A 57,671-nucleotide genomic window follows, 5' to 3' on the forward strand; every position below is an offset into this window, starting at 1 on the left:
CGACGAGTTGTTCACGGCTGAATTCATCAAGTGTGCCGCGAACACCGACCGCACCGTTGCCGATCATAAACTTGCTCCCGTTTTTGGCGACTTCACCCGCATCGAAACCCTCGGTTTCGACAATCCAGGAAGAATACTCGTTCATTCAAAAGTTATATCAAAACCCGCGTGAGGGTCGCATGCTCGTGGAGCATGCGACCCGGCGTGTTTGTTGTGATATTTTTCACCACTTGCGCCGGCCGATCCGAAGACGAAGCATCGATAGCAAGCCAAGCAACCCAAGAAGCAGCCAGCTCGTCGCTCCACCGCCGCCCTCACTGGTCGTGTCGTTTGACAAGGGCGGCTCGTGACCGGTGATGGACAGAGTCATGCTATCCCGGTTTTTCCCAACAGGGTTGGTCGCGATGACGGAGTAAGTGCCGACATCCTCAAATTCAACATGGCGGATTTCGTAAATCGCACTTGTGCCCGTGGCTATCGGCTCGCCGTCCTTATACCATTGGTAGGTGGCGCCCGGCGAGGCGCGCACGGTGCCGTCGAGCGTGAGCTTCAGGCGATGTCCGATCGACAGGTTTTTGAGTGCGACGACAGGCGTGGGGCTGGCGAGTATGGCTTGCACCGACGCGTTGCCGGTGTCGGTCACATAAACAAATCCATCGCCATCAACAGCGATGCCGGAAGGCGCGTTGAGTCCGGCGGTGTCGTCTATGACCGTGGTCGTCGTGCCGGCGACCGCGTCGTAAACGAGGATTGTGTCGCTTCCGGTGTCCGCCACGTAAACGAGCCCGTTTTTATCAACCGCAACCGCCTCGGGCGTGCTGAATCCAGTGATGGCGGTCACTTCGCCAGTCGCGATATCAATTTCCTTGAGCGCGTTGTTTCCCGTGTCGGCGACGTAGAGTTTTCCCGTCGCCTCGTTAAGCGCGAGGCCGCCGGGCGCGCTGAGTCCCGCGCCAACCAGCGTGGTAACCTCGCCGTCGGGGGAAACTGTCAGGATGGTGTCGCCGCTGGAAACATAAACCGTGCCTTCCGCGTCAACTGCGATGCCGTGAATGGCGTCGAGAGCCTGCGGAGGCGTGACCACCGTGCCGTCGGCAAGCACCCTTGATATTTTTCCGTCACTGCCGGCGACATAGATCACTTCTGACGTGCCGGAGCCCGCCGCGACACAAGTGGCTTGGGGAACAATGGCGAAATCCGAAACAGGAACAGTCTGCGATAGTTTTTTGATAACAGTGCCGTCCACCACATAAAGGTTGCCCGCCTCGTCGCAGGCAATGGAGGCCGGCGTAGTCAGGTTCGTGGAGGTAACGCTGGTTATTTCGGTGTGCGGGGCTATTGTGAGCGTGAGTTGCGCCTGCCCGGAACCGACGGTATTTGTCGCCGAAAGCCTGACGGTGAATTTACCGCTCATGGTCGGCGAACCGGTAATCGCGCCAGTCGCCGCGTCAATTTGCAGCCCCTCCGGCAATCCTTCCGCGGCGTAGCCCGACGGGAGGTGGTTTGCGTCAATTTGATACGCAAACGGCACGCCCAAGGTCGCGGTTGCGGAAGCCTCGCCGGATATCACGGGCACATACCGCAACGGCTGGATGGTGAGCGACAGCGTGGCGGTGCCGGTGCCCTTGCGGTTTGTCGCGGTCAATGCGATGCTGTAATTGCCGGCAGTCGTCGGAATGCCGGTGATTTTATTGAGCACGGGATCAAAGGACAATCCCGGCGGCATCGGCGAGGCGGTGAGCGTCTCGGGCTGCTGGCTCGCCGTCAGCTCGTATGAAAATGGCTCGCCGGCATAGGCGTCCACGATTTTGTCGCTGGTGATCTCCGGCACGAGCAATTCCGTGGCAATGCTCATCACGAGTGTTGCGGTGCCGGTGCCGTTGATGTTGCTCGCCGAGAGCGTGACATTGAAGGTGCCGGATGTCGTGAGCGTGCCGGTGATCAAGCCGTTCGCCGTGTTTACGCTCAATCCCGGTGGCAGGCCGGTGGCGTCATAGCTGGTCGGGGAATAGTCGGCTGTGATTTGGTATGTGAGCGGTTCGCCCGCCGCGCCGCTTATCGTAAGCGCGCCGGTAATCACTGGCTTCCTGCTTGAGCCCGGAACGGGATGGCTCGGCGCGCTCTCTCCCGTGGCATCCAGCGTTGTGACTGTATAATAATAAGTGGTGTCACCGGCGGCTGTCGTGTCCGTGTATGTTGTCGCGGTGACATTTTCGGCGAGCACCGTCCACGAGCCGCCAGCCGTTGGCGCGCGGCGAATCGTGTAGCTGCTCGCGCTGTCAACGGCATCCCAGGAAAGGACTATTGGATTCTCGTCGTTCGTGGCAACCAGGCCGGAAGGCGGGCGGGCCGTCACCAGCACAAAGCGCATGGCATCGGCAACAACCACGCCGATGGTAGTGGTCTCGTGTATAATGGTGGCGGAGCCGGATGTCCCCAATGCAAAATCATACGTGCCGAGCAGCATCCACGAATTGCTGTTTCGTTGCTGGTTGTAGCCGCCATTGTTCCGCTTCTGGTTGTTTGGATCCGGGAGATGCGTGCCTTCCGCATCCGTCACCCGCATTTGCACCTCAGTGCAACGGTTGCCGTTCGCAACCCAAGTTGTATAAACGGCATACTTGCCGGCAATGGGAATGTTGGGGATGAACGAAGCGCTCGACGCGTTTACGCTATTGTCAAACTGGCAGTCGACTCCATAAAAGCTGGGTTCCACGGCCAGCCCGAACGCCTTTGAGGTCGAGGCATTCCAGGAACCGACATACACGGCTCCGCGATTATCAATGATAGATTTGTATGAGACGCCGGAAACAGGCGCGGTATGCTCGCTTTCAACGCCGCCTGAGACAGTCGCGATTTTATAATAGTATATAACGCCGTCCGTGACATCAGTGTCATTGTATTCGGTTGTCGTGACTCCAGTCGCGACAGCGGTGAACGCGCCCGTGGCCGAGTTGGCGCGCCACACAGTGTAGGAGTCCGCCTCAAACACAGGAGCCCACTTGACCTGCACATTTGGCACCCATGGATTTTCCACCTTTGAGGTCGAGTCAACCGGGGGATCGGGCATGAGCGATGCCGTGCGCACCCCGGCGGGCATGGATGGCATGCCGCCCGAAGCCGCGGCACTCAGGCGCACAATGGTGACCCGGTCGGTGACACTCACATTCACCGCTCCGCCGCTGACAGGTGTGTCCGCGGCACTCATCGCACCGGTGTCATCAAGTGTGAAAACGCGCGCGCCAACGATGGAGGCGGGCAGGGTCAGTGTGACCGCCTGCGCCGGGTTGTCCAACACCGTGCCACTCGAATAATCATAGCTGGATTTTCCAAGCCATAAGCAGAGATAAAAATCACCATTGCGCTTTTGAAAGAGCGCCGAGCACACATCGGCGGTTGCCCCGGTCATTGCATAGTCAAGCGAGCCTGCCTCGAAAGCGGCGCCCGGATCCTTCAGCACGGAAAGGACGTTTTTTATGGCATGGTAGGCGGGCTTGGGAGTGAGGGAGATGCTGTTGTTTTGTATAAGGCCGAAATTGTCATCCCTGGCCGAACTTGTCCCGGCGGTGCTCCTGTCCAAATTTCCGTCCACAAGCTCATAGGCGGCGGTGATGGAGAATCCGCTCAAAAAATGCGTGAGGAAATAGCGCGGCATATAGCGTCCATGCACGACCTGGGGCCAGTATTGGGTGGCGCCCGCGCTATACGTGCTATCGCCGCCCTCCGTGGCGATCATGCCCTTGCCTGGAGCCTGAACCTGCGCGCCGTGCTGCTTGGCGAAACCAACGCTGTAAATACCGGAAGCCACTTCCGGCTCCCTTCCATAATAATAACGATGAACGTTGCCGTAATCAATATTGGCGCTCAAGTCGCCCGTTTTCAGATAAGCCGAGTTGTCCTCCGTCACGGACTCGGTTGCCGGCATTTGAAACGCCGGGCCGACGAGCGGAATATCCGCCAGAGCCGGATCCGCGTCCAAGGCCGCTCGTGTTGAAGCCGTGGCAGCCTTGATATAATTGGCATAATAATAAATTGACGCCGGATCATTGGAAAGCGGCTCGGCGTCGCCGGCGCGCCAGTAAGTGGAGGCAAATCTAGTGTCCAGCTTGGCGTTCATCTCAACATAGGCGACCACGTCGCGGCCGGCCTTTTTTATGAAATCGCTAATATTATAAACGGGACCGATTGAATTGAGATATTCCGCCTCCTGGGCCCAGTAGGTGGAGTCGGGGCGGAGGCCCGCGTCGGGCGCAATGGTGATGATGCTCTTCACGCCGGCGTCGGCAAGGCGTTGGATCTTCTTTATGAAGTCCTCGCTGGTGCCGCTATCGCGAATGTGCCTGATGCCCGAGTCAATCAGCAGGTCGGCCAGCGCATCGTATTGTTTCTTGTAAATATCGGGATATGTCCGGGTGTCGTTCCCCTCCTTGTTCCAGCGCGTGCCAACAGCGGTGGAGGCGACAAAACTGTCCGACGGCGCGGCCTGCACGGGATCCGCGCCGGCCCGGGGGGCGAAGCTTGCGCAAACGCATGCAAATGTTGCGAGACACATCCAGGGTGTGGTTTTGGAGTATGTTTTTTTCATGATGTTTTGGTGTGTTTTCAATGCAATGTGTGATTGTGATCGATAGAGGCGTCGGTTGCGCGGGGCTCATGCTCTGGCGGACCGCGTCATTTGACGTGAGAGTGATTTTTGGGGAAGCACGCAGTGTTGCGCGCGCAAGGTTCCAACCAGTGTTTCCGTGTCGAGATCGCAGGCTGGCTGCCCCGTTTTTAAAGATTGAACGGCTGCGGCGCCCGCGGCTTCCCCCATCATGATGCACGCGGGCTGGTCGCGTATGGCGCCATGCACCTTGATGTCACTTGAGTTGCAACGCCCCGCCACCCACAAGTTTTCCCAGCCGCCCGCCGGCACCAAAATACCATAGGGCAGGCCGTAGTATTCCCCCTTGGCCGGGCGGTCCATGCGCAGGAACTCATTAGTATAGCGCTCCCATTGTTCGTCGGAGCAATCATGCACGTGCACATCAACCGACTTATTATAAATGGCAATCTGGTCGGGAAATTCGCGCCGGGCGGAGAAGTCTTCGTAATTCAATTCATATTCACCCACGATTCGCCGGGACTCGCGCACGCCCAGCAGGGAACCTGTGGCGATTAGTTGCATGTTTTCGCAACCGGGCAGGTATTTGCGAAAGAACTCGGCATACTCCCTTGCAAATTTGCGCCCCGTCGCCATCGCCTGGCTCAGGCTGCGACAGTTCAGCGCGTTTGTATTAAAAATATGCCCGGCGTTCATGATCGCGGTGTCGCGGCCGTTCACAAACAGTCCCGGAACGTGCCGGTCGTTTTGTGTGAAAAATCCATCCGCAATGGCCTTGAACACCGCATCCTGTTGCTTACCCGCGTCAAATTTTTCCGTATCAATCCCCGACTGAAGGGCGCAAAGTGTCGGAGCCATTATCCACGGGGTGTCGCGCCCGGCCTCGCGGCAGGCAACCCCGCAAAGATTTGCCAGCACGGCGTCACCCGTGCCATCAACAAACGTCCGGGCGCGCACGTATTTATTGCCTTCTATGTTGTTTACAACAACTCCGTTTAATTTTTTATTATCATGATCGACATCGATTAGTCTGGTGAAGAAGCGCACCTCCACTCCGGCCTTGGCGCAATAGTCATCCAAAACGATTTTAAGCCCCTCCGGATTAAAGGCCACGCCGCCATGCAAGTCCCGCCGCCATCTGTCGGGATGGATGCCCGGCTTGAAACACCCGCGCGCGTGCATCTCTTCCAAGAGCTCGGCGGCAATGCCTCCGGCCAGCATGCGTTCTCCATCCGCCGTGTCCGACCACGCCGCAACCAAGGCGGATGTGCCCATGCCCCCGAGGCATCCCGTCGCCTCCAGCAATAGCACTCTGGCGCCAAGTCTCGCGGCGCTCAACGCCGCGCCCACACCGCCCGGCCCGCCTCCGGCGACCACAAGATCATAATCGCCATCCACGGGGATGCTCCGAGTATATATATGTGTGTTATTGCCCGGCATCACGTTGGAAACAAATTGTTATTATTTTATAGGGTTCATACGGAACGTTCAGTATTTCGGCGGTCAACGCCGCGCGGTCGGGCTCCTTGTCCACATCGCAGATCGCCGCGCGCCACCCTGGCGCGATTTTCAGCGAGGCAACCCCGCGACGACCGTCGGTTTCGTGCATGCGCAAGGCCCATCCCTTGCCCAAGGGTTCGCACCAGGCGGGCAAAAGTGTGGGAGCCTCTTCAACGCCAAGAAAACCTCCGCTCACCGGATTTCCTGAATAATTCAGGCATGGTGTGAACAGCAGATCCGCCAGTGCTGCCGGCTGTTCGGTTGCAGGCAATTCGCAATCGAAACGGCCGATCGCCAGCGATATCTCGTGGCGGTGCATGTCGGAAAAACGGGGCCGATCCTGAAGGCTTCTAATCTTTGGATGAAAATCCGCCTCAGTCACAAGCGCGCTCCGCAACAGACTCACGCCCACGCAACCCTCGCTCACAGTGACGCCGTATTTTGCCTCGGCCACAACAAAGAGCCCCTCGCGTTGCGCATCGTCCATGACCACCAACCAGCGACTGGCTGACACCTCCCATGCCGCCTCCTCCCGTTCATAGCCGGGCGACTGGCTGCGCAAGACACTGCCGTATGGCGTTCCATACCGAACCTGTTTGCCAAGATAGCCCGTGGGAAACAGTCCCTTCAGACACATCTGGGGCTCGCGCCAGTCAATATCATACACTATGCGCAAAACCGACTCATGCCCGTGCAATAAATACTTTATTATTATGTGGCTCGACCTGAGTGTATATTCAAAGGAGATGGATGCCGACGTTTCTGTTTGCTCAATCACGGGCTGTTTCGAGGTGCGCTCCGGCGTCACGCCAGCGACGAGCGAGGGACGATCCAAATCCCATGCGTCATTTGTCGCGGGGTGATCGAAATACCCGCGCAACACCGGGCCCGGGACGAGCGAAACCTCGCGGTCGTCCACAATCAGGGTATTTATACGGCCATCATTGGAAAACGCGGCGCGCACCCTCCGGTTTTTGAGTTGGAGGGATGATGCCTCGGGACGGTCAACCTCAAGCCTGTCCAACGAGGAGAACGGAGCCCCGCTCAAGGGAGGAATCGAATAATATTCGGATTCGTCCCGCCAAACGCGCGGGAGCGGAAGCGGATTAAACAAACACGGCTTCCTGTCAGCACCTTCCGTCCCGCCCAGTTTAGCAACGGCGTCGGACATCGCGTCCGCCCCCAGTTTTTCCAGCTCCGGTATCGTCTCGGCGTAAACCTCCCATATCGAGCTGCCGGGTATGCAATCGTGAAATTGAGCGAATATCAGGCGTTCCCACGCATGCTCGGGAACCGGCCCCGCTCCGCCCGCCGCATAAACCGCCTCCTGCGTCTGCAAGGCTCTTTCAAGCGCGCGAAACGCCGCCTTCATGCGCCCGTGCGTCGTGAAAATCCCGCGATGAAGCTCCAGCATCAACTCGCCCGCGGCGACAGGCAGGCGATCCTTGACCGCGTCGAGACGCTGGAAAAATTCCTCAATGCCACCCCACCCTGTCCGGGGAGAACCGGCGAGATTGGCAAGCCGCCGCGCCCGCTCGCACATCTCCTCCGTCGGGCCGCCGCCACCGTCTCCATAGCCGGTCGGAACCAGATACTCCGGATGCACGGCCGCCTGTTGGTGTTGAAGCGAGTCCTCGCGCAAATTTCGGAGCCCCACCGATTCATTATAATCATGCAACCTCACTATGTGCGAAGTCACCTCGCTCCCGTCAAATCCGCGCCAGCGAAAACTGGTGTGCGGAAACCGATTGATCGTGCTCCACGAAAGTTTGCACGTAAAGAATCCCGTCACCCCGACCGCCTTGAGAAGCTGCGGCACGCAACCGCTGTATCCAAAAACATCCGGAAGCCAGAACACCCGCGCCGGCTCGCCGCGGAGTTTTATAAATCGTCTCTGCCCCAAACGCAAACTGCGCAAAAGCGCCTCTCCACAGGGAAGCTGCGTGTCGCTCTCGACATAACTCGCGCCGGTAGCCTCCCACCGCCCCTCACCGATGAGCTCGCGCACGCGATTATATAATGCCGGGGTCTTCCGCTCCACCGCTTCGTAGCTGGCGGGCTGCGAATAGCCAAATTTATATTCCGGATACTCGCCCAGCAAACGCACTTGCGTCGCCCATGTATGCACCGCCTTGAATTCACCCACGCGCTCCGGCCAGAGCCACACAAGATCGATATGCGCGTGCCCCGTCAAAACCGCCCGCAGTGATTGTGGATCGGCGGGAAAATCGCAATAGATCGCGGCCAGTTGTTTCTGGAACGCCTCCGGCCCCTCCGCATCAAACACATCGATTGCGTCATCCAAGCGCATGCACCAGCGCCTGAACAATGGCGTGGCCCGCTGAAACGAGGGAGTGTGCCGGACGGGATCGGTCAGCGATTTTTTCAATCCCGGTTGAGTGTCCGCCATGTCAGCCTCCATGATGTCCAGCAGCACGCGAAGATCATGGTAAAGCGACCACGCCAGATCGTTCCGCCGCAACAGGCGCGGGGGCTCGTATTCGCTCCCGTCTTCGGCCAGCGCCAGCGCGTTTCCGTCAAGCCATATGCCCGAGCGAATGCACACCGACTCGATCCAAAGTGCGCGCGCGCCCTTACCCAACGGACAATAGGGATGCGCCAGGTCGATCCCGGCCACTGGAACGCCGTCTCTGTATGCGGTCGCCTCCGCCTGGTCCCGCCAGTGCAAATACACACCGCCACTTCCCGCAACCTCCGGAAGTTCAAGGCGAAACCATCGTTGCGCATATTTCGGCCCCCAGAAAAACCTGCCTTCGGGCGCCAATGAAAAATCCGCGTCCGCCAGCTCGTCAATGCGCCGGTAGTCCATGCTGCTTTCCGTTTGGCGCACAACAATGTCACCCTCCACCTCGGTCCAAATATCAGCCTGCAATCGACGCAGGACTTCGCCGATTCTTGGTGGGATTAACTGGGTTAGAAATGATTTAGTAAGCATATTCGATCAGTCTATTTTAATAATATTTAAGGTGTCGTTATAATTACTTCGAAACAGTGCCATTGTCCGAGTCGTCCACGGTTGCCGTCTTTAAACTCTTGAACAGTCTCCGAATGTCGCGAAAGCCTCCCCACGTAAACCAGATCGCCGTGGTGACTGTGATCAACAAAGGCAGCCCGATGGATGTGATGTGCCAGAAACCCATCCACACATCCTTGGGCCAGGGCCGAATCCAACTGACCGCCCCGCTCTTGCCTATCAGATTCCACGCAGTCCCGATCACCATCACCAAAAACCAGCCCGCCATCCACACAAACAGGCCGCCGGCTATCCATTTGTCACTCTTGCTGAATTTATCGTCGAAGCCTATAAGCTTTCCCAGTGTCAGCGATTTTCTCCATCCGCCCGGTTTGGGTTTGTCAGCGGCGGCGACATCGCGATGCAACATTTTCTCCAGTGGATAAGGCGCCTTGCAGGTGCATAGTGAAACCACTATATACAATGTAATCGATGTGATCGCCGCGATCATTGAAATTTGTATTCCATTCAATTGAAATGACGGAACGCCGGTGATGCCGACCGCGCCCAGCAAATAATTCAAAACCGAGGAAAACACACCGGCGCCCCATATTTTATAAACAAGGATGCCGCCGCCGGAAAGTATGGAGCCCGTTACCATTGCCGTCCACGCCCCGGCGCTCGTGCCGCGCCGCCAATACAGCCCCCCGATGATGGCCGCCCCGGCGCCGCCCACGTAAACCGCCGTGGTCACCTGCCACCACATCACAATATATTCCGTCTGGGTAAAAAATGTTCCGAACAGGAATGCAAAAACCGCCACGCCGACAATGCACCCGCGCAGCAGCTTGATGTGCTTCTCGGGCGGCGGCGGACGCTTCATGCGGGGAAGAATCACGTCCTGCGCCAGCATGCTGCCCCATGAGTGCAAATGCGTGGAGTCCCCGCCAAATATTCCCAGCAACAATATTGCGCACAGCGCCCCCTTTACTCCGGCGGGCAGCATTTGCGACAAAGCGACGGGAATGGTCATTTGCTTTTGAAGCTGGGGAGTCGCTATGCCGTCCAATGTCTCCTTTGCCTGCACTGAAGCCGACGCAAAATCCGGGTGGTTCAAAAATGCGAGCGCCGCCGCGCCCAACAATACAATCACGACAACTTTTCCTGCCTCCCTCCATTTCCCAAGCAGACCGGCCATGCGCGCGTCATGCGGAGTGGCGGCGGCGGTGTTGTATGATCCGGCGTTCTGCCAGGCCATGGTTCCATAGACTCCCAAAAACAGCCCCATGAGAACATACCATAAATTAAAATCCTGCACCTGCCATGCGTCGAAGGGATCAACCATCGAATAACCGGCGGGACGACTGCCAAGCACATCGCTCATCTGCGACCAGCCGACCACGCAGAACACGCCCACGATGATGAGAAGATACATGACCTGGGAAAAAATGCCCTCGAGGCAGTCGGTGACCATCAGGGTGATCAATCCGCCCGCGAGCGTCAGGCTCAGGCTTACGCCGATCAGGCATCCCATGAGCGGAACATACGTTGGTATGACATATCCAAACAAATGCAATTCCGGCGGCAGTTGGAGAAAATACACCATGAACCGCGACCCGACCGCCGGGATTATTCCAAAATTCAATATGCCCGCAATAAATCCGAGTATGCCGCTGAAGCGCCGGAAACCGCGGCTGTATCGCATTTCGAAAAATTGCGCCAGCGTCATGGCGCGGGTTTCGCGAAACCGGTAGATGACAAAACCGAAGATGCCAACAACGAGATAAATGGGAGGCGTGATCCACCCCCACCAGTAAGGCACGAAACCCGCGTGGGCGAACACCTCCCACGCGGCAACAAACACCACCGCGCCCGCCTGCATTTCACCCTTGGCAACAGCCAGCAGGTAGCGCCCGGCCATCCGTCCCCCTGACACAAACTGGGCGACGCCTTTCATGACCCTGTGGGTATAAAAACCCACAACGGCAATTACCAGTATCGGCAAAACTAATATGGTCCAGTCCAGTAAGCTCATCTAAAGGGCGTCGGTTTATGCATGCAGTTTATCAACACGTCTTGATTTCTCAGAACGTGAGTGAGCTGCGGATTTGGAAGGTGCGCGGTTCCTGCGTGTAGCGTTCCAATATGAAGGCGGCATGATTGACGCCCGAGTCAACCGCCCGGCGCGGCTGCAGGTCGTCGTTGTCGAGCACATTGTAAACATACAGGCGAATGTCCCAATGCACCTTGTTGTTCCAGAGCCTCCGTCCGTAGCCCACGTTCATGTTCATCTTGAACTCCGCGGGACCGTAATACGCATTATGGATATCAAGCTCCCCGTTGTTCATCCGCTGATAGCCGATGATGCTTCTGGATTTCCAGCGCATATCGACGCCTGCGGTCACGCCTTTAAACCATCCTTTCTGGAAGGTATAGTTCACGTTGAAATTGGAATTCCATTCACGGCTGTTGCTTCCCCTCTTGCCAATGATGGCCCTGGCATCTGCCACGTTTTGTTTGTAAACATTAGCCGCGTCGCCGACCGTCCTCGCCGCCGCATTGGTAACCGTCAAAATCACATTTCGGTTTTCCTGCCACACGGCCCAGTTTTGATTGATATAATCAACCACTTCGCTCGCATATTTCGTGATGGTCGTTTTTTGCTGTCCCACGGTCAGCCGCATCCGGACTGCTTTGCCGATATTTCCCACGAGGGCGAATTCAATGCCGTCGGTCGAGTCATCGCGGTAGAAGCGGTTGAGCGAGGTGTTCAGCACCTTTGTGGAGTCTATGGTGTTCCATATCCTGTTTGCATAATCCATCATGGATGCCGGCAGCTGGGTGGTCACGTCGCGCTGGGCGGTCTCGAAGTAGGTGAATGAGGCGAATATCCGCCCTTCCCACAAATCTATCTTCACGCCCCAATCCTTGGTTTCACCGTAGGTGGGCCGCAGGGCATTTCCAAAAATATCGCCGGCATTGGCCGCGCCGGAGACAAATATGTCTGAATAATTATAGGTAAGCCCCACTCTCTGGAACGGACGAAGCACAAAGCTGTATGTCTTGGTGCCCACCCTTGTCCTTGTCCTCGGATTCCACGTTCCGGATTGGATTGCGGAGCTCCAGTTTGTATAGTCCCCGTCGAATCCGTTCACCGCGTTCCGTGCAAATGTCATCGACTTCTGGTCAAGGATGTCGCGACGGTAACCATAGAGCGCGGTCAGGCGGTAGTAACCCGCTTTTGTCCGAACAAAATTCGATTGAATGGCGCCGACAAAACTTTCCGTTTCCGTGATGGATCGCCTTGGCGCCTGCTGTGCCATCACCTTGTCTATATTTACTCCGGTGCCGACATCCACCCCGACCAGATTGCCGTCGGATTGATAAACCTCCGCGCCCGGGCTTAAATACCAACGGCGCCTGAGGGCGTTTTGCGCGTTGTTTATCTGGGTGTTAAATCCAGTCAAGGGCGTCGTGTTCACATACCGGCCCACCGCAAACCAATTGTCCTCTCGATTGTTTTCATACAAGCCCATCAACCGATGGCGGCCGAGGCCGAATTTGCCGAAAAGCTCCTCCAGGCTGAAATCATAAACCAGGGTGGCCCTGTAGTTTTTCAGCTCCCATTTCTGGCGCGTGTCCTCCATGGACGAATCCTCAATATAAGGCTGCCCCACGTGCGGATTGGGAGAGCCATCGGGCAAAAGTTCGTTGGGATCCACGTAGATTGTCCGGGTCGCGCCCGATCCCCAGCCCTGCCCGTCAAACATATACTCGGAAATATGCTTGTTGGCCGCCAGCTCAAGGCTCATGCCGCGAAACAGTTGCTGCTCTAAAAATGCGCTCATGTTTTTATAATCCGTCCTGTGATAGGCGCGGTCACCGTAAAGATTTTTTGTCAGGTCAAGCCGCCATTGAGTGCCGTCGGGCATTTCCAACAAATTGCTGTCCTCCGTGAATGATACAAACGGAATCAAGGAGTTGTCGGCCGCGGCCGCGGTCGAGCTCTGCCAATGGGCCGATCTGGCCATGTTCATCCAGTCCTGCACCTTGCCATCGCCGCCCTCGACATAAACAAGGTTGTGCGCCGTGGAATAGTTGCCCAGCCCAGAGGCGGCGCTTGCCGTGAAGTTTCCTTTTCCCGTGTCATTCTGCCCCTCGCCAGTCATCCAGTTTACCGTCGGACACCCGGCCAGCACCCACGGCGTGTAAGCATCATAGAATGCATTGTTAATGTCGAGGTAGCGCCTGCGCGCGCCCTCCTCATAGTTTACAGTAAGTGATGTGTGCCTGAACGGACGCCATGTGACCGCGCCGTATAGCGAGTCAAACCCGTCAAGGGAGGGTTGCTTGTAGGTTTTGCGGTTCTGGCTGACGCCGGCAACGCGGACGGCAAGGTTTCTTTTGAGAAGAACTGTATTAAGATCAAACTCGCCCCTCGAACTTCCGTATTTGTCCGTGGTGTAGGCGACCGACAGACGGTTTTTGCCCAAATTGGGGCGCTTCGATGTCGAGCCAATGCTGCCCCCGGGACTTCCGACACCTATTAGAATCGCATTCGGCCCGCGGGAAAACGTGAGGCTCTCGGTGCTAAACCTGTCAATGGGCACCATGAGGCGCGGAAAGAAATCCACCCGCTGACTGCCCGTCGCAAATCCGCGCGAATAATAATTTGTGTTAAACCACTGCGAGTCATTTATGACATCCCCGCTGTCAACGCTTCCCTCAAAGGTTGCAAGATTGGCCACGACCTTGAGCGCGTCCTGCGCATTCCATGCGCCAATATCATCAAGCAGCTCGTTGGTGAGGGCGTCAATGGATGCGCCGACATCCTTGATGTCCGCGCGGAGGCGGTTGCCGGCGACCGTTTCCTTCGCCATGTAGCCGCTCTCGCTTCTTTCGACGGAGACGACAAACGGGGAAAGTTCCACAATTTCATCATCGCCGGGTGTCGTGGCGCTTTTTGCGGCATTTGGCGACATCTGCCCGAAACTAAAAAGTGTTCCGGCAAACATTAACGAAAATAATCCGACGCCTTTTCGGGTAGTTTTTGCAGGTAATGGAAGCATGTTTATATTCTGTTTTTATTTTTTGTGCACGAATGATACGCGCCGTTTGGGTTGGGTTTTGCCGTCAAAGTATATTCTTTTCCGGATTTGGATAACTAAGCGATAAACGCGGTAAAATATGTGTTTATGAAGTTTGTTTTTTCGATCATATTGAATTTTTGCAATTGCCCGATTTGTTATTGTTTTCGGACATGTGTTATAAAAGTTCACCAAGCCGGATCGCGCCGGGCTTGATTGCGCACAATCCGGAAATTTTCACCGGCGCGCCCGACGCGAAACTGGTGTTCGCAGCCACGCCGACCATGATGGACGCGGCTCCTTGCTCCACGCCCGCGTCGCGCCCCAGCGGATCGCGCGCCAGACGCGAGTCGAAGATGGCCGCCTGCATGCGGGGATCGCCGCCCCCATGCGCTCCCGCCTCGGGCTCAACATGGATGACTTGTTGTTTTTTGAAATGGGGTGTCACCCGGATGGTAATGTTGCGTCCCGCCATTTTTTGCTGCGCATCAAGCTCCTTGTCTGACTGGCCTGTGATAATATGGCTGCGGTGAAGCTCCTCGTATTCCAGCCGGCCGCGGTCCCCCGTGAAGGAAACCCGGTAGCCTTCGTAGGGCGCGTAGGCCACGAGCGAATAGTTCAGCTGCTGCCCGCCGCGATAGCGCACCAGGACGCTCATGGTGTCCTCGATGTCGATGCCGGCGCGAAACACATTCCGGTCCCGTATGTAACCGGTTTCAGCCTCTGCATTCAAATAGATGCCGCGCAATGCGTCGTCCTTGGATAGATCCATCTTATACGGATCATCGGCCGCCGCTTTTCCGGTATACCGGTCGTAACCGGTCCACTGGCCGTCCCCGCGGCGAATCGCATTTTCCCTCCCATAATACGCGAGACTTCCCATGCCGAACACATCCTCGGGAATCCCGTCAATCCACCAGTTCACCAAGTCAAAATGATGCGTGGCCTTGTGAATAATCAGACCGCCCGAGCAGGCTTTTTCGCTGTGCCAGCGCCGGAAGTAGTCCGCGCCGTGGTTTGTATCGAGAAAATATTCGAGGTTTACGTGTTTGATATCGCCGATCGCGCCATCACGGATGATCTCCTTGACCCGCGTGGTTCCGGTGGACCAACGGTAGTTGAACGCCACACGCAAACGCCCCTTGGCGGCGGCCGACGCCTCGAGAACCTTGCGACAGCTTTCGGCCGTCGTGACCATCGGTTTTTCGGTGATCACGTCACACCCCGCCGCAAGCGCCCTGGTGATGTAGCGTTCGTGCGTGTGATCGGGCGAGCACACCACAACCGCATCGGGTTCGCACTCCGCCAACATGCGATCAAACTCGTCGTCGCGATACAACCGCGGCTCCACAGCGGCATCGTAGGCCGAGCGCACGCGATTCAGGTGGTATTCGATTGCCTTGAAACTTTTGTCGCAGGCGGCCACCACTTGCGCGCGCGCGGGAAAGTCGCGCACGATCGGATCAAGGAACATGGAAACGCGGCCACCAAAGCCGACGATTGCGTAACGGGTAATTTGGTCTGTTTGCATAATATAATTATTGGTTGGCAATGGGCGCCGGTGGAGACGCGCTCAGGCGAGTGTCATTTCCTCCCGCAATTCGCTCGGGGGATAAAACATGCGAGGAGGATTGTAGGAGATAATTTGAGCCGACTCCTCCAAGGATGGTTTCAGCGCCTCGTAGGGCAGATCCTGCGCATCGCAGTTCCGCTGCTTGCACAACGCGGCCGCGATCGCGCAGCTCTGCGCGAGTATCATGAAAACCGGCTCCATGCGGATCGAGCCGAACGCGATATGCGAAGCCGACACGCAAACAGGCACGAACAAGTTGGAGACTGATTTCCGCGGCGGCACGACCGCGCGATATGAGATCGGATACGGCGGCTCGCCTCCGTATTGGACATCGCCCTCGTTGAGCACGCGCCCGTCCACGACAACGCGCCGGCAGTTGTGCGAATCCATGCCGTAAGCTCCATAGCCCACAACATCGTCGGCGCGCCGGTAGCCGCGGCAATCGTGTTCCGTCACCACATAATCGGAAACCATGCGCCGCGCCTCACGCACATAGAGTTGCGGAGGCCAGTGCCCGCTGTCGGCAAACTCATCGGCGGCCAGCCCCCAGCGGCGCATTTCCATCTGAAGCCCCGCGGGCACGCGAGGATCGTTGCAATAAAACCAAAACAACCCGCGCACATGATTCACATGCTCCTGAAAGATTAGCTCGCGCCCGGCGTATGACGATTCCGGATACATGTGACTGGCGCCAATATAATCCGAGGAAAACGCGCCGTGATTGTTCACGTCGGTCTTGCCGCCCCGGATCATGTCAAACTTGCGAAATGTCTGGCTCCACCCGCCGCGAAGATACCGGGCGAGCAGCTCGTAATTGAGCGGATCGTAGCCGTCGGGTTTTTCAAAAACTATCCGGTCCCGGGCGCGGGTCAGGCACATCCGAAAGTTATAGGCTTGCACCCGCTTGTCGCCGCTTCCCAGCGGGGCAAGCGGTTCGGGGTCGATTCCAGGCAGAAGCCCGCTGCCGGGGTCGCCCTCGCGAACATAAGGCGACACGGGCAGCTCGAACTGATGCTGGTCATACACTTGGACGCCGTTGAGCAGCTCCCCGTATTTCGCGTTTCCCTCCCTGCCCACGGTGTGGGGGACATTAGCCTTTGCCATCAAATCACCCTCGTAGGTCGCATCAATGTAATGCCCCGCCCGCACCTCAAGCCCGCTCTCCATGCGTATGGACATGATCCTGCCATTCTCCACTTTTACAGTGTCGAGATACTGAAATGGTATCGGCTCGACATCAGCCTCCCGCAAAAACCCGGCAAACAATTTTTGCGCCACACCAGGCTCGATGCGCCATTCTCTTTCGACGCCATAGTGGGCGCCGGCGCGGCGGTAAAATTCGGCGGCGAGCCCGCCAATGATCGAGAAGTCTCCAAAATCGGTGTAGCCCAATCCGCTTGCCGCAAGCCCGCCGACGTGGCGCGTGTTTGCGAGCAGGACGACGCTCAAATTGCGCCGGGCACCCTCCACGGCCGCCATGACGCCCGCCGACGTGGCTCCGTAAATGCAGAGGTCGGCATGCAAATGCTGCCCGTCTCTCTTTTGCCTATCCGGTTGATAATATGATAATGGCATGGTAATAAATTTCTAATATCAAGGTTTCACTCTTCCGCCAAACGCAGCGCAATGCCTTCATGCGAATGACCCGCCTTCCGGCTCAAAAGAAAAATGATAAAAAAGAATAAATTGTTTTCATAAAACAGTAGTATTTTTCTAACCCGCCCAACCTCATCCGCCGAAATGGCCGTCAGCGCCGGCTCGAGCGAAGCGAAGAGATTGCGCGCATTGTTTTAATTCATGGTATTATAAATGCCACGGGAGACTCGCCGTCGGGACGGGGAGCCGTTTTCGTCACTGGCTTGCCGGTGATGTTGTCCGCATTGATTCGGACCGGCGCGGAAAACCTGGATTGTCTGCTCTCAAAGTAACTCTCCAGCTGGCGCTCCGCCCATGCCGGATGGTATGCCGTGGCATTCTGAAATGATACTTCGCAGCCAGAGCCGATATAAATCTGCGTTATCCCGTTGTCCCAAGCCCGCAGTCCATTGATCCTCGACATGCATTTGGTGAGAAAAAAGCCGAAACCCAGATTCGCATAAACATCGATGTCCTCGGCCTCCATTTTTGAATCTCGAATATTGGCAAGGCCATTGTCGTTGCCCCAAAATTTGCCGCCTTTAATTCGGCAATGCATCTCATCGTGCGCGGAAAAACCCTCGTCAAGGTTATGGAACCCCTCGATGTTCTCGAATACCAACCCCGTGCCTTTGCCATGCAGATTAAAGGCATCGTTCAGGCTCCCGCTGGCCCGTATGTTTCGATAAACATGATGGGAGGAGTTATACACGCGCACGGCAAAACCCCGTGAAGATATTTCCCACCCTTCGGTCATTGTTCCGGGCAGCAAAATTAATCGGGTCCGCTCGTCATTGAACGTCGCATAACGAGTCGGCTGATTTGTTTTCGCCGAAACAACCAGACGCTCCCCCTGATAAGTGATAACGCAAGGATACTTGCGCGGCAAATCGCATACCCAGCGGCCATTTTCCTCCTTAAACCCCCTCAATGGTTCAAACCCAGTGACAAGCTCCCCATTGCCTTCGATGATAATGGGAGCGCCTTCAGTGCCCGACGCTTCCACAAAAAGCATTTCCCGATAAGGTCCGCTGCCCTTGGCGATTTGGATTGTATCACCGGCTTTGGCAGCCGCGGCAGCCGCGCGGAGCGATGTGAAATCGGCTCCGCCGCGCCGGTCAACACGGAGGATGGCGGCGTCTGCAATGCACGTCAGTAAACAGCATGCCAGCGTTATGGCGCCAAAAGTCTTTTCAAGATGCATAAGAAAAAAACGGTTCAAGGCAGTTTGGAAATTTTTTTGACACCCAGTTCCGGTTTTTTGGCGGGGACGGGCTTGCTGAATATCTGCCGCAACCGATCATATGAAGGGCGCGGAGTGAGATCGGTATTGAGGATGCCAAGCCCCCGCTCGAATTCGTTTTCCGGAGGGATCTTGCAGCGGGCATTATAGATAAAAACGGCGTCAATTTGAGGATGTGCCGCCAGTTTTAAAAACAGCGCCTCCATAAAATCCGCCTGCCCCTGCTCCGTCACCTTGTTTGCCACGGGGTATCCTGTTTCCGTCACCCACACGCGTTTATCCACGCCCTTCTCGCGCATCAACGCGGTGATGTTGTTCACCATATAAAGCCATTCGTCTGGATGGCTCGGATACGCGTGGACCGACAGCGCGTCGTAAGTGGCGGCGTTTCTGGGCTCCAGCAAATCCGATAACGCGCTGACATTCGCCCCCCACATGCCGACAAAGCCCGTCGCGGCCAATCCTCCGTTAAGAATATAATTTTGCGTATCAACAGCCCGAAGCACGCGTGAACCGGCGTGAAGTTGGTCCAGATAATCCGAAAAGGGAGCGAGCCAAAACTTATACCAGTTGGGCTCGTTTCCAATCTCCCACACATGGATGCGTCCTTTGAATTTCTCAGCCATGAACCGAACATAACGCTCATAATCAGCCATGTTCTTCGCCGGATATTGCAATGTGGAGCGGGCGTTGGGATGAGTGGAGGCCCACCTAGGGGGAGCCGAAAGAATTGCAACTATCCTCATGCCGCGCCGGTTGGTCTCGTCCACAACAAACTCAATACGGCGCATGAACTCGGCATCGTGGGTGTCGAAGGAATCCGGGAACAGATTGCGCCATGCGAAATCCGTGCGAAGCCAGCCGACACCGAGCGCCTGCATCCTGTCAAGCAACGCAAGAACCTCTTTTTCTGTCTTATAAAAACTCATGCGCGTCATATGCGTGCAGACCCCGGCAAAATTTTTCCACGAGGCGTCTTGATCAATAACTGTGGGAACCGAGGTGTCCAATTTCGGCAGCTCTTCAATGCGAATATTATCCACGGCAACGGCTCCCCTCCCCCGGATTCCGAGCGCAAACTGGCCGCCATCGCTGCTTGCCGGGACGACTTCGTAAACCTTCCGAAGAACAACATGCACCGGCCCGTCAATCGTCGGAGCAGTCTGCCTGCCGTCAAGATTGCGCGGCTTGGTATAGAAATAAGGATGCGCTTTTTCCGCGACCGGTTCCAGTAGTTTATAATCAAATGAAACACGATAATAATGATACGGTTTCATCAAACCCGGTTTCACCTCAAAACAAACAGTCCATTTTGATGAGTCTTCAACGACTCTTGCAACCAATGCCTTGCTTCCGTCAATCGAATCGGCGCCGTCGGTGATTCGGGCATATTGCGAGTGAATTTTAACCGGCGAAGGAGCCTCCCCATCGAAGTCAAATGTTGCGACAAGCCTGCCCGGCTCGGGATTCGACAAAAAATTCAGACTGTCCGCCCTTGCAAATCCCGCCATTAAAACAACCGCAAGCAATGCCCGCGATGACTTAATTAACAACCGGCCCGCATTTGATGAAAACTTGGTCAATTCCATGCGCAAGGCGTGTGATCTAATATTCATAATTTTTGGGGGCGTAAAAATAGGATGGTGTTTTAATTGAAGAAATTAAAAATACATTGGAGCGACTTAAGGTCACAATATCCATTGCATGACGAGAGAGATTGGAAAATCCATGCTTATTTTCTTATTTTATTATTCAACAATGTATTTCCCGTCCCGTTAATGCACTGGGTGAATTCGCGCGCCTTGATTAACGGCGGCGGAAAATCGCCAAGGCGGCAGCGGTTAAAAAAAACCATATCGATACGGCTCCTCCGCCACCACCGGAGGAATCGGAATTATCGCCGGGTCCGGGTGGCGGCGGCTCAGGCGGCTCCGGTTCATTATCGCCATCATCTTTGCGCCGCACATCCACCATCGCGATATATTCAGGGCTGCCGTCGGCGCCGGAGTATATGCGAAAGTCGGATTTCCAAGACCTGGAATTGTCAAATTGCGCATCGGTGAGGTGGAATGTGCCATACTTCCAAGTGTTGGTGTTTGTTTTGACAATGGGTTGGGCATTGACTGTGTCCCCGTCGCTTGTCGTTGACTGATACTGGAGGACGATGTTGTCGCTGCCGGCATCATAATAAAGAACGCCAACCGTAACATTGGTGTCCCCCGTGCGAACCACACCATCGCATACCTTGAAGTAAAGATACTTGCTGCCGTTCTCGATCTTGCGGCATTCGCGACCGCCAATCGTCCACGGAATGCTATATGCGTTGTTGCTCGGATTGGTGTCAATAACCTGCTCCATCAATTTATTATAATTTGTGTAACCGAGAATAACTCGCGCCGGGTTCATCTCACGGCAAACGGCAACCCGGCTCACCGCCAGCGCATCGTATGTTCCGGCAAAGATGCGGAAATCCCCTCCCCAGCTTTGCCCGTTTTTGAAGTCGTGATCGGTTATGGTAAACTTTTGGGTCTTCCACTCCAATGTGTTGGTGCGGCTGCCTGTCAGCGTCTGAACGGTGGTGGTTGCCGTTTGATATTGAAGCTGCCAGTCATGAGTGCCCTCATCCCAATATGTGACCTCTAGTGTCACGGTCGAGTCCAGGCCGTGATTGTTTCCGTAAATATAATGATCATTAATACGGCAAACCATGTAATGCCCGGCCGGGATGAGTTTGCTGGATCCATCGTCGGCATAATCCTCTATCCCGGCCTTGCCGCCGGCGTCATCCACAAAAGTAAGCGTAAGACGCTGGGCTGCCTCGGTGGGATAAGCTTTTTGGAGTGCAAAATTGGTTTCAGCGCAATCGCCTCCCTGATAATGATAATATGCCTTCAGCGGAGTGCGATCGGCTAACTCCAATCCGAAATGCTCCATCGCGATGTCGCCGTATGGTTCGGGGCACCGGTAGTCATACCAAAAAATCTTCTGGATGCCGGGCAGGCTGAATTGCGTCACCCTCGCTTGGTCAACCCAGTCGGCCTTGGTCACCTCAAGGGATGATTCTCCATTTGTGGTGTATCCGGTTTCCGTAATCCAAATCGGTTTGTCGGCGATGTTTCTCTGCTCCATCACTGCGATGAATTGTTCGTAGCGGGCAACCATATTGGGGCTGTCAACATAAACATGATAAGCCATGATGTCAAAATAACTGCCCAATGCAGGATCCTCCTCGAACAAGGTATTGAGATATGCGGCGCCGGCGCCGGTGAATCCGCCGATTAAAATCTTGTTTTCCGAATCGACCGCCCTCGCTTTTGCGGACGCTTTTTGAAGCAATACCGTATAATCCGCGGGAGTATCCTCCCAGAAAGTTTTGGAGGGATGATCCTGCTCGTTCCATATTTCCCAATGGGTGATTTTGCCCTTGTATCTGGTGCAGACAAATTGGACAAAATCTTCCCAATCCGCCCAGTTGGCGGGCTTGTGGAATGTCGGCCTGGTGGCGCTGGACGAGGCCCAAGGCGCCGTATAGCTGAGAATCCACAGTATGTTAACGCCGTTCGCCGTGAGGCGGTTTACAACCGCGTCGCACCTGGCGAGGTAATCCTGATCATATACGCCCTTGGATTTTTCAATGCGATTCCACGACGGCCCCATTCGCACCCATTTGATGCCGGTGGCGATAATCTCATCACACTGCTTCAAATAGTCGTCGCCCCTGTTCATCGGACCGTCGCAAATGCCAAAATAGTCCATGGTAATGCTATCCGCCGTCAAAGAAGGGCCCGCTATGAAACACATTATTATCACAAGCATCCCGCCAAGCCGCCCCAGGAAGCTTGGTTTTTGGGGAATATTATATTTGTTTTGAAATAGTATTGATCGGAAACTTGTCCGGGGCTGTGACTGAAATCGCATGATTGTTTTCATAAAATTTATAATATTATTGGTGGAGCCGATCATGTGAGGAGAAAAGGTTTCGAAAGGGGTGGTGTTGCGCGGGAACTATATGGGTTTTGTATAGTCGAAATCTACCGATAGTGACGGCAAAGCAACAGCATTTCCCCTTGCCAATATTGCCAAAAACCTTACGCAAACGGGACATGAAGATTTCGAATACCCCGATGAGCATGCACCGATGGTCGAGCCTCAAAACTGAGTTGCTATGGATCTATGATGGCATTGAGCAAAGCCATGGGGAGACGGTAACGGCCGATCACAGAAACGGTTACTGGCTTTGGTTAATACACAAAGGCAGCGTGACAATGGCATGTGAACTTGGCATGCAAACCGCCACTGCCGGCCAATGGATGCTTTCGCCCCACGCGCTCACCACGCAAAAGTTCGCCCACGACTCTCGTATTCTCTCGATTCACTTTAGCTGCCAATGGCCAACAGGGGAAAATCTCTTCACGGGCAATCAGGGCTTGGTTTGGAACGCCATGGACACGCCCAAACTCGAGCGTAACGCCCAGTCCCTTCAGCGGCTAGCCAGACGTCACTGTCCCAGCGTGTGGCTGAACCTGTATCTTCAATCCGTTAGCTACCCCCTGTTCATGCGTTTCCAATACGCGCTAACGCTTTTCCTCATTGAGTTTTCGGAGGCAATGATTCGATTTGGCCGTGAATTCAGTCATTATGGCACACACGACGACCGGCTGACCTTGGCGCTCAACTGCATCCATGCGACGCCGCAAAGCAGCCCTTTCCCCTGGGAGTATATCGCCAAGGAAACCGGTCTTAGTCGCAAGCACCTCGATCGATTGTTTTACGCGCATTTTGGCACGACCAGCCGAAACTATTGGGACAAAATTAAACTCGACGAATGCATACGCCTCCTCGAAACAACGACCCTTTCGATCAAGGAAGTGGGCTACCATTTGGGATTCAAGCAGGCCTCCCACTTTTCCACCTGGTTTGCCAAGCATTCGAACCGGTCTCCCCGCGAACACAGAAAGCACGGCACACAAGTATCCGCAAAAGGCATCGTCGGCGATATTCGCGGGAGTTAGGATGCCTCTACGGTTCCAGAAGGTTCCTCATATGGAACCTATTGCCAAACTTATCTCGTGCCGACGCTGCCCAAGTAACAAAAGTTTTCACTTTATGATTTGGGGTGTTGTGGTCGGGCCGTTCACAATGAGTTGGCCATTAGGTTTGATTTCGAGGGGGTCGATGAAAACAACACGCCGGTTGCCTGTCTTTGTGGTGCGGCCGTGATAAACACAATACTGGGTGCCGTTGGCATGCGTGAAAACCATGTTGTGGCCGGTGCCGGTGACGTCGCCGCCATTGTCGGTGTTTTTCTGGAGCACGGGATTATTTTCGGCCTTTTTGAACGGACCGAGAGGGTTGTCCGATGTGGCGTAACCGACGGCGTAGTTTTGTCCGCCGTAATAATTGGCCGAATACATCATGTAATAAGTGCCGTTTTTCTTGAATATAAACGATCCCTCGGTCCACCGGCGATTGACTTCGCGCGAGGTGACGGAGCGGCTTTCCCATTCGGCCTGGGTGTCGTCCATTTTTACGGGCGGGCGCAACAGGAGTCTCGGCTCGCCGATGATGCCGGAAAAATCGGGTTTGATCTCGACGCCGTAAATCCAGCTTTCCTCGATTTCCTTGAACCAGCCGCGTTGTTTCGCCCAGTCGGCGACTTCGCTGGCGACGGGATTTTTATAACAGCAGCGCGAATAGTATAAAAACACACGTCCGTTTTCGAACCAGAGGTTGGCATCGATAATCGGATAGCCGGGATCGAAAATCGGGCGGTTCATCAAGTCCTTGAACGGTCCGCGCGGGCTGTCGGACACGGCGACACCGATGCGAAAGTTTTCCTGTTCGTTCGCCGGGTTCTCCTTCCAGTCGGCGCTGAATAGCATGTAGTATTTTTTGTTGATTTCATAGACCTCGGGAGCCCAGAAATTTTTCAGCGTCCACGATTCGGGCAGCGCGCCTTCGTAAACGCGGCCGATATCCGTCCAGTTTGCGAGGTCGTCGGAGACGCACGCGCGAAAGCCCTTTTCGTTTTCGGACGTGCCATACATGTAGTATTTGCCGTCGGAGGCCTTTAGCACAAACGGATCGCCGAAGGCGACGTTGAGCGGGTTTTTATAGGTGACGCTTTTTTCAGGCTTGGCGCACGAGGCGAGGGCTGTGACCAGGATCGCGGCGATTGCGCAGAGTGTTTGTGTTGAGAAAATTTTCATCGCGTGGAGAAGCGAAACGTTGTCGTGGTTTCGTAGCGGGTTCCGGGGCGGAGGATTGTGCTTGGAAAACGGGGCTGGTTCGGCGAGTCGGGCGAGTGCTGCGTCTCAAGACAGAAGCCGCTGTGTTTTTCGTAGGGGCGACGGCTTTTGCCGATGTTTGCCCCCCCGAGAAAGTTGCCGCAGTAAAACTGAATCGCGGGCTCGGTGGTGAGCACCTCAAGCACGCGTCCGGTGACGGGCTCGAAAACTTCGGCGGCTTTTACGAGGACGCGAGCCCCGGCGTTGCCACGGTCGAGAATCCAGTTGTGGTCGTAACCGCCGCCGAAGGTAAGTTGTTCGTGCTTTTGCCCGATGCGTTCGCCAATGCCGTGCGGCGTGGTGAAATCAAAGGGCGTGCCGGCGACGGGCGCGATTTCGCCAGTCGGGATCAGGCCTTTGTCAACGGGTGTGTAGGTCGAGGCGTTGAGTGTGAGGACGTGGCCCAGAATGTTGCCGGTTCCCTCGCCGCGAAGGTTGAAGTAGGAATGGTTGGTGAGGTTGACGGGCGTGGCTTTGTCGGTCGTGGCGGCGTATTCGATGCGGAGTTCGTTTTTGTCGGTAAGCCAGTAGGTCACGGTCACGTCGAGGTTGCCGGGATAACCCTCCTCGCCGTCCTTGCTCACGTAGTGGAGGCGGAGGCCGGTGGCGTCTTTTTCAGCGACGGGCGTGGCATCCCAGAGCGCTTTGTCGAAACCGGCGTTGCCGCCGTGAAGCGAGCACGGGAGACCGCCGGGATCGTTGTTCGTGGCAAGTTTGTATGTCCGTCCGTCGAGAGTGAACCGGCCTTTCGCGATGCGGTTGCCATAGCGGCCGATGAGCGCGCCAAAATAGGGCGAGTCCTTTGTGTAGTCGGAGACATCGTTGTAGCCGAGGACAACGTCGGCGAAATTGCCTTCGCGGTCCGGAACAATAACGCGCACCACGATGCCGCCGTAGTTGGTGATGGCGACCTTGGATCCTTGGATGTTGGTGAGTGTGTAGAGTTGAGCGGCACGGCCGTCGCGAAGAGTGCCAAATGATGTCATGGTGACGCTTGGTTGCGCGGCGGGCGATGCGGCTGCCGTGATGAGCGTGGCAAATGCAACACCGGCAATGGCGCGAAGTTTTTGTATTTTCATAAAATGAGAGGTTAATTGCGCACGGATACACGCGTCGAAGGCGGGCCCATGTAGGAGCGTTTCATGCCGCCGAGATCGATCACGAATTTTTGAAGCACGAGCCCCGGAGTGCCGCAAATCACGCGCAGGGTGTGCTTGCCTGGCTTGTCTATATAGAGCGTGCTTTTGCCGATCGCGCAGTTGCGGACCACGTTGTCATACCAGGCCTTGGTGTATTCAGAGGTCGAGGTGGTTGGCGCCATGATCGCGCCGCCATCGATGCGAATGCCAAAACGCGTCTCGGCATTTGTGATTTCGTGCCCCGCGAAATCGGGATCGTTAAAGAGTTGGTAGGTCGGAAGCATATAGGTGTATACATCGACCTGGCCGGCGTGGAATGTGTAGAAGTCGTATTCGACGTAGGGGGAATTCAGATTTGTCGGGCTGTGCTTGGACTGGACGGGATTGCCGAATTGCACGCATTTGTCCTCAAACCCGAGATTATTTATCATGCGCATTTTGATTTTGTTGTTCTCCTTCTTGCGGGCGAATCCGGCGGCGGGAATGGACACGATTCCATTGTCCTCAATATATATGCCGCCGACTTCCTCCCGCTTCGGCGTGGCGGGATTGAAGGCGGAGACGAGGACTTGTTTTTTAATATTATTGGCGGTGATTTCAATTGTGCCGAGGAGGTTTTCTTCGCCGTCGGGAACCTTGTTCCAATCAACACCCACCACGACGCGGTTTTCCGTCAGGGTTTCACCGTTGTTTCTGGTGACCACAATCCACGGCGCGGACGTGGTGAGCGTCCACGAAAGCGACTGCGTGCTTTTGTTGTAGATATCCACATAATAACCGCGCTGGAGATAGGGGTTGAAGCATGGAAGCGCGTTGTAGCTGCGGACGCCGCTTTGCACGTCCTCACCCTCGGCCTGTATTCCGAAATCGGGCGTGTCGGGAAGCTGAATGTTTTCCATCGGGGGCAGTTGGTGGTAGGCGGTGGGGCCGCCCATCCTGAGCTGCATCATGCCATTCCATTTTCCGTCGAGCTGATTGTTGTAGATGGCCGTGAGGGCTTCGAGTTTCCGGTAGTATTTCTCAACGTCAGCGGCGATGCCGTTGGTCGCGGCGCGGCCCTGGCGGGCATACATGCGATTTTTCTGCGCGTTGAGGTGCACGCGGTTCATGAGCTCGGCGCCGCGCACTGGATAATAGACAAGTTGGAAAAACGCGGGCTGCTGATCTTTCGGAAGTCCGCTCATGAGGCGGTCGGCAAGTTTTCCGATGCGGTCATAATCGGCCAGGCGCTTCTCGGCCTCCTTGTAGTTAACAAATGAAAACTCGGTGTCGGTGATTTTTTCGCGATGCTCGGCGCGCTGGTCCACATTCCATTCGTAGCCCCAACCCATGAGCTCGGGTTTGCGGGAAAAGGCCAGGCGGTAGAAGTTTGTGGTGACGTCGAGATAGTCGCGGTAATTCTTTTCGCCAAACATCCTGGAGAGCCATTTGGCCTGATAGCTGGCAACCTTGGTGTAATTGAAGGCGTTGATATCCCACGCCATGTCGATGAAGAATTGCATGTGAAACTCGCAGGATTTGATGTCGCCGACATTGAGGAGCCAGATGCGGTCGGCGGTCGTGTCGTAGGCTTTGCGCAATTCCTCATACATGAGCGCGGGCGAGTTGCTGCCCATCCAGAGATAATCATGGGGCCTGCCGAGGTAGGAGACATGATAATACACGCCGGCGCGACCGGAGCGTTTTTGCTCATAGGGATCGCTGAGGCGTTTCATGTAACCATAGTTGTCGTCCGCCCAGATGAGCGTGACCTCGTCGGGCACTTTCAGCCCGTGCGAATACACATCGAGCACCTCCTTGTAGGGAGTGAATGCCTGCGGAATATCGGTGAGAGGTTTTTTGATGACATCGGAGAGGATATCGCGCTGATCAGCGATGGCGGCTTCCAGCGTGCGCACGCGGTCAACCATTTTATTGCTGCCGGCCATTGCCTTGTCGTGGACGCCTCTGAGCGCGAGCGTATATACATTTTCGTAGCGACCGTTTTCCTTGACCCGCTGGCGCAGCACTTTGCTTATCATGTCGCGATTTTGGGCGAAATTCCACTCGCCCATGGTCTTCTTGTCCCACTCGGTGGCATTATTAAACAGAAGCGGCTCGCAATGCGTGGAACCCATCACAATGGCGTAGCTGTCGGCGATTTCCTTGTTTTCCGGATATTTATTAAAAGGGTCCGATGAACCGTGCATCGCGGGGCAAAGATAGTTTGCCTTCATGCGCAACATGAGCTCGCACACTTTATCGTAGGTTTTCGGACCGATTTTCGTGCCGGGCTCGAAGGTGTTTTTGGCCCAATTCGTCAGCCCCCAATCCTCATCATTAATAAAAATGCCGCGGTATTTCACGGTTGGCGGTTTCGACACGACCTTGGTCACCTGAAGAACAATCTCGGATTTTTTCGCCACGGGAACATCGGCCCACCAATACCACGGCGACACGCCGATGAGTTCGGAAATCGAGAGGAGCCCGTAGGCCGCGCCGCGCCGGTCACTGCCCGCAATCACGAGCGCCGTTTTGACGCCGGGTTGCGGATCGCGGATAAGCTGGATGGTGTAACATTCCCATTTTCCGCGAATCGAATCGATGTCGGCAAGCTTGCCCTCGGCGGCCCATTTGTCGATGAGCGCGCTTTGACCGAGAGTGCCGACGACGACGCAGTTCGCAGCGGGCTTGGTGCTGACAGCGACGGTTTTTTTGGTGACGCGCTTGATGTCGTCGGAAAAAAGGCGCGCGGATGTTTCGATGACGCCGGCGTCCTTTGAGTCGTAAACGATGACGGTTTGCGCGGAGTCGTGGCGAAGGGCGAACGTGTTGGTTTCGTTCATCGCAGTCGCGAGTGTGACTTGGGCGCGGACAAAAGACGCGGAAAGCCCGAGAAGCAGCGTTAAAAATATAATTCTGAGTGATGACTTGATCATAGGGTGTCGTGTTAAATTTCTGCTGTGAACGATGGCTTGCCCGCCAACAAGGGCGCACGTCCCCGTGGCGTGCCGGCAATAGGCGTGGAAGCGTTCATTTCTTAGATGCCGCACGGCCGGATATCCTCTACCGCGCGTTTGATAAAAAGAAGCATTGTTCCGAACAAACGCGCATGCGCATATTTCATTCCGGACGAGAGAAACGGGGATTACTTCGCCGCGGGTTTCGAGCGCTCGAGAATGACCGCGTCGAGCGAGGGAGAGCTGGCGGGATTAAAGATGCCGCTGATGCGGGCGTTTTCAAGACGGTCGCCATAGATGACGTGTCGGGGTTGCTGGAATTTTCCCTTGCCCCAGCGGACATTATAGCCGTCGACGACGGGATCTTTGGCGTTGGCAAGAATGAGCGAGGCGGGGATTTTTCCGTAGTCAACCTCGACCTCGACACCGGAAGCGCCGCCGGAGATTTTTTTAGCCTTGGTGAGGTCTTCGTCGCCAACCATGGAAAGAAAGATGTTGCGGAAAACGAGGTTTTCGATGGGGGAATTAGGGTGTCCAGTGATGATGCTGCGACCTCGGGTGTAGATGGTAATGTCACTAAAGAGCACGTCACGGATGGCTCCGAGGCGGGAGCTTTTTTGGCGGCGGTTGATGTCCATGATGATGGGCCATTCGTTGCCCTTGTCCCATTTGCGCTTGGTGGTGATGGAGATGTTGGAAAAGCGGATATTCTGCATGGTGCCGCCGTCCTTGACGAAGAGCGCGATGCCGGTGCGGGAGTCGGTGATGGTGCAGTTGCTCATGTAAACGTGGCGGAAATCGCCGTGGCTTTCGGTGCCGAGTTTGAGCGCAGAGGCGGAGCTGATCATCACACAGTTGGTGACGGTGACGTGTTCGACGGGCGGGGTGCGGTCGCCCATTTTTGTCGTTTTTAAGACGATGCAGTCGTCGCCGGATTCGATGCGGCAGTCGGAGATCATCACTTTGCGCGAGGAGTCGATGCCGATGCCGTCGGAGTTTATGACGCGGAGATTGTTGACGATGCTGCAACCGCGGATTTTCACGTCCTCGCAATTTTTCACGTGGACGGTCCAGCAGGGGGCGTTGCGGATGGTTATGTTTTCGAGGCGAACGCCGGTGGAGTTGAGGAATTCAAGCATGGGTGTCGGACGAAGTTTTACGCTTTTCATGTCCTCGCTGAAGTAGGAGTCGCCGTTGCCGTCGATGGCACCGGCTCCCTCGATGGCAACGTTTTTGGCGTCGCGAGCGTAGATGAGGTGACGTTGCGGGTAGGTTGCCTTGCCTTTGGTGCCGCTGATAAGGCCCTGCCGGTAGAGTTTTTCGACTTCGGTGTAGTCCTCGACGTTGGGGCTGCCGAGGATGGTGGCGCCGGCGGTGAGGTGAAGAGTGACGTTGTCCTTGATGTGGACGGTGCCGACGAGATAGGTGCCCGCGGGGAACCAGACGGTGCCGCCGCCCTCGGCGGTGCATGTGTCGATGGTTTTCTGGATGGCGGCGGTGTCGAGCGTGGCGCCGTCGCCCTTGGCGCCGTGGTCGCGGACGTCGTAAAGCGAGCGGATGTCAGCGGCATTGAGCGCGGTGGCGAGCGCGAGGAATATGGCGATGTTGCGGAAGATTTTCATGGTATTGGAAAAGGGGGCAGGCACTCAGTTTTGTATTATTTGAAAAGAGAGAGATCAATTGAATCGGCCATCATGCGGTAGCCTTTGTCGCCGGGATGCAGATGGTCGCCGCAATCCGCCGCCTTCAACATGCGGTCCGGATTTTTGGGATCGCGCACGGTGGCGTCGAAATCAATCACCGCGTCGAACTCGCCACTCGTCCGTATCCAGTCATTGATGCGCTGGCGCCTGGCTTCGAGTTGCGGCTTTTTCGCGTAGAAGGAGCCGCCGCATGGCAATATGGTTCCGCCAAAAACACGCATGCCACGCTTGTGAGCGAGCGCGATGAACCGCCTGTATGCCGCGATGATTTCATCCGCGTCCGTTTTGCCGCCGCCGAGATCATTGATGCCCTCGAGCACAATCACCCAGCGAACGCCGGTTTGCAAAAGCACGTCGCGCTCGAAACGCTTGAGCGCGGGCTCGCCCTTGCCGCCGCGACAAACGGTGTTTCCGCCGATGCCCTGGTTGAGCACGCCGATGTGCGCGGTCTCGGGATTGGCCAGCAGGCGGCGCGCGAGGAAATCGGGCCAGCGGCGATTTTCGTCCTCAGTGGAACCGCGTCCGTCGGTGATGGAGTCGCCCAGGCACACAATCGCCGCGGCGTTTTCATTCGCACTCACGTCCACGCCGGAAAGATAAAACCATGTGTTAGTGTTCACGGATGATTTGAGCGAGGGCGCGGCAACGGCGTCGCCCGTCTGAAAAAAACTTTTGCAGCGCGCCGACCGATGACCGGTGACTTCGTTCACGTGCTTCTCAACATGAATGGTCACCGTGAGGTCGGCCCCCGGCGCCAGGTCGAAATCGAGCGGATCGGAAATCATCAACTTGCCGGCGGGAATCGCCACCGAAGACCGCCCTTGAAACGCGAGAGGCTTGAGTGTGTTCGCCTTGATTTTATGCGAGCCATTTGAAACCGCCACTGTCGCGGCTGTGATGCGCAAATCGTTTCCCGCTTTCGCAAACGCGTTCGAAAACCGCACTCGCATTTGTTTTCCGCCAATGGAAACACGCACGATTTGCCTGATCGTAACATTGCCCAATTCAGGCAGCGAAGGCGGCATCAGCTTGGCCTCGACTTTTTGCGCCGACGCGGCCCAAGTGCCAACCCAGTGCATGCCGTCGGTGCGCGCACTGTCCGTCTGCCGCGCCGCAAGCTGTCCCGCGCATGCGACAAACAGGGCGATAAAAAAAGCGGGGAGAACAGAGTGAAAACTGCCTTTAATATTCATGGTCATCACGAACCGCCCCCGGCATCGGGAATGCCGGAGCGTTTTTCAAAATAGTCGTTTATGGACTGCCGCCATTTTTCAGCGTGCCCGGCTTGTTCGGACAACTTTTTCCGGACGTGCTCATAACGCTCCTTGTCTATGAGCTTGTTGAGTGCCTTCCAGCGTTCCGTGAAATCGCGCGCCGTGGCCACGCCTTCATTATGCCTGTCATAAAACGCCTGGATCACCGTCGTGCCGTTTTTGAGTTTGTGGGTGTAGGGCACGTGATGGAAAAACAACAAAAGCTCCTCCGGGCATGTCCCGAGTTTTTCATACCGGGAGCGCCAGGGCTCGGAAAACTGCCCGGCATAACCCGAGCCTTTCGCCGCGGTGCGATTGGTTCCAAAGCCCTTGGCATCCGCCCTGTGAACGGAACCGCGCGAGGCCGGGGCGGGGTCGATGTGCTTGCCGCGATCGCACAGCATTCCGATTCCAAACGGGCTTGTGTAATTTTCATACGCCGGCCAGGAATCGCGCAAAATCGACACTATGGTTTTCACGACCACCGGATCGCGTCCGAAGGTCAACCGCACCCAGTCCGACGCGATCTCGTCCGGCGACGTCTCCGGATTCCATGCGAGCCGACCGAAAGCATAGGTGTTGGCCTGCGCGAGCAAGTGCCCGGTCCAGTTTCGGGAGTCGTTAATATTCATCACGCCCGCAATGGCATCGGTCGTGTTCCACATGCGCGCGTCGTTCTTCTCACCCTTCAGCGGAAAGCGCAGCACGTCCGACCACATTTGCCCGAGGAAACACACATGCCTGTCCTGCCCCGTGTATTCCTGGGTGATTTGGAATTCGACAGCGAGATCGGTGCGCGGCATCGCGCCGAAAAGGGTCGAGATCGGTTCGCGCACCTGAAAATCGACGGGGCCGTTTTTGACCTGTAGAAACACATTTTTGGCAAACTTGCCGTCGAGAGGCTTGAATTGATTATACGCCTGCGGGGTGCGGTCGCCTTTTGCGTTATATACAAATGCGCGCCAATACACATAACCGCCGTGCGGCGCGAGGGCCTCGGCCAGCATGTTCGCGCCCTCGGCGTGCGTGCGTTTGTATTTGAGCGGGCCAGGCTCGCCCTCGGAGTCGGCCTTGACGAGGAAACCCCCGAAATCCGGAATCACCTTGTAGATTTCCGCCGCCTTGTTTTTCCACCATGCGCGCACGCGCGCGTCCGCCGGATCCGCCGTGTCCAGCGAACCCACGATGGAGGGGCTGAAAAAATTAACCGATATATATAATTTCACGCCATAGGGACGGAGCACCCCGGCCAGCGCCGCGAGCTTGGGTAGAAATTCCGGCGTCAGCAGGCGCCAGCCTTCGAGCCCGTTTTTGGCGGTGTTGACGTTGTTAACAACGACTGCGTTGAGCCGCATCGAGGCGAGCATGCGCGCCCAGTCGTTCAATCGAGAATCCACTTTTTTCGGCAATGCGTTCCAATCGAATATGCTTTTCCCTCCATAACCGCGCTCTATCGAGCCCCTGACCGGGTTGTCCCAATGATTGGCGAAACGATGGCGCATTTTGGGCGCGTCAACAACATGCAGCCCCTGCAATGAACCGCCGAGTTGCAATGTGCGCAACAGCGCAAAGGTTCCGTATAAAATACCGCGCGTCGAGTTTGCCGCAATGATTGTCGCCGGACGCCCCTCCCATGCGCCCGTGCGCAACACGAAGCCCTCCTCCCCCACCCCGGCAAGTTCCCCGGCGCCGACGAGCGATGCGATTGCGGGATGGGCATTGCGACCGCCCACGTAAATGGATCCGGCCTTGGCGTTGTTTGCCTGAAACGCCTTCCCGAGAATCGCCGGAAGCGCGCGTTTGAGCTCCAGATATGCCGCGCCAGCCTTGAACGACTCCGGCGCCACAACCTCGCCGCCGCAATATTGTATATATTCATTGCGGCGGGCGGTGTCCGCTTCGAGCCGGTAGCGCAGCCAGAATTCGTAGCCGTCCTCGGCATGGGCGAAATTGGCGACTAACGCGATGCCTATGATCACCAAACAACGGGCGATTCTTTGGAGTGCGGAAGCAGAGGGCGCAGCCCGGCGACGCCGCTTTTTGCACGCAAATGAAATTCGGGAATCGCCCAAAGCGGTGTCGCCGCTTCGCTCTGCCGCCGCACTCCAAAGAGCGTCTTCGTTTGTCTCACGTTTCATTGCGCAGTCCTCGCGCGCTCCAACAACGCCTTTACTGCGGGCCATGTGATTTCGCGGCTGGCGTCAGGGTCGGGATGGATGCCATCGGAAACCATTTTTTTATAACGCTTCATATCCTTCGTCATGATCTCCCGCCACACCGGAAAATTATCGACCAGCGGCAGATTATTGCGAGCCGCGTAGTCGCGATACACGGCATAATATTTTTCCATTTGAGGGCGGTCGCTGCCGTATGATTTTCCGCCCGCCTTGGGCGCGTCTGAATCCCAGGCTGGATTCATGGTTTGAAGAACAATGTCGACTTGCGGATTCTGCTCGCGCAACGCGCGCACCATCGCGTCGAGGTTTTGCTCCGATTTTTTAATGGAGATTTTGTGCTTTGTGGCCGAGTCGTTTGCCGAAAATTCGATAAACACCAGGTCGGGATTTTTCGAGAGCACGCGTTTCTCCAGGTTGGCCAGCCCCCATCTGGAGGTGCGGCCTGAGAGCGCGGCCCGGACAAACGTGACCTTTCCGCGATAGGTTTTCTTAAAATACTTTTCGAGCTCCGTCACCCAAGCGCCCGAGACACTCAGGCTAGTGCCATAGACAACGACCGTCTGCTGTTTGCCCGCGTTGAGGTTTTTAAAAAACGTCGTCGGCAGCGGCCCGGCTTTGTCCGTTTTTTGGTCTTGGGCAAATGCGAGTGTTATTGGCACGAGCATGAGCGCGGCGACAAGTATGAGCGTGCGCGGTGTTTTCATGATTTGTGTATTTTGAGTTGATATAAAAAGTGAACCCGGATGACGCATCGGGAGGCAACGGCGCGGCAGTGTCGCGCCGTTGCGTATCACAAATACAAAATCCAGGGGAAGGTGTTTGCGCGCAATCGCGTTGCCATCAGTGCTTGTTTGCGCGTCCGAAGTTAAAAATCCAACGGCCTAGCGCGAGCGCGGCGAGCCCGAAAAGGAACCAGACGCTGGGCGCGCCACCACCGCCGCCACCGCCGCCGCCATCTATGACGACGGTGCCGCCGGAGCCATTGGAAGTGTCAACGGCAAGCGTCATGGAACTGTTGACCGTGCCCGATGCGTTGAAGGCGACGACTTGATACACACCGGCATCGGATGCCTGCGCGGAATCAATCGAAATCGTGTGCGCCTGGCCCCGGCTACCGCTCACGGCGACGCCGTCCTTATACCATTGATACGACGGCGCGGGCGCACCCCAAGCGCGGCCCGCCAGAGTGAGCGATCTGCCGGCCCTGACCGTGGAGCTGACGAGCGGCGAGACGATGCAGGGCGGCGAGACCAGCGTGCGAATCGCGCTGTTGCCGGAATCAATCACATAGATGTCACCCGTGCCATTGGCATCAACAACAATGCCGGCGGGGGCGCTCAAGAGCGCGGTGTCGCCGCCGCCATCGACCGCGCCCGCGAGTTGCGGCACGCCAATGAGCGTGGAAACAAATCCGGCCTTGGGATCGCACACGCGAATCGTGTTGTTGCCGGTGTCGGCAATATAGAGGAAACCGGCGGCGTCGATTGAAAGGCCTTGCGGGCTGTCGAAGCGCGCCGCGCCGTCGCCACCGTCCCAATAGTGGATATCGCCAACCGAGCCGGCGACCGTGCCAACCGCGCCCGTGGCGAGATCCACGCTACGAATCAGGCTGTTCAACGTGTCGGCCACGTAGAGTGTGTTGGCGGCATGGTCATAAGCGAGACCGCTGGGGCCGTTGAACTTTGCGGCTGAACCGACACCTTCGGCAAAGCCACCCGCGCCGACGGAGCCCGCGAGGATCGTTATGGAGCCATCCGCCGCGGAGATTTTTTTGATCACATTCGCGGTCGCTCCGCCCTCGGTGAAATACACATTGTCCGACGAGTCTATCGCGAGACCGCCGGGGTTGGACAATCCGGTCGCGATCGGCCACACGGTTTGATCGAGCGGCAACACCTTCATGATGGCGCCGGTTTGCTGGCTGGCGAAATAGACGTTGCCTTGGGAATCTGTGGCGACCGCGGAAGGCTGGCCGGCGGAGACGTAGCTGGACACATCGCCGTTTGTCGCGATGGTGCGGACAGTATTGTTGGCAAAATCGGCCACGTAGATCGTGCCGGAAATGCCAAACGCCGCCGTGTGCGGCTGGTCGAAACGCGCCGCGGTGCCGTTCGCATCCACGAGCCCCGGCGTCTCCAACGCACCCGCATAGGTCACGATGGTGGAGGCGGCCGGTTCGAGCGCAATGGCGACATCCTGGACAAAGGTGCCGGCCGAGTCGGTCGCGCTTATTTCCACCATGTAGTAACCCGCCGCGGAGGGCGTCCCCGAGATGAGGCCGGTGGCCGGATCAAGCGCAAGGCCGGGAGGAAGCCCCGTCGCGCCGTAACTCGCGGCAGGCGTTTCCGCGGTGATTTGATAAGTGAACGGCTGCCCTGTCGCGCCGCCGGCGGTCGTGGGACTGTCGATAAACGGACCGGGCGGAACCGGGATGACACGCAAGCCGATCGTGCCCGTTCCCGTGCCACCGCTTGTCGTCGCGGCAAGGATAATTGTGTAATCGCCCGTGGATGCAGGCGCGCCTGAAATCGCACCGGTCGCGGGATCCACCGCCAAACCGGAAGGCAGATTTGTCGCCGAGTAGCTTTCGATGCCCGCGGTTGACGCGACCATAATCTGGTCGGCATACGCCCTGCCCGCGTAGCAAGTCGCGGAGCCCGAGTTGGTGATAACGGGAATCGGATAGTATTGTTTTATAACTATATTAATCGTGCCGGTGACAGTGCCGACGATATTGGAAGCCTCGACGACAACCGGATACGTCGAGCCGGAAATCGCCCAAGTGGTGCCATCACCCGTGCATGTTCCGGAAAGCGTGGCAGTGAGCCCATCATAAGACAACCAAGAGGGCAGCACGCTCGTCACCGTGGTCGAGGTGACAAAGTTTGTGGCGGTTATTGTATAACTGAACGCCTCGTTCAAGAAACCGTTGACCGTGGACGAACTTGTGATCACGGGATCCGGCATCGAATCCATGATATCAAAGGTCAACGGACTGCTGCCGGTGCCGGTCGCATTAATGGCCTGCATCGTCACTGTCGTTGTGCCCGATGCCGAGGGCGTGCCGGCAATTGCTCCCGTGAGCGCATTGAGCGTCAAACCGGCGGGAAGCGTGCCGCTGACGCCATAGAACGCGGGGGCGTTCTCGGCGGTGATCTGATAATCGAGCGGATAACCGCGCACCCACACCATGCTGGTCGCGCTCGTAATAACAGGCGCCACCGTGGAGTCGTCGATAATGACTGTGATCGTGGTTTCCGTGACACCGCTCGGATTCACCACCCGAAGCGTGACCTCCCATGTTCCGGTGCCGTCGGGCGTGCCGGTCAAGCGCCAGACTTTGGTGACGGGATCCTGCACGAGACTCATCCACGCAGGATTGCCACTGATTAAATAGAATTCTTGGGGAAGATTTTCCGCCGTAATATCATAATTGAATTCCTCCGTAGAGGAGCCCACGGCAATCGGGTCCATCGTAAACTCGGGCTTCGGAACCGAATCCTTCACTTCGAAGGTTATCGTCCCCGTAACGGTGGCGGCCGGATTCACTGCGGATATTACAGCCGCATAGGTGCCGGCGCCCACAGTGGGCGTCCCCGATATAACAAAGGTTGCCGGATCGTATGACAGTCCCGGGGGCAAACCGGTGACACCAATCGTGTCGATTTCGCCGCCAAACACGATGGGCGCCCCAACGTAAGCCCAACCCTGCACAACCTCAACCATGCTGCTGAAACCCGAAATCGTGGGGGATTCATACAGCTTAAAAATAATACCATGATCGTCGCGCATAAGCCTGTAGCCAAAATCTGGCTGCGCATATACAGCAGGCATGTCCACCGACAAACCTGCGGTGATCTCATTTGTAAGAGGATCCACCGTCAGTCCGTCGAAAGTTTCCTCAAAGGTGCCATCGGCGGTGAACAATGTATATTCACCAGTGGCGGCCGCACCTTCGGCAAGATCGGTGATCTTTATGACAGTATTATCAAACCCGATGGTCTTTAGTGACGCGCCCGAGCTATTGATAACGGCAACGTTTGTATTTGTGCGCCCCTTGCCGAGTGCAAAATTAATCACAGCGCCGTCCTCCAGTTGCACAAGCGTCTGCGCGGTGGCAAGCGATCTATCGACGGTCAAAGTCGAATAACCCGCGCCAATCGTGCCGGTGAATGTGCCCGAGTCCATCGCCGCGGGGTCCGACTTGACAAGGGCCAAGTCGCCGGGTTGCAAGGTTCCGCCACTGGCAATAGTCACAACGCCCACGGTGCCTGATCCGCCAAAGGTCGCGCCGCTGCCCGCGGTCCCGGTGCTTTTGAGGATGGAGCCGTTTGCCATGATCGCGCCATTGGTCGCGACCACCAAGCCAGTATGCGCTGCGGCATTGCCACTCAAAACCAGCGTGCCCGCGCCATCCTGAATCAGGCCAACGCCCGAGCCATTAATGCTGCCGCCAAACTCAAGCCGTCCGGCTGCCACAGTGACGGTGCGCTGCGGAGATGCCAATGCAACCTGGCCTGTGCCCAGATTTAGGTCGTTTGTGCCGAAAAAGGTAAAATCACCATGGAGTTCAGTTTTTTGATTATATTTAACGGTGATTGCGGTGCCGCTTGTATTGTCAACAGTTGTGGCGTCGCTAATTCTGAAAGTCCCGTCGCCAAGCGCGCCGGCGTGATTTATGTTCAACTGCCCCTCCTCCAAAATTACAGCGCCATCAAACGCGCTCGGTGACGACATGCCATTGAGACCAGTTGTATTGTCCTTAATATCGCCTCCCAGCGTCAGGATGCCAGCTCCTCTTTTATAAAGGTTCGAACTTCCTATCGTATAGCGTCCGTTCATATCAATATCGCCAGAACCGCGAAATATCGCATGGGCCGATCCGCTGCCGCCTCTATTGAAGAAGACATCCGACCCAATAACCAATTTGCTCCCGTTTGTGGGATTATTATTTACAAATTCGTGATATGACCCACCCGCTCCATTCAGAGTGATGCGAAAAGCAATATCATCGGTATGATCCCCATCAATGGTAAACGAGCCGGATCCATTCTCCAGTATAAAATGGGCAATAGTGCCCGAGCCAACGCCATGAAAACGCATGTAACGACTGTTTGGACTAAACGTGCTGTCACCGAGGAAAAAAACATCTGTCACTTGGCCGGCCGTTAGCTTAATCGTATGCAAGCCATTTGAACTTGAACTGCCCCGGGCGATGTTGAATTGGAATCAAACGCAACGTATTCGTCCTCGCCTTTCTGCGAAAACGTGCCCGACCCGGCAAATAGAATCGTGTCGCCGGCGCCAGGGGCTGTGTTTCCAGACCAGTTGGCCGTCGTGAGAATCCTCGTATTGGCACCAAGGCCAGTCCACGTGCGTTCGGCCGCCGAGGCGCTTTTGGGCAGGCAAACAAATGCGCATATCAGCGCGAACAGGCAGGCGACGGAGGCAAACCAGCGTGGCGTGGAGCTTTGGAGATGACTCGACAGTTTCATGGGATTATGCGTGTTAATTGTTTATATTAAAGGCGTGGTTTGTATTTGTTAAAAACTTCCCTGAAGTCCGAAGGTGATGCGTATTCCGGAGGATTTGGTGGATGATAGCTGGGCGCCGCCCGGAGTGCTTGGGCTGACCACTTCAGATTCACTGTCAGGCTTGTCCAGCAGGTTGCTGCCTTGGGCAAATATGGAAAGTCTTCTTGTAATTCTGAATGAAGCATCGGCACTCAGCCAGCTACGCTCGCGACGATACTGGCGTGTGCCGGGCTCAACATTGTCATTGTTTTCATACACACTCGATATGTAGCGCCCCTGCAATACCCAGGACACGCGGGCGCTGAGACGACCACGACTGTAAGCGAGTGACGTCTTGTAAGAACGGGGCCTGTATGCAGAGCCCGTAGCCGTATCCGACTCCGTGCCCGACTTCGTGCGCCATGTCACGCCCGCGGACACGGTGAAGCCGCGCGCCCACGAAGGGAGGAACGTCAGCGACTGGCGATAATAAAGCGAGAGCTCCCGCAAGGTGAACCTGTGGGGTGAGTTTGTCTTGGTTGATATAAAATAATCCTTATACTCCTCGCCGATGCCATAATAAGCGCGCAATTCGTCGGTGACGGGAGTTATGGTTTCCACATGGCGGTTTGTGTAATCGCGGGTAAAGGCGGTTATCTGGAACAGCCCGCCCTTCACAAAATAGTAGTTTATTTCGCCGCGCCACGTGTGCGCCGTCCACGGTTTCAAATCCGCATTGCCGCTGCTCAACTCAATATAGTGGGTTAGCGGGTCCAAACCGAGATCGGGCAGGCGAAGCGAGCCGTTATAAATGCCAAAATTCGGCCGTCCGATTGACTTGAACCACGAGGCGCGGACGACAATGCGATCCTCCCACAGCTTATATTGGAGGTTCACACTGGGAAACCAATTGTCATAGTTTTTCTTGTTATTCGTGGCGCGCTCCATCCATTCGCCGCTCTCGGCATTGCGAAGGGGCCCGTTGCCGGTCACATGCGTCTGCTCAAAACGCACGCCGCCGACCAGGTAGAGTTTATTATTGAGGAAGGAAACATCCCCCGGAGGTAACCCGATGAAATGGTTTCCTCCGCATGGCGCGATCCGGTATAGCGGCTCTCCGGAATATCGGTGCGGAAATACGCTTCGTGCGCCTTGAAGTGGTTGTAAAACAGGGCATTGTTGAGAAACTGAAAATCGCCCAGGCCAATGAGCTTGGAAAATTGCTTATAATGGACGTTTTCCTCAAACCCCGCGGCATCGTTGTCCGAGGCGGCGGGCGTGGAATTGCTGTTAGGAGTGGTGGACAGATAAATGCCATCGGGGCCGTAATAGTGGTAATTTTTATATCCAGAACTTGTCAGGTCCATTATCTCCTGCCTGATATCCACGCCCGCCTTTAGAATCACGGGCACGCCAAGGACATTAAAATCCCTGCGGGCGTTGGCGTAGTAGGTGCGTTTCTCATTGTAGTTCTCGGCGGGCCGGGTTGTCGCCACGCTGACGACATATTCATCCAAGCGGTGGTAATCGACAGGAGTGTCGGTGTTGACCACATAGGCCTCGACATTGCTGGCGGTCCTGGCATTCGAGGGCTTGTCGAGGACGAGACTCAGCGCGCCGCGATCGACGGAAACCGTGCGGAAATATCCATTGTCAGTGTCGGTGTATGACAAATCCTCTCGGGAGAAACCCACGCCGGCCTCGATTTTCCACACGGAGCCAATATGCCTGTAGGCCAGTGTTGGCGTCCATCTCTTGGTTATTTTTTTGCGCGATGTGGAGGGCGCCTGGATATAGCCATTGCCCTCCGTATGCTCCATGTTTGTCTTGGCGAGATTGATGTTTGTGAAATGGAATTCGCGGTTACGGCTTCCATAAACCTGGTCCATATACGTGTATGAAAGGCCGAAGGAAAGGCGACCCGCCCGCCCCAGGCGCCAATCCGCCGTAATAGACGCCGATGTGCGCTCCGTGATATACGAGGAAACGGTGGCGCTATACTCCGAAATATAAGGCGCGGAATAAGGATTGGGCACGTCCGGCGCCGGATATGAGTTTGTGAATGAATTGCCGATGCCGCGCCATGTGAAGCTGTTTTGATCGGTGATAACTGATGAATAATTATAAGCGCCCGACACCGTAAACCCAAATTTTTTGCTCACAGGATTCGTATAGTTAAACTCCCAGCTGGGTTTTGTCTTTTTCTGGGGATCGTAAAGCGGCCCCGCCGTTCTGCCCAGGGTGAATTCGCGGTCGGACATGATGAGCGAGGTGGAGAACTTAAACCTCGCCCGCTTCGACTCAAACGCCCCGCGCGGCAGCATGTTGACAGAACCGCCGAGCGCGTCACCGCGATGTTCCGGAGTGGGCGCGAAAGTAACTTCGATGCGGCTGATATTGTTTATGGAGAACTGCTGCAGCTGCACAGTCCGCCCCGTGGTGCCCTCGGATGCCGCGCTGGCAAAATCGAAGCCGCCCAGCTGCACGGGCACGTAGTCGGCGCTCGCGCCGCTAAGGGAAATGGAGCGCGACTCGCCGCCGGCGTCTATGTCAACCTCGACGCCCGGGAGGTTGACCAAAAAATCGCCGATGTTGCCGGTGGGGTTGACGCCGAACTCGTCGGTGGAAACCACGGTTTTCATGTTTATCGCATTGCGCTGCTCTTGGTCGGCAATCGCGGAGCCAAGCTCCTCGCGGGACGCCACCACGACGTATTTTTCCATCTTCACCACGTCGTCCGCGCCGGTGATTTTAACCTCCGCCGTGAGATCGATATCGGCGGTGGAAGTCGCGCCGTCGACCACGGTCACTGTCCTGCTTCTCGGGTCGAAGCCGCTGAATGACGCGGTTATTCGCACGGAGCCTGCGGGAACGTTTGGAAAATAGAAACTGCCGGTGTCGTCGGTAAGCGCGACCCTGTCGGTGCCCTGGATGGAGACGCGGACACTTTCCAGGTAACGGTCCTGATCGGGGAAATAGACGCGGCCTTCGATGGAACCCGAGCCGGCAGGTTGCGCAACGGGCGCGGTTTCGGCGGCGTCCTGCGCGCGGAGCGCGGTGAAAAAGAACGCGAGGAGGAAAAGCAGGCCGGTGAGTTTTTGCGTAAACGTGTTCATGTGGGTTTGGGTGCTTGCGGCTGTTTTGTTTAAATGTGCTGCTTACCACGCATGGCGGTAGCCGGCGTTGAACGACCATTTCCGCTCATAGGAATCGGCCTTTGCGTATTCATATTCCAAATACACCTGATTTTTCTTATCGATGATATAGGAGCCGCCGACGCCGGCCTCGTAGCGCATACCATCAAAGTCGGCCTGAAGCTCGCGCTCATCCGCCGTGATTTCGCCGCCGGTGCTGGTGTTGTAAACCGCCGCGATTTTTGCGTAGGGGAGAAACTTGGCGCCTTTGTCGCGATAGCCGAAGCGCAGTTGCGCGCGGTATTGCTGCGCGGTGGCGGTGTCGATGGAGACGTCCATTCCGTTGTCGGTCGTGTAGTCCTTGCCTTTCAGCGACGCATAGGCGGCCTGCACGCCGGGCTCCAGCCACCATCCCCGGTTTTTGCGTTGGCCCAGCCATATTTGTTTGCCGATTTCCAGCGAGGCCGAGGCGACTTCGCTCTTGTAGTTGCCGCCGATATGCGAACCGTCGCTTGAGGTGGCGTTGAATTTGTTGCGATTGATGTCCTGCTTGCCAACTAGGTCGATGAACCAGCCGCCATCGGTGATCCGGCTCGCGTATAAGCCGACGCTCACGGTGTCGGTGCTGCCGTCGCCGAGATTGGTGAAGGTGCGGTCGGCGCGCCCCGCCCCGCCGTAGACGCCGACAAATGTCACCGCCGAGGAGGAGCGAAACGCCTTGTCCGCGCCGGCATGGAGCAGCCACATGTCCTCGTCGAACGCCGCGCCGCAGAGGCTTTCCTTCGTGCTGATGCTTTGGTTCGCGGCGCGCGCCCAAAGGTTGCCCCTTGGTGCTTTTGAATCCGAGCTGAACTCCTGGCGCAGGTCGCCCATGCGTTTCGTCACGGAGTCGAGGCTGTAATGCCATTCCGCCCCGACGGCGGCGGCGGTGGCGACGATGGTTTTGGCCGCGCGGCTGACGCGCGCGTGATCGGCGGCCAGATACCACATGTTTGTGTCCGGCATGAGAATGTTGTCACCGGTGCCTTGCACGAGGTTGAACACATAGCCGCCGGATTCCACCTGGCCGTTGAGGAGGGTGATGGTCGCCAGCGATTCATTGGTTTTCGAGTAGATGGGCATGACTTGATCGTCCGTGGTGGCCTTCTCCGTGAACCTGATGTCGAGCGCAAAGTCGCCCGTCGATTTCTTGAACGCGATGACGTTGCTATCCCCGGTGTTGGGATTGGCATGAATCCTGATGGTGCCCGATCCGCTGAGGTTGTTTATGTTCAAGCGCGGCATGTAGGTCCGCGTCGGCGGGACAAAATCGAGCGTGCCGCCCTCAAAAACGAGCGGGTTGCTGGCCGTGACATGAGAGACAAGCGTGCCGGTGATACCGACTCGCAGCGTCGAGTTTCCATCCACCCTGATTGTCCCCGAGCCAGTCAGCCGCGCGGACGGCCCGAGCGTGACATCTGAGTTTTCAATGCTGGTGTGCGCTTGCAGGATGCCGGTCATAAACAAGGTGGAGGATTGGAAGAAGACGGTGCCGCTGTTGTTGATCGAATTCGTGCGCATCGTTCCCGACACATTTTGATAAACAAAGGAGCCGCCGTAGCCCGCGCTGATGGTGCCCGCGCCCAGCGAGTCGGCAGTGGAAAGCACGATTTGCGAAACGGAGCTCCTGTTTGCGACGCTCATTGTGCCTTCAAAATTCGGATTATCCCCCTCGAATATCACACTGGCCGTGCCGTCGGTCGGGATTTCAATGCGGAAGGTGCCGCCACCCGAGAGGGAGTTGGGCGCGATGCGCGAATCGACGCTTGTTGTCGAAGTCATTGCAATGCGCAGGTAACCCCCGTTCAGGTTGAGGGATGAGCCTTCATCAAGGAGCAGCACTTGTCCGACGTTCAACTGCCTGCCGTTCATGTCCACGGCGGCACCCGATTTGATATGCGTGCCGACGGTGCTGCCAAATCCATTGTTCTCGCCGATAATGACTTTGCCCGAATTGACCGTGGTCGCGCCTTTGTAATCGCTGCCCACGCCGTTGAGCCACATGACGCCGGCCGCATTGATTTCCACACCGCCCGCGCCGGTGAGTCGCGCGCTCAACGTATTTTGGGAAATGCCGCCGGTTCCGCTGTTTCGCAAATCAAGCGTCTTGCCGGAAAGTATTTCGAGTTTGGTTAGTCCGTAATTCACATAAAGGCCGTCGTTTTCGGAGCCGGTTGTGAGGCGATAATCGTAGGTGGCTTTCGCGACTGTGCCAGCGGTGCCTTGCATAATATCGCGCGTCTGCGCGTTTGTGATCACGGCATTGTTCGCATCGACCAGCTTGAAGTTGGATGCGTTCACATTGACCTCACCGTATGCGTCAACAAGAGTCGCGATGATATTTGCATCGTCCTGCTCAAAGAGACTCGACGCGGGCAAAACTGGCGCAGTGAGAGGAGACCCCACCGTATCGGCCAAACGTATGGTGCCACTAACCCCATACGTGGCATAATTGTTCATGGTAAAATGATAAACCGCCAGCACACTGTCACCTGTCACAGCTGCCGGGTTTGAAATATTAGTATTAAATACCAGTGTGCCGGCATCCTTGGCGCTGGCCAAGGCATCGCCCAAAGCAAGAACGCCTATATATTTGGTGCCGGAGCCAACGACAATCGATGAAGACGCCGATACAAGCAAACCGGAATACGCAAGTGCGTAGGCGCCAGCGCCACTGTTCAAATCAAGCGTGCCCTTTTGTAAATACATAGCGCCATTAAACCCGGTGCCGACTCCGGCGCCCAAGGTGAGCACATTTGTGCCGCTGCCCATATTGACAATAAAGCGTCCGCTGCCGATGAGTTCATTATTAAACACGACATCCGCCGGTGTTGCCAGGTTCATCGCCAGGGTGCAGTAGGCCGTCAGAAAATCGACCTTCCCCGTGCCCAGCGCATGGGCGTTTGTGGCAATGACCGAGCCGCTTTGTATAAAGGTGCCGCCGCTGTATGAATTGGAGCCCGACAATGTCAGGGACGTATAAGTCTGCGTAACGCTGCCCGAACCCGAAATTGTATCGGCAAAAACCGGGTTGTGCCTGGAAAATATAAGGGACCCGTTGTTAACCACGCCATCGGTGTGTAGGTTTCCGTTTCCGGCGATATTGGAGCCGGAGCCATCCTGGCCGATAACCAGCGTCGCGCCGGCGTCGATCGTCGCCTTCGGGCCGTCGCCGTTGGTGGCGATAACCCACCCCATGGCGGCCAGCGGCCCGCCGATGATGGTCGTGCCCGATTTCACGTGAAACGTCTCCGCGCCCGTGCCGGTCAACGTCACGGTGCCGCCGATCAGCCACTTCGGCCCGTCAATTTCCATGCTCTCAAAACCGCTGCCGGCAATCGTCGGATCGCCCTTGACCGAAACATACAGGTTTCCGTTTCCCTCCAAGCGGAGTTTGTTGCCTATCGCGGCCTCACCATCGATTCCGCCGCTCACAAGATCCTCCGTTATTTGCGGATAATCGCGAAGGATGACGGTGGTGTTGTCATTGTCGTAACGATTCTGGGCTTGCGCGGTGAGCACGGCGGCGGACGGTGCCAGAAGCATCGCGGCAAACAAAAAAAACGCCGTGAAACACGGGCGGGATGCGAGGGCGGTTTTTTGAGAAAGCGGTGACTTTTTCATAATGTGGCAGATTTTGGTAACGGATTTGTGATGTCGAAAATAGGGCCGGGGAAACGGGTGGAAATTGAGGGTGCAGGTAGCACTGTGATGCGGTGTTTGGAAAAATCCTCTAAAAAACTTACGATTATTTTTGAGCGGATGATTGCGTTTTCAAAATTTCCACGACGAGCGCCCGCCGATTCCGCCGATTTTTTCCGAAACACCCCTTAGAGAAAACCCGCGGAAAACGCATCTCAGCGATGTTGCCGCAAACGCCCTTCCCTTCCGCTCCTCGCTCACAAATAATTTTTTGCACACAACGCATTCCACACCTTCCCTGCCAATCAGGCCAAACACCCGGCGCATTTTTCCGCTCATAGCAGTTTGCATCGCGCTGCTCACAGCCGCGCACGCCTCCGCGCAACGCACTTTCACAAACCCGATCGCCGTCGGCGCGGACCCGTGGGTCGTGTTTCACAAGGGCCATTATTACTGGTGCCTCTCGCAAAGCGCCAAGGGCGTTGCCATCGCCAAATCCGACACGCTCACCTCCGTGGGCAAACGCCAGACTGTCTGGAAAGCGCCCAAAAGCGGCCCGCACTCGCACGGGATTTGGGCACCCGAACTCCATCTGCTCGACGGCCGCTGGTATATTTACGTCGCCGCCGACAACGGTGAAAACGCCACCCATCGCATGATCGTCCTCGAATCCGAAACCGACGATCCCCTCAGCAAATATACATTCAAGGGCGAGCTCTACACGGGCGACAACATCGCCAAAAACAAAGACACCGTCCCGGTGAGCCGCAACATCTCCGGCTCACCGGGACGGTTCACCCTACCTCAAATAAATCGACTCGTTTTTCCCCGCGCTCACCGCGTGGTTGCTCGCAAACTCGAGCCGCAGAGCCGTGTTGCAGGGATGGACATGCGAGCGGCGGTTTATCGTGGTGCGCGAATCGCGCAACGCATACACGCACTTTCAAAAAATCCGTTTCAACATATCAACGGCTTGCAGGCGCGCGACCTTTGGAAATAGGTGTTTTTGGCGAAAATCGGGTTAACCTTTAATGTGCTGATGCAGACGGCGCGCTCCCGCGTTGGTCGGCGGTTGCGAAAAGCGGCTTTTCCCATCGCGGTATGGAGGATGCTTACATTGGTTTTTTCAGTGTTTCGATTAAATACTCTTCAATGCTGGCATGCTTCACGTTTGGTGCGCCGGGATAGACGAATTCGCATGGCACGCGGAGTGCATTGAGTTTTTCCTGTAATTTCACCCCGAAGTTTGCTGTGTGAGTCGGGTCTTTCTGGGGTTTGCCCATCGAGGGACGGGTTTTGTAATAGAGATAGATCGGCGGGGCGTCGGAGCTCGCGAGTTCATAGGGCGAATACTCTTTTATCCACGGCAGGATTTTTTCGCGGTTGGAGAGAAAGTCGTCGAAATAATTGTCGCGTGTTTTCAGGTTGTTCGGATCCATGAAGCCAAAAGCGTGACCACCGTAGCGGCTGTTGGGCGTCCATTTTTTCATCTGCTGCGGATCAAGTGATGTTTGGGCACTGCCCACGGCGGCGCACCAGAGGCGCGTGGACTCGCGAGCTATCGCGTCGCTGCTTTTCGGGTCGGCCATGTCGGCGTGGAAGGCGAGCCAGAGACTTGAGCATGCGCCGGCTGAGTGGCCCGAGGCGGCGATGCGTTGTTTGTCGATATTCCATTTGTCGGCTTTCGAACGCACGAATTGCAGCGCGCGGGCGATGTCGCTCAGAGGCCATTCGATGGGAGGCTTCACGCCGGCGCGTTGTGCCTGCTGCGTAAAGCGGTAGTGGATCGAGACAACGGAGATGCCCGCATTAAGATATTTTTTGACATTGGGAACCTGCTTTTTGTTGCCGCGCACCCAGCCTCCACCGTGTATATAAAAAACAACTGGTGTCGGCTTACCGGAAGACGAGGGTGCTTTCCAAAAGTCCAGCACTTGCCGCTTGTCCTTGCCGTAGGGGACGTTTTCAAACGTGGCAGGTGGATTTGGCGGTGGCTTGGCTGGAGCGGCGATAGCCGCTTGAGCGCAGAACAGGACTGCGAGGAGGATGCGGAGGGATTTCATGAAATTATAATATTCTAGGCGTTTTGCAAAATGATCAATATGAGGTTTTGCACTGTGGGTATAATAATAGATGAGTGACCGCGCCAGACCCTCTACATTTTTATCGTGAATGCGCAAAATTGAGAATTTTCCCAAAAAATCCATCGTATTATCCGCGCCACACGATGCTCGACAATCTCTCGGGACCAACGGGCTTCACGCCTGGCTATTCATGCATCGGCAGAATGCGAGGCCTCGCCGAGTTGCACGGCCTCATGCACGGCCTGCGCCACGCGGAAAATCTGCGATAAATATTTTTTTGTTTTTTCAAAAAACGTCATAACGGAAAACTACCCCAAACGCATCTTTTCGTTATGACGTTGTTTTCATGCAGAGCGTTTTGCCTCATAGCAGTTTGCATCGCGCTGCTCACAGCCGCGCACGCCTCCGCGCAACGCACTTTCACAAACCCGATCGCCGTCGGCGCGGACCCGTGGGTTGTGTTTCACAAGGGCCATTATTACTGGTGCCTCTCGCAAAGCGCCAAGGGCGTTGCCATCGCCAAATCCGACACGCTCACCTCCGTGGGCAAACGCCAGACTGTCTGGAAAGCGCCAAAAAGTGGCCCGCACTCGCACGAGATTTGGGCGCCCGAGCTCCATCTGCTCGACGGCCGCTGGTATATTTACGTCGCCGCCGACAACGGTGAAAACGCCACCCACCGCATGATCGTCCTCGAATCCGAAACCGACGATCCCCTCAGCAAATATACATTCAAGGGCGAGCTCTACACGGGCGACAACATCGCCAAAAACAAAAAGAGCCACTGGGCAATCGACGGCACGGTGCTCACGCACAAGGACAAACGCTATTTTATCTGGTCGGGCTGGAGCAGCAAAAGCGACGAGCAATATCTCTACATTGCGCCCATGAGCAATCCATGGACCGTCTCCGGAAACCGCGTTCGCATCTGCAAAAATGACACCTACCTCTGGGAATTCGTCAACGAAAGCCGCAAAAAAAACGGCCTCAACGAAGCGCCGCAAGTCCTCCAGCACGGCGGCCGCACATTCCTCATCTACTCCGCCAGCGGATCCTGGCAGCGCTTCTACAAACTCGGTCTCCTCGAGCTAACCGGCGCCGATCCGCTCAAACCCTCCTCATGGCGCAAGCACCCCAAGCCCGTTTTCGCGCCCACCGACCAAGTCTTCGGCGTCGGCCACAGCTGCTTCACCACCTCGCCCGACGGCAAGCAATACTGGCACGTTTACCACGCCAAGCGCGGCCGCGCCGACGGACACAGCGACCGCAGCATCAACATCCAACCCTTCACATGGACCGCCGACGGCTTCCCCGATTTCGGCACTCCCGTCCCGCCCGGCATCCCCGTCAAGGCGCCCTCAAACAATAAATGACGATGTCCGCCATCAAACGATTTTCCCTGTTAATCGCGCTCTGCGCGCTGCTCCTTGCAAGCGTCCGCGCATCCGCGTCCCCTCCGGAAAGTTTTGCCAATCCCATCGCCACGGGAGCCGACCCTTGGGTCGTGCGGCACGAAGGTTCCTACTACTGGTGCCGGTCTGAAAACGACACCGGCGTCGCCATCTGCAAATCCGACTCGCTCACGACACTCGGCACGCGGCATGTGGTCTGGCGCGCTCCCGAACACGGCCCCCACTCGAAGGAAATCTGGGCGCCCGAACTCCACTTCCTCGACGACCGCTGGTATGTCTACGTCGCCGCCTCCGACGGCCGCAACGCCGCCCACCGCATGATCGTCCTCGAATCCGAAACCTCGGACCCGCTCAGCAAATACACTTTCAAAAACGAACTCTACACAGGCGACAATATCGACACCAAAACATCGAACCGCTGGGCAATCGACGGCACCGTCCTCGAGCACAAGGGCAAACGCTACTTCATCTGGTCGGGCTGGGCGGACGAGCGCGACATCCAATGGCTCTACATAGCGCCGATGAGCAACCCGTGGACGATCTCCGGCAACCGCGTGCGCCTCTGCGCCAACGACGATTACATCTGGGAGCGCGTCGGCGAATCCATATCCGAGCGCGGCCTCAACGAGGCCCCGCAAATCCTTCAACGCAACGGGCGCACCTTCATCATCTACTCCGCCAGCGGGGCATGGAAAACGACCTACAAACTCGGCCTCCTCGAACTCGCCGGCGACGACCCGCTCGCTCCCGGCGCATGGCGCAAACACCCCGACCCCGTCTTCGCGCCCACGGAAAAAACCTACGGCGTCGGACACGCCTCCTTTGTCAAATCCGCCGACGGCAGGGAAAACTGGATCGTATATCACACCAAGCTCAGCCGCGAAGACGGCTGGCACCGCGGCATCTGCGCGCAACCATTCACATGGACCGACGACGGCCTCCCCGATTTTGGCGCGCCCGTTCCCCGCGGCCGTCCCATCCCGGCGCCCTCCAACACGCCCGCGGCATCACTGCTCACTTCAAATTAATCACACACACACACGCACAAACATCATGAAAACACCAACCCTGCTCGCGCTCATCGCAGCGCTCGCACTCGCGCCAATCACGCCAACATTTGCCCAGGAGGCAAACGCCGCAGAACTCCCCCCGGACACATCGCTCGACCTCTTCCTCCTCATCGGCCAGTCCAACATGGCGGGCCGCGGCTCGCTCACGGAGCAGGACAAAACCGCGCCCGCGCGCGTCTGGACGCTCGACAAGGACAAAAACTGGGTGCCCGCAATCGACCCGCTGCACTTCGACAAACCCATCGCGGGCGTCGGCCTCGGGCGCACCTTCGGCATCGTTGTCTCCGAGGCGCAACCTGGCGTCCATGTCGGCCTCATCCCATGCGCCGTCGGCGGCACATCGGTCAACCGGTGGAAAAAAGGCGGCGAACACTACAACAACGCCATCGACCGCGCCCGCGCCGCCATGAAGCACGGCAAGCTCAAGGCCATCCTCTGGCACCAGGGCGAGGGGGACCGCGCAAAAACAAGCTCCACCGTTTACCAACAGCGACTGCGCCAGCTCATCGCCGATTTTCGCGCCGACCTCAAGGCGCCCGACATCCCCTTCATCATCGGCGAACTCGGCCGCTTTTATAAACACAAGACCGGCTCAAGCATTGACGACTTCAACGAAGACCTGCGCAACTTCGCCGAAAAAGAGCGCAACTGCATATGCGTCAGCAGCGAAAACCTCGCGCACCGCGGCGACAACGTCCACTTCAACGCCAGCGCCTTGCGCGAACTCGGACGCCGCTACGCCGCCGCGTATTTCAAGCTCGCGGGCATCACCGCGCCCGCCGCCACCACCGCCTCAGCAACCATCACCACCGCCGCCCCTTCCGCTCCCGCCGCAACCGCCGCGACGCGCTCAGTCGACCTGCCCGACGGCATCGGATCCAACCTCGCGCTCGGGAAAACCCACGAATCCAGCGCCCCCAACACGAGAGGCTGGGACAGTGGCCTGACCGACGGCATTTGGGGCTCGTCGAAAGGCAGCACATACGCCACCGACGCAAGCGCGACATTTCCGAAAACCGTCACCATCGACCTCGGCAAAATACAACGCATCGCACACATCCACACCGGCGTGCCCAAGATCGGTTTTACCAAAACCGTCGAAGCCTCCATCAGCGAGGACGGCGAGGAATTCAAAACCGTCGGAACGCACGACTTCGAGTTGGGCAGGGAAAACCGCCACCTTTATTCCTTCGAGCCCGCCGAAGCGCGTTACGTGCGCTTCACCTTCATCGAAAATCATCCCAAGAGCGGCAAAAAAGGCTACCCGCGAGCCCACTGCTTTTTAAGCGAAGTCGAAGTCTACGGCCCGGCGGGCTCCAGTTCGAAATAATCTGGACGCCTGGGATCCCGTGTCCGTTTAGTATCGTAACGCGGACTGCCAAGTCTGCTTTCCTAAAACGAAAGCACAAACGGACTTGGCAGTCCGCGCCACATTTCAGCGCCACGGCGCCAAACAGGCACGAATCCCCATTCATCCCCGCTTTTATGAAAAAACACCTCGCCGTCTTTCTCTGCGTTTTTGCCGCGGCACTTGCGCAAGCCGCGCCCAAGCCCGCGCCCGTGCCGGCCAACCTCAACGTCGTCGAGCTGCCCACCTACACTGTCAGCGCCGAGCGCGTTCTCCCGCCTCAGGAATCGTGGCGCTACGCCGCGCTCCCCGGTTACGAAATCCTTTCCGACGCCAGCGAAAAAAACACCAAGCGCTTCATCGAGGAATTCCAGCGCTTCCGCGTCGGCGTCAGCCTCATCTGGCCCGACATCGTCGTCACCAAACCCACCGTCCCCACGCTCATCCTCCTCTGCTCGAACAACTCCTTCAAGCCCTTCATCCCGCTCAACCCCGACCCCGGCACCTACATCACCACCACGAGCATCTTCGTCGAGGACAAGGAGCGCGGCTCCATCGTCATTGATTTCTCGGCCAACGAAATTTTCGACAACATCGAAGGCACCACGCTGCTGGTCGATCCCTACAAGGAATTCTACCGCCAATACACGCGCTTCCTCATGCGCCGCGCCAACGGCAACCCCATTCCCCCATGGCTCGAAAGCGGCCTCGCGCAACTCTTCTCCACCGTCGATGTTGACAAAAAATCCGTCGAGTTCGCACGCCTCACGGAGGACTTCAATCGAGGCATCTTTACTGCTGACGACACCCAGGACAAATCCGTGGAATACGTCGGCTATGTCCTCAACCCCTACACGGGAAATTCCAATTTCGACTGGCTGCACCAGTCCCGTTACGACGACGGCTTTGCCCCCCACACGCCCGTCGGCGTTCGAAGTGCGCCCCTGCGCGAGGCCCCGGCAGACTCACCGGAAAAGAAGCCCGCCCTGTGGATATTTCCGCTCCAGGGCCTCTTCGACCCCAAATCCCGACATTACAACAACCACTACTGGAACCAGGAATGTTTCGCCTTTGTGCACATGTGCCTCTACGGCGCGCAAAAAAAATACCAGCGCGCCTTTGTCGAGTTCGCGCGCCTCGCCTGTGCGCGCCCCGTCACCGAGGCTGATTTCAAAAAATGCTTTGGCAGAAGCTACGCGCAAATGACCACACTCTTGCGCCGCTACGTCAGCATGCCGAACCACCAGGTTGTCACGCTCAAGAGCAAGCGCGGCTCGCCGCCGATCCCGCGTCCGCAACCCGTCGCGCTGCGCGACGCAACCGATGCCGAGGTCGGCCGCATCAAGGGCGAGACATTGCGCCTCGCCGGCTACGCGGGCGACTCCCGCGACACGCTCATCGCGCCCTACATTCGCAAAAACGCCGACGCCGCGCTGCTCGCCTCGCTCGGCCTGCTCGAAACGCTCGAAGGCCGCAAGGAGCGCGCGCGCAAATTTCTCGAAGCCGCCGCGAGGGAAAAAGCGGTGCGCCCGCGCGCCTATCTCGAACTCGCCCGCCTCCGCCACGCCGACGCGCTCGCCGCGCCAAAAGCGAACAACGGCCTCAAGTTCGACGCCGCGCAAACCGCCGCGATCCTTGATCCGCTCATGATCGCGCGCTCGCAACCGCCCGCGATGCCCGAGGTGTATCTGCTCATCGCCGACACCTGGCGCCGCAGCGCTCAAAACCCAACGCCCGAACAACTCAACGTCCTACTCGAAGGCACGGTGCGCTGCCCGCGCAACGCGGAGATCCTGCTGCAAACCGCCGAGCTGCTCGCCCAAAACGGCGACGAAAAAATGGCCGCGCGCCTCGTCAACCTCGGCATCGCGTCGTCCCGCAACAACGCGACGCGAAAACAATTCGAGGACCTGCGCGAAAAGCTGCAGTGAAAAAAGGAGCGGCGTTTCTCAACCGCCGAACAAGGCCAACGGCCTCGCCAAAAAGTTACTCAAACAACTAAAGTGACTCTCGCCTCGCCCGCACCCGACCGCTGCAAACGCCACTCCTTTTTTGCGTGATACCCGCGCCGAGTTTCCGCAGCGTTTACGTATTCTTCCTTTCATTTTCCGTTCACATCCATGACAACAAACAAACCGCATTATCTTGAAGAAAGCTTCCGCTGGTATGGGCCGAAGGATTCGGTGTCGCTCGCGCACATCCGCCAGACGGGCGCGACGAATGTCTTTTCCTCGCTGCACCAAATTCCCTACGGCGAACTCTGGCATCGCGAGCCGATCCACGAGCGCAAGCGGATGATCGAAACCGCCGGCCTGCGCTGGGGCGTCGTGGAATCCGTGCCGGTGCACGAGGACATAAAAACGGGGCGTGGTGAAAACCTGGAGCGCCTCTTCAACAACTACCGCCAGACACTGCGGAATCTCGCCGCCGAGGGCATCCACACGGTCGTCTATAACTTCATGCCCGTGCTCGACTGGATTCGCACCGACATGCGCTACGTCCTCCACGACGGCGCGGAGTGCTTGCGTTTCGACCCCGTGCAACTGGCCGCGTTCGACATAAACGTGCTCGAACGCAAGGACGCCGAAAAAGACTACACTCCCGATCAAGTGTGGTCGGCCAACGCGTGGTGGAAATCGCTCGACGCGACTGCGCGCGACAACTTTGTCCAGGGCGTCATCGATGTTTTTCCCGGATGCAAATGGGGACTCTCCGTTGAGGACATCCGCGCGATGTTTGCGCGGCACGCGCACCTCGATGCGCCGATGCTCCGCGCGCACCTCGCCCGCTTCCTCGAGGAAGTGATTCCGACGGCCGAGGAAGTCGGCGTGCGCATGGCAATCCATCCCGACGACCCTCCGTTTCCCGTGCTCGGCCTGCCGCGCATCGTCACCTCCGAATCCGACATCGAGGCGATTTTGGCCATGGTCAACAGCCCTGCGAACGGACTGTGTTATTGCAGCGGTTCCCTGAGCGCGCTTCCGGCGAACGACGTTGTCAAGATTGCCCGGCGTTTCGGCCCGCGCATCCACGTCGCGCACCTGCGCAGCACGCAACGCATGTCGGACGGCTCGTTTTACGAAGCCGATCACCTCGGTGGATCCGTGAACATGCCCGCCGTCATGCGCGCGCTTCTCGACGAACAGGACCGCCGCCGCGCCGAGGGCCGCCCCGACGACACCATCGCCTTCCGCCCCGACCACGGCCACACGATGCTCGACGATCTCTCGAAACCAACGGGCATCACGCCCGGCTATTCATGCATCGGCAGAATGCGAGGCCTCGCCGAGTTGCGCGGCCTCATGCACGGCCTGCGTCATGCGGAAAATCCGCAATAAGCCACGCCACGTCGAACGCTTCCGAACGGACATAGCGGCGGCTGGCAGAATGTCGCTGTCGCTCGAAACGGTGAAACCACCCTCCCCCAAGCGCTGTCAGCCGCGGCGTTTTTTGTGGAGCGTCACTTGATTGCCGTCGCGCTCGACTTTCATCCGGGAATCGCCCTCAAGCAGGCGCACGAAATTTTCAACCTGGTCGGATCTCAGTGTCGCGCTGATCTCGGCCTGCGCCAGCTCGGGGTCGGCAATGACGATCCGGATGGGCGCGTTGCGGCGGTTAAACTCCGCGACGACGCTTGCGAGCGGCTGCTCGGCGATGTCGATCAGGCGCGGATGCCACGCGATCATGTTTTCGATTTTGTCCGACTCGACCGTGCGCACGCTCATGCTCGGCGATTGCGCGGCGAACGACACGACCGCGAGCTGTCCGGCTTTTACAAGCGAGTCCTCCTGCGTCGCGGGTTGGCCGCCGCTCGGGGCGGCGGGTTCGCCGTCGTTGGCGTCAACCCGCACGAGTCCGGAAGTGACGAGCACCTCCACAGCGTCGCCGCCGCGGCGCACGTTGAAGCTCGTGCCGAGCGCGCGCACATTCACGCCGTCGATGTTGACGATGAACGGGCGCGAAGGATCTTTCGCCACGTTAAAATTAACCTCGCCGTGATTGAGTTTCACATGTCGCTCGGTCGCCGTGTAGGTGACGGTGATCGACGCGCCGCGGTTCAATTCGACGATCGTGCCATCGTCGAGCTTGGTTTGCTCGATTGTGGAGATCGCATCCTTGGCCGCATACACCGCCGAGCCCGGTGTCGCGAGGGGCGGAGTTGCCGTGGGCTGAAATATTCCGACCATCAGCAGCACCGCGCACGCGGCGGCTCCGGCGAGACCGAGCGAGGCGCCCGTGATCATGCGCCGGTGTTTCCGCAGCCAGCCCCAAAGCGTTTCGCGGCGCGGGGCCAGCAGGTCGCGATTCGGGCGTGTTGAGTGCTCGGGGCGCCAGTCGGCCAGGATGTCGAGGCGCGACCAGTTTGCGCGCTGCCGGTCGTATTCCTCCGCGTGGCGCGGATCGGCGGTGAACCAGTCCAAAAAGGCATCCTGATCGGCGCCGCTCAGGCCTGCCTCGACCCGGACGGCCCAGCTGGAGGCCTCGGAAATTATTTTGTCCTGTTCGTTCATTCGTCGGGTTCTTCGTCAAAGACCGCGCCGCGGCGCGGTGTGTTTTCTAAAATATGCGTTAAGTTTTTTCAGCGCCAGCACCGATTGGATTTCCACCGTGTGCTCGGCGATGCCAAGCTCCGCGGCAGTCTCCTTTTGGGACATGCCGTAGATTTTGCGAAGTGTTAAAATTTGTCTGCATCGGTCGGGAAGCGATTGGATTGCCTTGGTGAGCATTTCCAGTTCCTCGGAGCGGGCCACCGCGTGATGAACATCAATGCTCTCGTCTATGATGCCCGAGTGATCGAATTCCGCTAAGGAATCTTCCTTGGCCACGGCGCAATGGCGCGCGCGCATGAGCGCGAGGTTGCGCGCGGTGACAAATAGGAACGCCTTTGGCGAGCGCACTTCGCGCGACTGGCGCGCATCGAGCACGCGCACGAACGACTCCTGCACGATGTCGTCGATATCGCAGCCGCTGTCGAACTGGCTTTTCAGCCATGCCCTGAGCATGGGTTCGTGAGGTCGCAGGTTTTCCTCAAACCATCGGGCGGACTCTGAATCTTGGGGAGGCATTGTCTCGGGATTTTTTGCACTCTTTTCTGGGGCTCACTGCGGCAAGAGCAAGCGTGGAAACACGTCCGAAAACTTTTTATAAAAAACCTTAGAGGAAAACGGCGCCATGCGCATCTGCTGGGTGCGCGGAAGTTCGCACGATCCAAAAGGGATTGCAGAACACCCTCGCCTTGAAATAACTGCACGCAACACACCCATCCATGAACACCCGTCGCCTCGCACCCCTGTTTTTCGCACTGGCGATTGTCCT

35 protein-coding genes (2 of these 35 only partly in view) are annotated in these 57,671 nt (G+C 57.0%); 9 read left to right on the forward strand and 26 right to left on the reverse strand.

Annotated features, from left to right (window positions below):
- The 11 genes from CKA38_RS14025 to CKA38_RS14080 all read right to left on the reverse strand — a co-directional run.
- Nucleotides 1-145, reverse strand: the beginning of a protein-coding gene (locus CKA38_RS14025; protein WP_108826121.1) for a glycosyl hydrolase family 65 domain-containing protein. Its footprint begins 2,129 nt before the window's first position; 145 of the gene's 2,274 nt are visible here — the first part of the coding sequence; the start codon lies at nucleotides 143-145; its stop codon lies beyond the left edge, outside the window.
- Between the two features lie 78 nt (nucleotides 146-223).
- Complete coding sequence (locus tag CKA38_RS14030) at nucleotides 224-4,585, reverse strand: putative Ig domain-containing protein (protein WP_152032882.1); 4,362 nt, start codon at nucleotides 4,583-4,585, stop codon at nucleotides 224-226.
- Nucleotides 4,586-4,651: 66 nt separating this feature from the next.
- Entirely contained in the window at nucleotides 4,652-6,043 is a 1,392-nt protein-coding gene (locus CKA38_RS14035; RefSeq protein ID WP_108826123.1) for an FAD-dependent oxidoreductase, read from the reverse strand.
- Nucleotides 6,030-9,059 carry an alpha-mannosidase gene (locus CKA38_RS14040; protein ID WP_108826124.1) on the reverse strand — a complete coding sequence of 1,010 codons (3,030 nt, stop codon included), beginning with the start codon at nucleotides 9,057-9,059 and terminating at the stop codon, nucleotides 6,030-6,032. Before CKA38_RS14040 ends, CKA38_RS14035 begins: the two co-directional genes overlap by 14 nt.
- A gap of 43 nt (nucleotides 9,060-9,102) precedes the next feature.
- Nucleotides 9,103-11,034: a sodium:solute symporter family transporter gene (locus tag CKA38_RS14045; RefSeq protein WP_236919053.1), complete on the reverse strand. Its 1,932-nt coding sequence runs from the start codon at nucleotides 11,032-11,034 to the stop codon at nucleotides 9,103-9,105.
- Between the two features lie 127 nt (nucleotides 11,035-11,161).
- The gene (locus tag CKA38_RS14050) at nucleotides 11,162-14,092 is read right to left on the reverse strand and encodes a hypothetical protein (protein WP_152032883.1); all 2,931 of its coding nucleotides are present in this window, start codon (nucleotides 14,090-14,092) and stop codon (nucleotides 11,162-11,164) included.
- A 250-nt stretch (nucleotides 14,093-14,342) separates the two neighbouring features.
- Nucleotides 14,343-15,695 carry a Gfo/Idh/MocA family protein gene (locus CKA38_RS14060; protein ID WP_108826128.1) on the reverse strand — a complete coding sequence of 451 codons (1,353 nt, stop codon included), beginning with the start codon at nucleotides 15,693-15,695 and terminating at the stop codon, nucleotides 14,343-14,345.
- A 42-nt stretch (nucleotides 15,696-15,737) separates the two neighbouring features.
- Entirely contained in the window at nucleotides 15,738-17,312 is a 1,575-nt protein-coding gene (locus CKA38_RS14065; protein ID WP_108826129.1) for an FAD-dependent oxidoreductase, read from the reverse strand.
- Between the two features lie 220 nt (nucleotides 17,313-17,532).
- Entirely contained in the window at nucleotides 17,533-18,576 is a 1,044-nt protein-coding gene (locus tag CKA38_RS14070) for a hypothetical protein (RefSeq protein WP_108826130.1), read from the reverse strand.
- A 14-nt stretch (nucleotides 18,577-18,590) separates the two neighbouring features.
- On the reverse strand, nucleotides 18,591-20,204 hold the full coding sequence (locus tag CKA38_RS14075) for a cellulase family glycosylhydrolase (RefSeq protein WP_236919054.1): 1,614 nt from the start codon (nucleotides 20,202-20,204) through the stop codon (nucleotides 18,591-18,593).
- A gap of 217 nt (nucleotides 20,205-20,421) precedes the next feature.
- Nucleotides 20,422-22,371: a glycosyl hydrolase gene (locus CKA38_RS14080; protein WP_161554925.1), complete on the reverse strand. Its 1,950-nt coding sequence runs from the start codon at nucleotides 22,369-22,371 to the stop codon at nucleotides 20,422-20,424.
- Between the two features lie 347 nt (nucleotides 22,372-22,718).
- On the opposite strand from CKA38_RS14080, the gene CKA38_RS14085 reads away from it, so the two are divergent.
- A complete protein-coding gene (locus tag CKA38_RS14085) occupies nucleotides 22,719-23,627 on the forward strand; it encodes a helix-turn-helix domain-containing protein (RefSeq protein ID WP_108826133.1) in 909 nt (302 codons plus the stop codon).
- Nucleotides 23,628-23,714: 87 nt separating this feature from the next.
- Here CKA38_RS14085 and CKA38_RS14090 read toward each other — a convergent pair whose 3' ends face one another.
- The 12 genes from CKA38_RS14090 to CKA38_RS14145 all read right to left on the reverse strand — a co-directional run bounded on the left by CKA38_RS14090 (nucleotide 23,715) and on the right by CKA38_RS14145 (nucleotide 46,423).
- A complete protein-coding gene (locus CKA38_RS14090) occupies nucleotides 23,715-24,824 on the reverse strand; it encodes a glycoside hydrolase family 43 protein (protein WP_108826134.1) in 1,110 nt (369 codons plus the stop codon).
- A complete protein-coding gene (locus tag CKA38_RS14095; RefSeq protein ID WP_108826135.1) occupies nucleotides 24,821-25,981 on the reverse strand; it encodes an aldose epimerase family protein in 1,161 nt (386 codons plus the stop codon). Before CKA38_RS14095 ends, CKA38_RS14090 begins: the two co-directional genes overlap by 4 nt.
- An 11-nt stretch (nucleotides 25,982-25,992) precedes the next feature.
- Nucleotides 25,993-28,959 carry a glycosyl hydrolase 115 family protein gene (locus CKA38_RS14100; RefSeq protein ID WP_108826136.1) on the reverse strand — a complete coding sequence of 989 codons (2,967 nt, stop codon included), beginning with the start codon at nucleotides 28,957-28,959 and terminating at the stop codon, nucleotides 25,993-25,995.
- 209 nt (nucleotides 28,960-29,168) lie between these two features.
- Nucleotides 29,169-30,602, reverse strand: coding sequence for a glycoside hydrolase family 28 protein (locus CKA38_RS14105; protein WP_108826137.1), 1,434 nt, complete (start codon nucleotides 30,600-30,602; stop codon nucleotides 29,169-29,171).
- A 35-nt stretch (nucleotides 30,603-30,637) separates the two neighbouring features.
- Nucleotides 30,638-31,876, reverse strand: coding sequence for an SGNH/GDSL hydrolase family protein (locus tag CKA38_RS14110; RefSeq protein ID WP_202863917.1), 1,239 nt, complete (start codon nucleotides 31,874-31,876; stop codon nucleotides 30,638-30,640).
- 5 nt (nucleotides 31,877-31,881) lie between these two features.
- Nucleotides 31,882-33,915: an alpha-glucuronidase family glycosyl hydrolase gene (locus CKA38_RS14115; RefSeq protein ID WP_202863918.1), complete on the reverse strand. Its 2,034-nt coding sequence runs from the start codon at nucleotides 33,913-33,915 to the stop codon at nucleotides 31,882-31,884.
- Between the two features lie 155 nt (nucleotides 33,916-34,070).
- Nucleotides 34,071-34,817, reverse strand: coding sequence for an SGNH/GDSL hydrolase family protein (locus CKA38_RS14120; RefSeq protein ID WP_161554926.1), 747 nt, complete (start codon nucleotides 34,815-34,817; stop codon nucleotides 34,071-34,073).
- 136 nt (nucleotides 34,818-34,953) lie between these two features.
- Nucleotides 34,954-38,850 (reverse strand): putative Ig domain-containing protein, encoded by a 3,897-nt coding sequence (locus CKA38_RS14125; RefSeq protein WP_161554927.1) that lies wholly within the window; start codon nucleotides 38,848-38,850, stop codon nucleotides 34,954-34,956.
- A gap of 431 nt (nucleotides 38,851-39,281) precedes the next feature.
- A complete protein-coding gene (locus CKA38_RS14130; RefSeq protein ID WP_108826141.1) occupies nucleotides 39,282-39,608 on the reverse strand; it encodes a hypothetical protein in 327 nt (108 codons plus the stop codon).
- Between the two features lie 48 nt (nucleotides 39,609-39,656).
- Nucleotides 39,657-40,619 carry an outer membrane beta-barrel protein gene (locus tag CKA38_RS14135; protein ID WP_236919055.1) on the reverse strand — a complete coding sequence of 321 codons (963 nt, stop codon included), beginning with the start codon at nucleotides 40,617-40,619 and terminating at the stop codon, nucleotides 39,657-39,659.
- Entirely contained in the window at nucleotides 40,616-42,742 is a 2,127-nt protein-coding gene (locus CKA38_RS14140) for a TonB-dependent receptor (RefSeq protein ID WP_108826143.1), read from the reverse strand. Before CKA38_RS14140 ends, CKA38_RS14135 begins: the two co-directional genes overlap by 4 nt.
- Nucleotides 42,743-42,784: 42 nt before the next feature.
- Nucleotides 42,785-46,423 (reverse strand): autotransporter outer membrane beta-barrel domain-containing protein, encoded by a 3,639-nt coding sequence (locus CKA38_RS14145; RefSeq protein ID WP_108826144.1) that lies wholly within the window; start codon nucleotides 46,421-46,423, stop codon nucleotides 42,785-42,787.
- A 289-nt stretch (nucleotides 46,424-46,712) separates the two neighbouring features.
- Between CKA38_RS14145 and CKA38_RS14150 the strand changes: the two genes are divergently transcribed.
- Nucleotides 46,713-47,441 (forward strand): family 43 glycosylhydrolase, encoded by a 729-nt coding sequence (locus CKA38_RS14150; RefSeq protein WP_161554929.1) that lies wholly within the window; start codon nucleotides 46,713-46,715, stop codon nucleotides 47,439-47,441.
- Between the two features lie 112 nt (nucleotides 47,442-47,553).
- Here the strand turns inward: CKA38_RS14150 and CKA38_RS14155 are convergent, their stop codons facing one another.
- On the reverse strand, nucleotides 47,554-48,504 hold the full coding sequence (locus tag CKA38_RS14155) for a carboxylesterase family protein (protein ID WP_108826146.1): 951 nt from the start codon (nucleotides 48,502-48,504) through the stop codon (nucleotides 47,554-47,556).
- Nucleotides 48,505-48,623: 119 nt separating this feature from the next.
- On the opposite strand from CKA38_RS14155, the gene CKA38_RS14160 reads away from it, so the two are divergent.
- From CKA38_RS14160 to uxuA, 6 genes are all read left to right on the forward strand, one after another.
- The gene (locus CKA38_RS14160) at nucleotides 48,624-48,794 is read left to right on the forward strand and encodes a hypothetical protein (RefSeq protein WP_192881140.1); all 171 of its coding nucleotides are present in this window, start codon (nucleotides 48,624-48,626) and stop codon (nucleotides 48,792-48,794) included.
- A 63-nt stretch (nucleotides 48,795-48,857) separates the two neighbouring features.
- Entirely contained in the window at nucleotides 48,858-49,898 is a 1,041-nt protein-coding gene (locus CKA38_RS14165) for a glycoside hydrolase family 43 protein (RefSeq protein WP_108826147.1), read from the forward strand.
- Nucleotides 49,899-49,900: 2 nt separating this feature from the next.
- On the forward strand, nucleotides 49,901-50,965 hold the full coding sequence (locus CKA38_RS14170; protein ID WP_202863919.1) for a glycoside hydrolase family 43 protein: 1,065 nt from the start codon (nucleotides 49,901-49,903) through the stop codon (nucleotides 50,963-50,965).
- Nucleotides 50,966-50,990: 25 nt separating this feature from the next.
- A complete protein-coding gene (locus CKA38_RS15815) occupies nucleotides 50,991-52,337 on the forward strand; it encodes a sialate O-acetylesterase (protein WP_161554930.1) in 1,347 nt (448 codons plus the stop codon).
- Nucleotides 52,338-52,492: 155 nt separating this feature from the next.
- Entirely contained in the window at nucleotides 52,493-54,286 is a 1,794-nt protein-coding gene (locus CKA38_RS14180) for a tetratricopeptide repeat protein (RefSeq protein WP_108826149.1), read from the forward strand.
- Nucleotides 54,287-54,475: 189 nt separating this feature from the next.
- Nucleotides 54,476-55,693, forward strand: coding sequence for a mannonate dehydratase (gene uxuA, locus CKA38_RS14185; RefSeq protein WP_108826150.1), 1,218 nt, complete (start codon nucleotides 54,476-54,478; stop codon nucleotides 55,691-55,693).
- A gap of 96 nt (nucleotides 55,694-55,789) precedes the next feature.
- Here the strand turns inward: uxuA and CKA38_RS14190 are convergent, their stop codons facing one another.
- On the reverse strand, nucleotides 55,790-56,866 hold the full coding sequence (locus tag CKA38_RS14190; protein ID WP_108826151.1) for a FecR family protein: 1,077 nt from the start codon (nucleotides 56,864-56,866) through the stop codon (nucleotides 55,790-55,792).
- Between the two features lie 15 nt (nucleotides 56,867-56,881).
- A complete protein-coding gene (locus CKA38_RS14195; RefSeq protein ID WP_108826152.1) occupies nucleotides 56,882-57,421 on the reverse strand; it encodes an RNA polymerase sigma factor in 540 nt (179 codons plus the stop codon).
- Nucleotides 57,422-57,621: 200 nt separating this feature from the next.
- Here CKA38_RS14195 and CKA38_RS14200 point away from each other — a divergent pair, with 200 nt between their 5' ends.
- Nucleotides 57,622-57,671: the beginning of a glycoside hydrolase family 43 protein gene (locus tag CKA38_RS14200; RefSeq protein ID WP_108826153.1), read on the forward strand. It continues 1,015 nt past the right edge of the window; only the first 50 of its 1,065 coding nucleotides appear in the window; its start codon is at nucleotides 57,622-57,624; its stop codon lies off the right edge, out of view.

This window comes from Ereboglobus luteus (assembly GCF_003096195.1).
Taxonomy (GTDB): domain Bacteria; phylum Verrucomicrobiota; class Verrucomicrobiia; order Opitutales; family Opitutaceae; genus Ereboglobus; species Ereboglobus luteus.

Bases quoted from the DNA above. Each gene is read 5' to 3' on its own strand.
- CKA38_RS14030 (WP_152032882.1), bottom strand. From the start codon at position 4,585: ATGAAAAAAACATACTCCAAAACCACACCCTGGATGTGTCTCGCAACA.
- CKA38_RS14035 (WP_108826123.1), bottom strand. From the start codon at position 6,043: ATGCCGGGCAATAACACACATATATATACTCGGAGCATCCCCGTGGAT.
- CKA38_RS14040 (WP_108826124.1), bottom strand. From the start codon at position 9,059: ATGCTTACTAAATCATTTCTAACCCAGTTAATCCCACCAAGAATCGGC.
- CKA38_RS14045 (WP_236919053.1), bottom strand. From the start codon at position 11,034: ATGAAAGGCGTCGCCCAGTTTGTGTCAGGGGGACGGATGGCCGGGCGC.
- CKA38_RS14050 (WP_152032883.1), bottom strand. From the start codon at position 14,092: ATGTTTGCCGGAACACTTTTTAGTTTCGGGCAGATGTCGCCAAATGCC.
- CKA38_RS14060 (WP_108826128.1), bottom strand. From the start codon at position 15,695: ATGCAAACAGACCAAATTACCCGTTACGCAATCGTCGGCTTTGGTGGC.
- CKA38_RS14065 (WP_108826129.1), bottom strand. From the start codon at position 17,312: ATGCCATTATCATATTATCAACCGGATAGGCAAAAGAGAGACGGGCAG.
- CKA38_RS14070 (WP_108826130.1), bottom strand. From the start codon at position 18,576: ATGCATCTTGAAAAGACTTTTGGCGCCATAACGCTGGCATGCTGTTTA.
- CKA38_RS14075 (WP_236919054.1), bottom strand. From the start codon at position 20,204: ATGGAATTGACCAAGTTTTCATCAAATGCGGGCCGGTTGTTAATTAAG.
- CKA38_RS14080 (WP_161554925.1), bottom strand. From the start codon at position 22,371: ATGGACTATTTTGGCATTTGCGACGGTCCGATGAACAGGGGCGACGAC.
- CKA38_RS14085 (WP_108826133.1), top strand. From the start codon at position 22,719: ATGAAGATTTCGAATACCCCGATGAGCATGCACCGATGGTCGAGCCTC.
- CKA38_RS14090 (WP_108826134.1), bottom strand. From the start codon at position 24,824: ATGAAAATTTTCTCAACACAAACACTCTGCGCAATCGCCGCGATCCTG.
- CKA38_RS14095 (WP_108826135.1), bottom strand. From the start codon at position 25,981: ATGAAAATACAAAAACTTCGCGCCATTGCCGGTGTTGCATTTGCCACG.
- CKA38_RS14100 (WP_108826136.1), bottom strand. From the start codon at position 28,959: ATGATCAAGTCATCACTCAGAATTATATTTTTAACGCTGCTTCTCGGG.
- CKA38_RS14105 (WP_108826137.1), bottom strand. From the start codon at position 30,602: ATGAAAATCTTCCGCAACATCGCCATATTCCTCGCGCTCGCCACCGCG.
- CKA38_RS14110 (WP_202863917.1), bottom strand. From the start codon at position 31,876: ATGAATATTAAAGGCAGTTTTCACTCTGTTCTCCCCGCTTTTTTTATC.
- CKA38_RS14120 (WP_161554926.1), bottom strand. From the start codon at position 34,817: ATGAAAACACCGCGCACGCTCATACTTGTCGCCGCGCTCATGCTCGTG.
- CKA38_RS14125 (WP_161554927.1), bottom strand. From the start codon at position 38,850: ATGTCGTCACCGAGCGCGTTTGATGGCGCTGTAATTTTGGAGGAGGGG.
- CKA38_RS14130 (WP_108826141.1), bottom strand. From the start codon at position 39,608: ATGAAACTGTCGAGTCATCTCCAAAGCTCCACGCCACGCTGGTTTGCC.
- CKA38_RS14140 (WP_108826143.1), bottom strand. From the start codon at position 42,742: ATGAACACGTTTACGCAAAAACTCACCGGCCTGCTTTTCCTCCTCGCG.
- CKA38_RS14145 (WP_108826144.1), bottom strand. From the start codon at position 46,423: ATGAAAAAGTCACCGCTTTCTCAAAAAACCGCCCTCGCATCCCGCCCG.
- CKA38_RS14155 (WP_108826146.1), bottom strand. From the start codon at position 48,504: ATGAAATCCCTCCGCATCCTCCTCGCAGTCCTGTTCTGCGCTCAAGCG.
- CKA38_RS14165 (WP_108826147.1), top strand. From the start codon at position 48,858: ATGACGTTGTTTTCATGCAGAGCGTTTTGCCTCATAGCAGTTTGCATC.
- CKA38_RS14170 (WP_202863919.1), top strand. From the start codon at position 49,901: ATGTCCGCCATCAAACGATTTTCCCTGTTAATCGCGCTCTGCGCGCTG.
- CKA38_RS15815 (WP_161554930.1), top strand. From the start codon at position 50,991: ATGAAAACACCAACCCTGCTCGCGCTCATCGCAGCGCTCGCACTCGCG.
- CKA38_RS14180 (WP_108826149.1), top strand. From the start codon at position 52,493: ATGAAAAAACACCTCGCCGTCTTTCTCTGCGTTTTTGCCGCGGCACTT.
- uxuA (WP_108826150.1), top strand. From the start codon at position 54,476: ATGACAACAAACAAACCGCATTATCTTGAAGAAAGCTTCCGCTGGTAT.
- CKA38_RS14190 (WP_108826151.1), bottom strand. From the start codon at position 56,866: ATGAACGAACAGGACAAAATAATTTCCGAGGCCTCCAGCTGGGCCGTC.
- CKA38_RS14195 (WP_108826152.1), bottom strand. From the start codon at position 57,421: ATGCCTCCCCAAGATTCAGAGTCCGCCCGATGGTTTGAGGAAAACCTG.